Origin of the sequence: Undibacterium sp. TJN19 (assembly GCF_049339485.1) — a bacterium.
Lineage (GTDB): Bacteria > Pseudomonadota > Gammaproteobacteria > Burkholderiales > Burkholderiaceae_D > Undibacterium.
This window is the reverse complement of the sequence record NZ_JBMPPL010000006.1, coordinates 1-57,671: the sequence shown is the minus strand read 5'-3', so window position 1 is coordinate 57,671 and position 57,671 is coordinate 1. Positions and strand designations below refer to the sequence as shown.

The following is a 57,671-nucleotide window of genomic DNA, read 5'->3' as shown; positions in this document are numbered from 1 at the left end:
ATATCATGTTCCAGGTAGTACCAGCGGCCCTGAATGTTGGCAAAAACCAGTTTGACCTTATATTCAGCAAAACCCTGCTGATCTATATTGGGCTGCTTGTTGATGCCTTCCCAGACGACGATGTCGGCGATACCATCACTGTCGAGGTCAACCGCACTCATCGTCGCGCTGACGAACCTGACCTTGTTACCAAGATTTTTTGGTTGCACCAGAGTCTGTCTGGAAAGGCTTAATTTTGCCTTGCCAAAAGGCAGCGCTTGCAAGGCGCGGTACAGGACCAGCAAATCACCCTGGGTATTTTTCGAAATCTGGTCTTTTTCTGGCCAGACAATATGCCGCGATGGCGCACAGGGATGCGGGTCACCACCGGCTATATCGGTAGCGTCCGCAAAATTCTTCGCCGTTGCGATATTGCCTTTCTCATCAATCGCAAAACTATAAACCGGCTTATCCAGTTTTTGCGTAACCTTACCCATATCCCAGACACCAGCCAGCAAGACACCCACTACTTCATCGCCACCCCAGAAAGCGGGGCTGTCGACTTGCAGTTTCCAGGGTATGCCCAATTGTGCGCTGATGTTTTCTGGTGTGATCTTTGGGCTGATGACATCGGTGACATTTTTAAAATAAGAAGGTTTGACCTGTGGCAGCTTGATTTGCTGATATGCCCACTGATAGGCACTGGCAGAATAAGTCGTCCCCTCGGGCAGGAATGCCGCCTTGCTGCCATCCCACAGATAAGGTGCAGTACCCAGTTCTTTCGGCGCCAGCACCCCCTTGCTTAGCAAGGCACGCATGGCATCGAGTTCAGGAATGGCAAAGCGTTTGATGGGTTGCAAAGCATCACGCGGGATTTCGCCGGTCAGGCCACGGGTCTCCAGTTCGCGCTCTTTCGCCGGGATCATGGTTTTATCAAAAGAACGTGCCACTGCCATCAATCTGTCATTGGTCGGCTGCAACCAGAACGCCCGCGTTGGCGAATAATTGGGATTGGGCTTGCCATCAGCCAGTTTCTCAGCGCCGACGTCGTTTAAGGTAGTCGGCCTGGCAGACAGCAAATTGCAGGCAATAAACCCATGTTGCTGCGCACCCCAGCTAATTTCACAAAATCCGTCACTTTGGTTTTGCACCATGACTGCGGTATTGATAACCAGCTTATCCAGCACCGCTGCATTCTTTGCCGCCGATGCCCTGACGTTCACATAGGAGCCGCTAACCCACTGCTGCACTGGCGCAGCAGCAGCTTCAGACAAGGCCAGTGAGCTCAACAAACTGAAAATAGAAAGTCTGCAAAACGATGTGGACATACTGCTGACTCCAAAAATACAGGGGCAAAATGATAGGGATAAAATTAAAAAGATTTACTTCCTTTTCCCAACAGTCTGATGCAGAGAATTGCTTAAAAGCCTTGAGAAGATTTCAAGCAATCACCTGCTATAAAGTCTGTCAGGTAGTTTTTATTTTAAGAAACACCACAAACCATGCGCGCACCGCCACCGCCCAAGACTGCCGGATGGTCGGAATGATTATCACCACCTACGTGTATCATCAGAGCACGCCCTTTGAGGTCGGCTATTTTCAGGCGTGGTGCCAGTACTGGCTGATTGGCATTACCATTCGCATCCACGTACAAAGGTGGCAGATCGCCCATATGACCATCACCCCATGGTGTGCCGTGATGATTGGTGTTTTCGGGGTCATAATGGCCACCTGCAGCAATGGCAGGCACCATCTTGCCGTCTTTTTCTTTCGTGCTGCAATCAGGATTCTGATGCACGTGAAAACCGTGCAGCCCTGGCACCAGACCCGTCAATGCAGGGGTAAATACCAGACCATATTTGGATTCCGTGACAACAACCTGCCCCAGTTTGCTGCCTATACCAGCCTCGCTAACCTGGTTCATCGTGATGCTGACATCGGCTGCTGCGACCAATGGGAAAGCACTGGCAATACAAAAAAGTAACTTGGTTTTCATGGGTACATCTCCTGAAGTAAACTGAACGAATCTGAATTTGGCTGAAAAACCAGCGCACTGGCAAATATAATCGCCACAGGCATTATCTTAGCATTAAGTACATAGCGAGCCTGATATTGCCTGATTCTTTGCTGCTGCGGGAGAGCAACGTAATGAAGGCATACAGATTGATATATTTAAAAGATAAGACGAAACAAGGGCACTTTGATATACGATGGTAATTCACCTTGGAAAATCAGGAGATGGCCGGTGTTTGCTTTTACTTTCACAGCTAAAGACAAGCAGCACGCCAAGGTGACTGATCGTGTGGTAGCCACCTCCATCGAAGACGCTTATGCCCAATTGGAAAAAGCAGGTTATAGCGAAATTGATGTGCTCGACAGCAAAGAAACTGCCATCAAATTAAATGATGCCGATTCTCGACGCCGTCTGCTCATGAATGCGGCAGATGCCCGGCAGTTACAAAGCCAGACCAGGCTGTCCATTAAAATCGCCATGCTGTTTGCCCACAATACAAAAAACTGGGGGCCTTTGCTGGTATGGTGGGCAATTGCCACTGCACTTTACGGCTGGCGAAGCACGGCAGCATTGATTCCGGCAGTATTCTTCTTGATCTTTGTTGTCTGGTTTTTCTGGGCCATCGTACCCATGGTTTTATATAACCTGGCATTGGAAGCAAGCACCTGGTGTCGCTGGGCAGAAGCTGAACGCATCATGCGTTTTTTTTCACGCTGGAAAACATGCTTTAAAACGCCGCTACCTGGTCATGAAATCATCTTTCGCCTGGCCACAGCTGAAGCGGGCCAAGGCCGCCTCGCTGCTGGACTTGAACGCGCGGCCGTTTTGCAAAACGACAGCTCACTGGCTCCCGGGTTTTATGAGGCGAGACTGGCTTCTGTTTATTTCGCAGCGGGTGATTTCCAGCGCGCAGCTGTGTCACAGCATGCCGCCCGAAAACTCAATCCTGGTGTACCTTCGACGATAGATCTGGCCACGACACTGGCGCGCAGACTGGATAATCCCCGTGGGGCCGAACGCCTGCTGGCAGAAATCGAAGGCGCCAAACTGGCGCAGTTGCAGCGCATCGTTTATCTGTATTGCCAGGGAGTGATCGCCTTAAAAACGGCACAAGCAGCCAAAGCACACGACGTGCTCCAGGAAGCCCATGAACTAATCAGCGCACATGGTGGTACCCCCCTGATGCAAATTTTTGTCGCAGAAATTCGCGCTCACCTGGCATTGGCGCTGTGCGCCTGCAACCGCCAGGTAGAAGCCAATCCGCATGCCGCTGCTGCGCTGCCGCTACTGAAGGCCAGGCAGGAAAAAACTTTGCTTGCGCAACTGGATGCTGCCCTGAACAATTAATCAGGGCATATAGTCCTGGCGAATTCCGTCTGCCGTGCAATCACCAATGATTATCTCGCCCACTGATGCAGTTCCCGTATCCGCTGTTCATAATGCCTGACCAGGCAAGCAAGCTCCACCCCGTCACGTGCAGTACCGTTGCCCACAAATTGAAACTGCGCGTGGCAATCCTGTTCAATAAATCGCTGCCAGTTCGTTTGTGCACGGGCAAGATTGCCATTCACGGCCTTCTTGTCTATCCCTGCACTATCATCGGCAGCAGCAACAACTGCCTGCAGTTTGCGTAGCAAACGTTTTAATTCTGCCTGCTGTTTTTCAAAATTTATTTGATAACAACTCATCAATTCCTGAGGTTGCGTGGCGGTGTCGCAGGTGTCCTGTGCGCAGGCATCAAACATGCAAAAACCGGCAATGGCTCCTGCTGCAATCCAGCGCGCTGATATCGCCTTCCACAATACTCGTGGATCTGACACAGGTGACGCATGTGACGGTGATTCAATCCCTCGTATCTGGCGCAACACCATTGGGTATCCCCATTAAAAACTTGACTGCACCAACCAACATCAACAAGCGTGCAGGTAACAAAATATAAAAAGCGAAAGTGCTGACGACATAAGAACCGCCGCCACCTTCTATGGTCGATGCAAGCATGCTGATGGCAATAACGGCCAGCGTGATCATGACGCCAGCAAATAAAAATTTTACGCCAGGTATCGGTGCAGGCACACGTTGCTGTAGTTTTTCAGTTTTAAAAAACCAGGCAGTTATCAGTGCTGCCGGTGCATATCTGAACAACAAGGTCAATACAGCATAGACACCAGGCGGCATGCTATGAAAACCTGGAATGAGCCGCATCAGGTAAGTACCTATAGGGAGAAAATCAGCTAGCAAAAACATGAAACTCAGAAAAACGTAAATCAATTGCATTCCCTTCTTTTGTTTTTGACGCATTTACAGTGCAAATCAAATTAACAGAATGGAAAAATTAAAGCAATCTCTGACCATTACCTGAATGGCCAGATCAACCTTTTTCTCACAGGCTATTCAAGCGGGCATTTTGTGGATACATGGCAGCCATGCTTTCCCCATCAATTGTGGTCTTGAATGCATGCGCGTCTTTCAGATTTTCGGCACGCAATGCAGCAGGCCGGGCATTGATTTCATCAAACAGTCTTTTCACGTTGGGTAACTGATGCCAGGCATCGTCGCCTATAATGAAGCTTATTGCACGCGCCCATCCCCAGAAAGCCATATCGACAATGCTGTAATCCAGACCGACCAGATACTGACGCTGCGCCAGCCGGGCATCGAGTATGCGCCAGTGCCGCCAGGCTTCAAAATCATAGCGATTCAAGGCATACACTTTGGGCTGTGGAGCAAAATGCCAGAAATGTACCGCCTGCCCAGAAAATGGCCCAATGCCACTGGCAATAAACATCAGCCAGGACAGCATCTCACCCCGGCTGGCCGGATCAGAAGCTGGTAAAAATCGTGCCGACTTTTCAGCCAGATAGAGCAGGATAGCATTGCTGTCGAAAACGACCGCACCAGTTTCATCATCAATGATGGCAGGTGTTTTTCCATTTGGATTAATCGCTAAAAATTCTGGTGCATGCTGTTCGCCTTTTTGCGTGTCGATCGGAACCAGCTCATAGGGCATGCCAGATTCTTCAAGAAACAAGGCAATTTTTGCTGGATTTGGTGAAGGGTGATAATAGAATTTGATCATTTTTTTCTTTTCTGAAAAGTCAAAACAGGGACACTTGCATTATCCATTGCCAGAATCGTGCAAGCGATTCTGGCAATTCAATCAGGGCAGTTGCGTAAAATTGACGGGTACCCATTGATAACCGGCATAGTTGCCAGCAGATTTTTTCACATGCCCCAGACCTGGAAACTGTATGTGTGATGCCGCAACAAGCGCCCCTTCGCTGGCTGCCTGCGCAAATATTTTCTGGCGAGTGGCAGCAGCTTCTTTCGCATGGGAATCAAAGCTTACTGTCACCTCAGGCTTGTCGAGCTGGACTGCCGCGACATGAATCAGGTCTCCCACTATCAAGAGCTTTTCACCTTTGCTCTCAACAAGATAAGAGGTATGCCCAGCGGTGTGGCCTTGCGTTGACCGTGAACTCAGGCCTGGCATCAATTCGGTGTTTGCCGTAAAGGTCTGCAATTTTCCGGCGACCTGGTACGGGCCCACTGACGTCATCGCCCCCTGAAAAAAACCTTTGGCATCTGCAGGTGCCTGATCCATATTTTTCTGGCTTAACCAGTAAGCAGCTTCCGCCTCATCAACGTGTATGGTTGCAGCAGAAAAAACACGCTCACCGTTGGCTGTCAGTCCCCCTACATGATCGGGGTGTAAGTGGGTCAGGTAAATATCGTCGATTTGTGAAGTCTCATAACCAGCCGCCTTCAGGTTGATAATCAGTTTCCCCAAAGTCGGGCCGAACAGGCTACCGGCACCGGCATCGATCAAAATCAGTTTGTCACCGGTATTGATCAGGTAGGCGTTGACCGAGGTTTCCAATGGCGCTTTCAAAAATGATTTTGACAATGCCACCATGGTCTTCTCTGCCGGTTCCAACAAAATTTTATCGACCGGCAATTTGACTGTGCCGTCGCTGATAGCTGTCAATTCAAACTCGCCCAGCATGATGCGAAAATAAGCGGGGGCAGAAGTCTTTACCATGGGCGCAGCGGCAAAAACTGTCGTACTACCCAGACTGAAAGCACTTGCTACTGACAGATAGATGGCAGCACCTGCTAATTGATGAACTGTATTCTTGATCATGATTCTTCCTTTGGCGGCGATCGCCATGTGTTTTGATGGAAGAGATTTTATTTCTTTGCGAAATTCGATACAATGGCCATCAATGCAAACCATCTTTGCGTTTTACGCAATCCACATCGAGGCGCTTTATGTTCGACGCGATACAAATTTTTTTGGAAGTCAATGAGGCAGGAAACCTCTCCGGTGTCGCAAAAAAACGCAATGTGGCGGTCTCGTCCATATCGAGGAAGATTGATGCGCTTGAGGCTGAATTGGGCTTTCGCTTATTTCACCGCAGTTCACGACGGCTTATCCTGACAGATTCTGGGGAACAGTTTTTACCCAGGGCAAAAACCATCATTGCAGAAATGGATGATGCAAAGCAGGCCATGTCTGAACTGAATGCGGATCCGCGCGGGCTCTTGACAGTGACGGCACCAGGCGCTTTTGGCAGGCACCACGTCGTACCAGCCGTTGCCAGTTTTCTTAATCGATATCCTTTAATCGAAATTGACTTGCACGTCAGCGATGACATCATCGATTTGTCAGCAAAAAGAGTGGATGTCGCTATCCGTATCGGCATCTTGCCTGACAGTGACCTGGTGGCCACGACACTAGCGCCTTTACACAGATTGACGTGCGCCAGCCCACACTATCTTGCACGTCATGGCCGACCAATTTCACCACACGAACTGGTGAATCATAACTGCCTGACGGAGGCGACCAGCCCGGTACCGCTTTGGTCCTGGTATTACCCAGACATCAATAGGGAAGTGTCATTACCAGTCAAGGGAACTTTGCGGTCTGATGATAAAGAATCATTGCTGCATGCAGCCCTTACCGGCGTCGGCATCGTGCATCTGGCGACCTGGCTGGTGTATGACCTGATCGCGTCAGGTGAATTGATTTCCATCTTTCCATATGCCGGTGCACAAGCTTCACCAACTGCAAAAATCCGCCCGGCCATACATGCTGTGCGTATGCCTGGCCGCTCACACGCGGCAAAAGCACAGTTATTCATCGCGCACCTGCGCAAAGAATTTGGCGAGCCTGTCTATTGGGATCGTGTGCTAAACACTTAAAATCAGCGACTTGTTGAAGTCGTATTTTGCGGCAAGTTTCTTGACCACAACAAGAAACGCCAACCTGCCATCAGATTGTGGCGATTAAGCTACACCCGCTTTGCGATTAATGTCTACGACTGAAAGGGGCAACCACTGTAATTTTGCTCGCTCCCTACGTTCCTGAATCAATAAGCTTGCGGGCGATCATGTGGATGTTTATAGTGCCGAAGTGCCAATATCGTCATCAGGCCGCCAGCGCTTATGGCAATTACCCCAGAGAAATTATGTCCGCAGAACACCAGATCAAAGTCTATCAAGACGATATCACGCCTTTTTTGCAGCGCTTACCTGCCTTTTTACTTTTCCCCTTTCAGCCTGCGCCGTTGATAGTCATCGCTGGACTATCTCTCGCCAGCATCATCACCGTCTTTTCCTTTGGCTTGTTCCGGGGCTTGATCGGACTGTTTTTCTTGCGCTATGCCTATGCAGTCATGGAATTGGCATCCATGGGAAAACTAATACCGAAATGGGATGATATTTCGATTTGGGGCAATAAAGACAAAAGACCTTACAAGCAGAATCTGGTGTTTTTCCTGTACTTCATACTGGTGCTGGTCGCAGCCAATCTGGCAATCAAACCAGATCCAGCGTTGGCAACAAAAACCAAAGCACCTCTGTTAAAACCAGCAAACGCGGCGCTACCAGTACCCTCAAGCATGACCGCAAGTTCCAGTCAGCACGATATGTCAGATGATAATGACGCTGACACAGCAGATACGGACGAACCAAAAACCTTAAGCCAGTATGACATGGCGGCGCCCGGCCCATCTGACAAGATGATGACTGATGCAGCCAATGCGACCGGCGTTGATAGCGAGCGTAGCAGCGGCAGTAGCCGCGACCGTGCCAGATATGGCGCAACAGAAAACGTGACGGAAGACGATAACGTTTCGGAAAAGCCTGGCCTGTTCGCACGGGTTTTAGATCCCAATGTGCATTTTTCAAAATGGTTTTATCTCTTGGTGTTGCTGTTCGCCATTCCTTTGCCAGCCGCTGTGATGGTATTGGCCATCGAAGATAATTTATTCCGCGCCCTTAATCCGGCAACTAGCCTGTTTTTTATCCGGGGCATGGGCGCATCGTATTTTGTGGTGTGGTTATTGTTTGGTCTGGTTTTGCTGGCTGGCCTGGGCGTGCGCCATTTGATGCCTGCTACCTTGCCACAGCTTGTCAGCGTCCCCCTGCAGATGTTTCTGAATTTTTATCTGATACTGGCAACTTATTCCATGATGGGGTATGTGCTGTATCAATATCATCAACAGCTAGGGCTGGATGTATTAGTCGACTTTGATTCCCACCGTGCCCAGGCAAGTGCGGCACCTGAATCAACAGACCCTTTCATACGACGAGTTGAAGATTTGCTGGCCAAGGGTGAAATTGATGTAGCAATCCGCCTTATAGAAGATGAGATGCGTTATGACCGTTTTAATGTCGACCTTAATGAACGGCTATATCAACTCATGCAACGCAAAGGTGTAGAGGCAAAAATCATCGAACAGGGAAATCGTTATCTGATCGCTTTATGCAAGGCAGAGAAAAATGAAAAAGCCATGCACATGCTGGATGAATTAAAAAAACGCGCCCCTGATTTTGAAGTGTCGGCAGACCACGTCTTGCTACTTGCGAAAACTGCTTTTGCTGCCCATAAATACGGTCGGGCTATGACGATGATACAGGGTTTCGATAAGAAAAATCCTCAGCATGGCGATATACCGGGGGTGTACCTGTTGGCCGCACGCCTTGCCAATGAACATTTCCGCAAGCAGGCGCAGGCAATATCCATCCTGCAAGTTTTGTTGAAACGTTACCCTGAATCTGCATTATCCAGCGAAGCTTCAGCGTATCTGGAAAATTTACAGCGTAGCCTGGCAAGCTCACCTGCCGTCACGCCACCTGCTGGTTAAGAGAGCAGGGACTGTTGCCCATCGGCCTTCATTTACCTGTAAGTGCCTCGGCAACACCTGACAGTGCAGGCTTGGCGCTATAGTCATCAGCGAACAGCAAAGGCCAGTCTGGTCGCTGATAGCGCTTGCCTATCCAGGAATCTCCATCAAGCAAACCCCAGAAAGTGATACCGCCACGCTGTGCGGGCGGTACTGCTTCCAGATAGGCAGTGATAATGGCTTTATAGCGCGCCTTTTGTTGCGCAGCCACTGCAGGCGTAAAAGTGCTGAACTGCCGCTGCTGGTTCATGGCGACATCAAGCTCTGAGATTCTGACCTTCAAGCCACGGTCAGCAACGGCCTTGAATGATTTCCTGATTTGGGCGATGCCAGGGCCGTCGCTGCTGACATGCATTTGAAACCCGATACCGTGCAGGGGGATTTGACGGGATTTGAAATCATCGATCATGCGCAACATGAAATCCAGTTTGCCCTGCGATCCTTCGATGTTGTAATCATTATAGTAAAGTTCAGCATTCGCATCGGCTGCATGCGCTGCGATAAAGGCTTTTTCTATATAAGATTTACCGATCTTTTCATAGAAAATGGATGCTCTGTATCCGGCGGGATGCAAGTCATCAATCGCCTCATTGACAACATCCCAGCTACGCACAGTGCCGGCAAAATGCGCACAAATCTGACTCACATGACTAGCCAGCATTTTCTCCCAGTCACCCTGATAGTTTTTCATCCAAACAGGTATCTGGTAGTCAGAATGCCAGACCAGGGCGTGCCCGTGCAAAACCATGCCGTGTTGGTGTGCATAGCTGGCCAGTGCATCAGCCCCGGCAAAGGTGAAATTGTTTTCCGCCGGATGCAGATAGCTCATCTTCATGCTGTTTTCTGCAACCAGGCTATTGAAATGCCGCCCAATCAAATCAGCACGCTCTTTTGACACCTGTATGCCCGCCCCTGCACTGGCGACATTGACAGCAACGCCTATGGGGAAAGCTGCCAGTGTCTTCAGGCCGGGCGTATCCGCAACAACTGCGCTGTTGACAGCAACGCATGCCTGCAAGCTGACGACCAGGCTGACGAACAACAGATTGAAAAAAGCTCTTTGCATGGGCGCGATGGAATAAAAGCTAAGCCAGCAAAGCTGAGATGAAATCTTTCTTGTCGCTTTTGGCAGGCTCCTTGAACTGCAAGGCAGATTCCACGTGGTGCAGATGATGTGCCATCAGCTCCACCGCCTTTTCCACATCGCCTGCCTTGGCCGCCTTGATAAACTCTACGTGTTCATCTGATGAGCACGTCGCATCACGACTGGACTGATACAGCATGGTGATCAGAGAACTACGGCCAGCCAGCTTCATCAGGATGTCAGTCAATACCTGGTTACCGACTGTTTTTGCCAGCAGAATATGAAAATCACTTAATAAGGTCGAGCGTTCCTGCACATTATTTTCCAGCACGGCTTTGCGTTCCTGCACCAGATGCTGGTCGATTCTTGCATAATCTTCTGCCCCTGCCTTGGCGATAAATTCGCGCACCAGTGCGGCTTCCAGTATCCGGCGTACAAAAAATATTTCGTGCGCTTCTTCTTCCGTGGGGCGGCTGACAAAGGCCCCTTTTTCAGGCACCAGATCAATCAGCTTATCCTTTGCCAGCATGACCAGCGCTGCCCGTATCTTGGTACGGCTGACAGAATACATGCGTGCCAGTGCTTCTTCCCTTAATTTGGTACCTGGCGGCAGTCTTTGTTCTGCAATCGCCATTGTAATATCACTGGCGATGGCTTCAGAGCTATCTGCACTTTCTGAACTTGTCGTGTTAACCATAATGTCATTTACCTGTCTGGCCGGGGCGAGCGGGAACGCAGCCTCAAACGCGAAATTGTACTCTCATAAGCAAAAGGCCCAAAGACAGCTTGTCTTTGAGCCTTGTCCTGATCAGGTCGTCGCTATGGATATTGACACAAATGGCGACTAAACCGCCAGTACTGCCCCGCTTCTCTCTTTTTTCTGATCATAGGCATTAATCGCTGCAACATCTGCATTCAATACCGCATGGGCACGCTGTTTATCGATATCTTTTTCCCAGGACGCCACAACTACCGTCGCCACACAGTTACCAATCAGGTTGCCCAATGCACGTGCAATGCCGATAAACCAGTCTATCGACAATACCAGCACCAGACCGACCACCGGTATGGCAGGAATTGCAGACAGCGTCGCCGCCAGTATCACTATCGCCGATCCAGGCACACCATGTGCCCCTTTTGATGTCACCAGTGCTACCGCCAGTATCGCCAGCAAGTCGGAAAACGCCAGTGGTGTATTGGTAGCCTGCGCAATGAAAACCGCAGCCAGCGTCAGGTAAATCGAAAATGCATCCAGATTAAACGAATAACCTGTAGGTATCACCAGGCCCACGGTGGAATCCTTGATGCCCATGTATTCCAGTTTTTTCATCACCTGCGGCAACACACTGTCAGAAGATGCTGTTGCCAGCACCACCAGCAACTCTTCACGTAAATAGCGTATGAATTTAAAAATATTGAAGCCAGCCAGTTTCAAAATTCCGCCCAAAATGCCGAATACAAAAATGATAACCGCCGCATAAAACAGGATAACCAGCAAACCCAGTTGTTTAAGCGAGCCCACACCATATTTGCCCACTGTAAATGCGATTGCACCAAACACGCCCAAAGGAGCGAGCTTGATGATGAAGGACATGCACTTAAAAAACACTTCTGACAAGCTGCTGATCAGGTTGGCAATCGGTGCGGCCTTTTCGCCGACCAAAGAAAGGGCGCAGCCAAAGATCAGCGAAAACAACAACACTTGCAATACATCACCGGATGTAAAAGCACTGACCACCGTCGTCGGGATGATTTTCATGACGAATTCGGCAAAGCCTGCACTTTTTACCTTATTCGCATTATCTACATAGGTCGTCAGGCTGGACGCATCCAGCGCGCCTGCATTGATATTCATGCCTTCACCAGGATGAAAAATAAATGCCAGGGCCAGGCCCAGTACCAGGGCGAGTGTCGTCACTACTTCAAAATAGATCAGCGCCTTCAAGCCCACGCGCCCGACTTTTTTCAATTCACCCGCACCGTAAATGCCATGCACGACGACGCAAAAAACGATCATCGGAATGATCATTTTAATCAGTTTGATAAAGCCGTCCCCTATCGGTTTCAGACTGACACCAAACGTTGGATACAGCACCCCTACCAAAATGCCAACTGCCAGTGCAATAAGTACCTGGCCAAACAGTGATTTGAATACGCGCTGCACGATTACCTCCAGATTGATGTGATTACTTCCAGTGAAATCTCACCGCCATAGAAGCATAAAAGGTAGCGAGCTTTGCCCCAATATACTGCATCCAATTTTTGTATGCAATAAATGAATTCAATAGTAGAATTCAAAAAAATGACAAGGAGACAGACATGCTGAGCAAGATGTATTCCTATGCGGACTGTGGTGCGCAAATCATGGCCAGAGCTGATGTTTTGGCACAACACACTGAAGTACCGGGTATGCTGACCCGCACTTACCTGACCCCGGCGCACCATGCCGCCGCTGCACAACTGGCCGAGTGGATGTGCGCTGCTGGCATGCATGTACGGCGTGATATGGCAGGCAATGTGATTGGCCGCTATGAAGGTGCAAACGCCAATGCTGCGGCTTTGCTGACAGGGTCACACTTCGACACCGTACGCAATGGCGGCAAATATGACGGCAATCTGGGCATCTTGCTGCCACTGGCTTGCATACACCAATGGCATGCAGAGGGGAAACGCTTCCCGTTTGCGATTGAAGTCATCGCCTTTGCCGAAGAAGAAGGCGTACGTTTCAAGGCAACACTGCTTGGCAGCCGTGCTGCGGCCGGCAATTTTGATATGAGTGTTCTGGATAATCAGGATGAACATGGCCTGAGCATGCGCGAGGTCATGAGTGCCTGCGGCTTTCACCCGGCCGGGCTGGCAAAAGCGGCCTATGACGCAGCCAGCGTCCTCGCTTTTGTTGAGGTACATATAGAACAAGGCCCGGTTCTGTTGAATGAAAACCTGGCGCTCGGTGTCGTCACCGCTATCTCAGGCGCATCACGTTATATGGTGGAAGTAGAAGGTCTGGCCGGACATGCAGGCACCTCTCCCATGTCCATGCGGCACGATGCTGCCATGGCTGCGGCAGAACTGGGGCTGTATATAGAACAGCGTTGCCAGGGCGTACCCAGCTTGGTCGGCACAGTGGGCATTTTCAACGTGCCTAATGGTGCTGCCAATGTCGTGCCTGGCAAAGCAGTTTTTTCTATTGATATCCGGGCTGAAGAAGATGCAGTACGTCTGCAGGCAGTGGCAGATGTGCTGGCAGAAATAGACATGATTGCAGCGCGTCGCCAAGTACTTTTCCAGACACGCAAAACCCACGAGGCCAACAGCGTCCCTTGTGCGCCGCGCTTGCAGCAGCAATTGGCAGCCGCAATCCGGCATTGCCATTTGCCAGTGCGCCACTTGCCTTCCGGTGCCGGACATGACGCCATGGCGATGGCTGCCATCACTGAGGTGGCGATGCTGTTTGTGCGTTGTGGCAATGGCGGCATCAGCCACCACCCTGACGAAATCATGAGCACGGAGGACGCTGCCCTGGCAGCACAAGCCTTTGCCTGTTTTGTAGAAAATTTTCAGAAATAAGCTTCAAACAGCCAACAAGACCACCCCACTACTGTAAAGAACTGACATCATGAATAGCTACCAAGATCTCGACACCTGGATAGACGCTCACTTTGATGAGCAAGTCCAATTCCTGCAAGCGCTGATACGGGTTCCTACCGATACCCCGCCCGGTAATAACACGCCTCACGCCGAACACACGGCGACACTGTTGGAAAGCATGGGCCTGTCGGTTGAAAAACATGCTGTGCCAGACGCTGAAGTACAGGCAGCAGGTCTGCAAAGCATTACCAATTTACTGGTGCGCCGCCAATATGGCGCAGGCAAAACCATCTTGCTGAATGCCCATGGCGACGTCGTGCCACCAGGCGAAGGCTGGACCAAAAACCCTTATGGTGGCGAAATCGAAAATGGCCTGATGTTTGGTCGCGCTGCCGCGGTCAGCAAATCTGATTTCGCGACTTACACCTTCGCCGTGCGCGCTCTTGAGGCAGTTGCCAAACCGCTGGCTGGCAGCGTAGAACTGTTGTTCACCTATGACGAAGAATTTGGCGGAGAAGTCGGGCCAGCCTGGATGCTGGCACGCAAGATCATCAAACCGAACCTGATGATCGCAGCCGGTTTTTCCTACCAGGTCATCACCGCACATAATGGCTGCCTGCAAATGGAGGTAACCATCAACGGCAAGATGGCGCATGCGGCCATCCCCGATTCAGGCGTAGACGCCTTGCAGGGTGCAGTGCATGTACTTAACGCACTGTATGCACAAAACACACTTTATAAAAAGATACATTCAGAAGTCGCCGGTATCACCCATCCCTATCTGAATGTCGGCGTCATTCAGGGGGGAACGAATACCAATGTCATTCCCGGCAAGGTCATACTGAAACTGGACAGACGCATGATCCCCGAAGAAAATCCAGCTGAAGTAGAAACCACGCTGCGTCAGGTCATTGCTGATGCTGCCGCCAGCATGCCGGATATTCATGTCGACATCAAACGCCTGCTGCTATGCAAGGCCATGCAGGTATTGCCGGGCAATAAGCCTTTGGTAGATGCATTGCAAAAGCATGGAGGCATCGTTTTTGATGAAGAAATCCCCGCCTTGGGCACGCCCTTGTACACCGATGTGCGTCTGTTTTGCGAAGCAGGCATACCCGGTGTCATTTATGGTGCGGGGCCACGCACAGTATTGGAATCGCATGCCAAGCGTGCCGATGAAAGACTGAATCTCGAAGACTTGCGGCGCGCCACCAAGGTGATTGCTCGCAGTTTGAAAGACCTGCTGCAATCAACATAAATACCTGACCTGCTTGAGTCAGCGTCAGTTGTTTAGCCGCGACGCTGACATACAAAGTTTGCTTAATTCAAAGTTTGCTAATTCAAAGTTTGCTTAATTCCGAAAGCCTCTTTGTGAAACTACCTACCTTCACCGTTACCGCATTGCTGTTACAAGCGACATTCGCGGGACTTTCTTTTTCACCGGCCATAAGCCGGGCAGATACGCTGGATGATATTCAGAAACGCCATAGCATACGTATCGCTGTTCCAAAAAATACGCCGCCTTTTTCAATAGGAAACACTTACAAAACCATGGAAGGCTACGACATATCCGTCGCCAAGATGGTGGCGCTGGATTTGGGCGTTGCCGTTGAACTCGTACCAATGAGCAGTGCAGAACGCATCCCTGCCCTGCTTGAGCACAAGGTAGATCTGATCATATCCAATCTGGGCAAAACCAGTGAACGTCAAAAGCAAATCAATTTTTCGCAAGCCTATGCACCTTTCTATCTTGGTGTTTTTGGCGCACATACACTGGACGTAAAAACCCCTGCCAGTCTGGGCGGAAAAACCATTGCTGTTACCAAAGGTTCAATAGAAGATGAAGAACTGAGCAAGATCGCGCCACCATCGGCCAATATCCAGCGATTTGCCACCAGTGACGAAACCGTGAAATTTTATTTGCAAGGCAAGGCCAGTCTGCTGGTCGCTGGTAATGCCATCGTTGCGAGCTTTACCGATGAACAAGCGGCAGCCAGTCACCTGAAATTGGTATTAAAAGATTCACCTTGCTATATTGGTGTCAATAAAAATGACAACGCACTCATGACGCGTATTAACATGATGCTCAGTACGGTGAAGAAAAATGGCGTGCTTAATATTAATGCGCAGCGCTGGTTCAAGGCAGCGTTGCCAGGCAGCGTACTACAGCTTGACTAGGGATTCAGTTCTTTACACTCTTTAGAAAGGTGATCATGACAAACAAAGCTGCTTATTCCTTTTTTGCACTTGCCTGCCTGGGTTTTACACATGCCAGCCAGGCCGATGACAAAGTCATTTTGAATTACAACGTACGCCCGCCATATATTGTCGAAGAAACTGACGGCTCTGCTTCTGGCCTGACAGCGACACCGGCAGCAAATGCATTTAAAGCTGCCGGCATTGCATTTACCTGGGCCAAGATTGCGCCCAACCGTCAATTGGCAATGGTGCAGGAAAATACACAAAAAAATTGCGCCGTAGGCTGGTATAAAACCGAGGAACGTGAAGCCTTTGCCAGATTCAGCAAAGCCATCTATCGCGACAAGCCGCCTGTATTGCTGCTTAACAGCAGTTTCAAAATTAAGGACAACACCAGGCTGGAAGAAATATTAGGTATGGCTGGCATCAAGGTATTGGTCAAGGAAAAATTTTCTTATGGCCATTTCATTGATAACGCCCTGGCCAAGATCAAGCCACACACTGTGGTGTCGAATGGCACTAACACCCAGATGTTGCAATTACTTGCAGCCAAATCGGCTGACCTGATGTTTGCTGCACCAGAAGAAGCCAGTTATCTGATCGAGCAATCAGCGATGGGCAAGGATAAATTCCTTCAATTCAAACCGACAGATATGCCAGACGGTGGCGAACGCTACATCATCTGCAGTAAAAACGTCGGCGAAGAAACCATGGCTAAACTCAACAAGGTCATCAGTTTCAAATAGTCACGCCTATCTTCTTGCGAAAAGCCTGATGCCCCTTAGGCGTAATAGTGACGATGCGTGAACGTGCCGTGCGCAGGATCCAGCCATCACTGACATACAAATCCAGCAAGGCAGCGCCCAACACACCTGCCAGGTGTGGGCGGCGCTGCGTCAAATCCACGCAGCAACGTGCAAATACACGGCGGCTGTTGCTGTGCTGGCTGATATCAATGCCCAAACCGCGCAGTTTCTTCTCTCCCAGCGTATTTAGCTTGAAATCTTTTCCTTCTGCTTCCAGCCAGTTTGCCTGCAACATCGCTTCCAAAACCTTGACGGCCATTTCCCCTGCCAGATGGTCATAACAGGTTCTGGCCTGAAGAAATTGACTGGGCATGGTTTGTACGAGTGCTGGCTGGCGCGGTGTTCTGGGACGTGTAGTCGCAGCAAACGATGCCAGGCTTTCTATCAGGCTGGCCGCCTCTGCACTGGCGATGCGGAAATAACGATGGCGTCCGTGGGACTCAGACAGCAACAAGCCGCCATCTACCAGTTTGCCCAAATGAGCACTGGCAGATTGTGCTGATACATTGGCGGCAAAAGCCAGCTCACCAGCCGGACGCGTAGTGCCGTCAATCAGGGTCCACAGCATCGCCGCTCTGGCCGGGTCGGCCAATAAGTTGGCAATGCGTGGTATATCCAGTAGTGCATCCATAGTTCATCCCAGCATGAAATGTCATGCCATATTTTTGCTCATAATCAAACTTCCGTCCACCACGAAAGATGAACATGCATATCCCCCACAATATTGGTATTGCCAGCCAGATCGGCAAATACAGCGATGCAATTGAAGTGCCGCCAAATACCCGATGGCTGATCAGCGCAGGCACACCTGGCCTGATGGCTGACGGCACTTTGCCTACGGATATTACAGGGCAGGCAGAACTGGCCTGGGCGAATATCTTCCGCATACTGGAAGCTGCTGACATGGGCATCAAAGACGTGGTTAAAATTACCCACTACCTCACCAGGGAATCTGATGTCCCTGACTATGTCAAAGTACGCAGCCGTCTGATTGGCGATGCACGGCCAGCATCCATGCTGATGGTGATTCCAGCCTTGGTCAGGCCGGAATTTCTGATTGAGATAGAAATCATTGCCGCTAAAAGCTGATCTTGGAACTTGGGCAAGCAACAGGCTTGCCCCTGTTTACTTGTTGCTGCAACTGGCAATTGCTTCTATCGAGCCACTCCATGCGTTCATGTTGCCTCTATTACCCGCATTGAAAACACCGCGTAACGAGACATAGCTTTGATTTTTGCATTTGCTTGTCTCGAGCCAGTTGCGAGGGACGCTGACCCAGATGCCATTGTGCGAAATGTTATGACGGAAATCGTCTTCATGCAGATAAAGACCATTGCCTTCAAACTCCACATTCAGAAAACCACTGACCAGCACTGACTTGCCGTCATAGCGCTCAGGATTGGCAATCAGGTCAATGATAGATACGGTATAAAGCGTACAACGTCCTTCTTCAGTGACAGGGCTGCACCGCAAGTCGGCAGCCCGTTGCTCAGCAGCACCGGCAATCGCTGGCAAGGCCATCGCCATAGTGAAGGTGAGAGCAGTAACAGTTTTGATGAAACGGGATTTAAAAATCAGCATATTGACCTTATCACAAGTATATTTGCAATCTATTAATATACCTGATCATTGCCGAAATGCAAATTTATTTATATTCTGCCATTTACGCAATACAATCAAAGAATGCGATAAATTGTTTTTCCGGATGAATTAGACAAACCTCTTTGCTGATATGGCTGGGCAGGCGCGAGAAAAACAGATTCATCGTTCAAATTTCATCTGCATGGCTTCCTGCTCGAACTTCCTGGTCAGCGCATCCAGTTCACCAGATTTGATCATGTCGCTGATGGTTTTTGATAATGGCTGGGCAAGGCTGGCTCTTTTCACATTCAGATAGTGATAGAGCGGCGAACGCGCCAGCTCTTTCAGCAACAAAACATTTTTTTCGCTGGCCCGGTTAAGTACATTTGTTGCGTTCAATTTGGTGTCTATGGCGATGTCAAAGCGCCCTGCCCGCAGCATGGAAAATAAAGAATCTGAATCATTCGCGTATTCTATGGATGACGCCCCTCTGGCCAGTTTCTCTGTTGACTTGATACCACGGACAACGCCCAGGCGGTATTGTTTCAAGTCATCCATCGTATGAAGGACTATGGGCCGTAGCGAGTAGGCGGCAACAGCTACCGAATAGTAGGCAGGGGTCACCATTTTCAAATGGGAATTGGTTTCAGCATATTCTTCTATGCGACCCACTTCTCCATCAACCTCACTATCACTGGATTTACGGCTTGCCCGTATCGATGGAAATCCCTCTATCTGTGCGACAATATTGTTGCGTTTATAGATTTCTGTAATCAGTTTGCCGGCGACATATTGCTCAACCCGTTTTCCAACGCGCGCCAGATTTATTTCCTCAATCTGGGCAAAAACAGGCGCTGCGCAGAGAATCGCAAGCATCATCAACGCACTTCGCGTTTTGAGAATTCTCATCGCTATCGCCTCAGAAATGGTGACAACTTGAGCATAACCGATTCATTCGGCAATTGGATAAAGTCTGCAATCCAATTGACCGCAATTTACAAAGTTATACCTTTGCTTTATATTTACACAGTCCTTCCTGCACTGATTGTCAGCAGGTAGCCATGCGGTCAAAAATTGCTGGTTACTTCAGAAAACCCCGACAATTAAAATTTTTGATAGAATCTTTGATAATTCTTTTATCAGACCGGATTCAATGAAAACCTCTATCAAAATACTGGCCATCGCCTTGCCAGTGGGTTTAGCAGCCGCATTCTACGGCCTACCCTATTTAACCATACACAATTTGCGGGCAGCAGCAGAGCGCAATGATGTCGAAGATGTCGCGCAGTATATAGACAAGACTGAACTAAAGAAAAACCTGGAGCTGTCGCTCACGCCATCTTTAAACACGGTTGAAAGCACATTTAATCTGGCAGACAGCTTGCTGGATAAAGAAATCAAGAAATCGAAAGACCAGGCGGTGGATTTTGCATCCGCCCAAATGAAGGCTGTCTATCAAACCCTGATTAGCGCCATGGCTGACGTGATTACATCGCCAAAAGGCATGGACGTGATTTTAAAAGGTGGCAAGGTCAAGACCGACAATGGTGTGGTCCAGCATATCCCATCAACATCTGGCGTGAATACCGACATCTCCTATGTCGGCTTCAACAAATTCACAGTGAAAATATCTGACAAAAATTCTACTGAAGAACCCGGTGTTTTAACGTTCAAGCGCTACGGTCTGTGGGACTGGAAACTGGTCAACGTCAACTGACACGTCTCCGCAAAGACTAAAAAGCCAGCATGATAGAAATTCATGCTGGCTTTTTTACGTCGTCAATGAAAATTATCCTGCGATAGCCTTACGGCCCAGAGCGGAGTCATCAGAGAAAAAACCATCGATACCAGCGGCGATATAGTGCTGTATTTCTGCAATGGAGCCTTTTTCATTTCTGGCATCATCCCCTTTCCCGTCACGAAAATCAGCGGCCAAAAACCGGTTTTCTGGCCTGAACGTCCAGGTATGCACCAGCAAACCAGCCTCATGTGCATCAGCGATGAGCGTGGTTGTCTGCCCCAGCTTGCCATCCGCTAACAAGGGGATCAAGGCTCTCGTCGGTGGTGCGACAACATCGGCATAAGTGGCCATATCACGCAAACCCTGTTTGCTGCACATCTTGCCAAATGTCAGGTCACCGCCCGCAGCAACGACATCAGCCGGGCGGATATCGCCGCGTTCAACCAATTGCATGAGGCGGATATTCTTTTGCTTGCCCAGCACACTGCGGACATATTTCAGGTTAGCCACTTCAAAAGACTGTATCTCCAATGGGCAGCGGCGCGTATATTCATGATCAGCAATGCTTTTAAGAAAGCGGTCTTCCAGAGGCAGACCTATGCTCTTGAAATAAGTTGAATGCTTTAATTCAGGCACCAGGCCTATCACCTGCCCGGTCGTTGCCGCATGGGCTGCTGCAAAGTCGATGATTTCATCCCAGGTCAGCACCTGGAACTGTCCATCGAATTGCGTATTTTGTGGACGCACTTTAGGCAAGCGCTCTATGGCCCGCAGGGTTTTCAATTCAGCCAGTGTGAAATCTTCCACAAACCAGCCATCTTGCGCTCTGCCATCAATCGTTTTCTTGGTATGCTTGGCCGCGAATTCAGGGCGACTGGCAACATCCGTGGTTTCACTTAAAAATGCCTCATGCCTTGCCACCAGTACGCCATCTTTGGTAATGACCAGATCGGGCTCGATATAATCTGCGCCATCAGCAATCGCCTTGGCATAGGACGCCAGAGTATGTTCGGGGCGCAAGGCAGATGCCCCACGATGGGCAAACAACTCTACCTTGCGCTTGTCTGCGGCAAAAGCGGTACTGGCCATTTGCGCACCGTACAACAGTGCCGCACCTGCAACAGCATTTTTTAAAAATTCACGCCTGTCTTTGCTCATGTTCATTCCTTAGAAACTGGCGCCAAAAGTCACAAATACCTGACGTGGCGCAATCGGAAAAGTGTTGTATGTCCCGCTTGCCGCCCCTACCACGACGACTGATGCGCCAGAGACCTGATTCAGGTTGGTGATGTTCATACGCACTTTGGCATTTTTCAAAAAGCCTTTTGGTTCCAGCGGGATTTTTGCTGATAGGCCCAGGTTCAGCATGAAATAGCTGTCCACCGACAAATCATTGGTATAAGTCGCATAGCGCTTGCCGACATAATCGCCTGTCAATTGCGCTTCGAAATCACCAAATGTCGCCGTTGCCACGAATTTATTCATCCACTCTGGGCTGCCTGGCACGCGCTTGCCCGATGTGGCAACCAGGGCTTTGCCATTGCTGTAGTCGTCAGCATACACTGAACGATTGTAGGACAAGGCATTATAGAAGCTGAAATTTTTACCAAAATACACGGTGCCGGCGATATCAATACCATCGGTGCTGACACTGCCAACGTTGGCCAGCACGGGATTACCGCCGACGATGGATGAGATCACAGGTGTCGGGCTGATCTGCAACAGTCGGTTGCTGAAGTCGACATGGTAGATATTGACTTGACCATCAATCTTGTTCATCAAGCCGATATCAAGATTGCGCTTGCCACGCCAGCCCGCCTCATACGTCACAGAGGTTTCAGGCTGCGCCGTATTCTTGAACAAATCAAAAGCTGACTGACTGGCCAGGCTCCATGGCGATGCGCCGCCACCGCCATAGGTAACAAACTGGCGCAGGTTTTTCTGCGCATTGACAAACACCTGGTCACGCGGGCTGACATCCCATAACAAACCCAGTTGCGGCAGGAACCATTTTTTGGTGTCAATCTCACCTATTGGCAGCGCCAGCGAGCCGCCAGAAATTGCGCCCGGCAAAGGCTGTACAGGGAAATCACCTTTGGCGTATTGCAGGCTGGATTTGAAACCGGCCAGCACCGCGATGTCTGGACGTACACGCCATTCATCCTGCAAATACAACTGAACGACATTATTGCGAATCTCGCTACCGTATTGCGTAATCAGCGGCTTCGAAGGCCGGTCATACGGCGAACTTGGGTTGTTGACATCCAGCGCATACCAGCGGCGATAGGCCGATGACTCGTTATGCTCCCACCAGCCACCAAGTTCTATCTGGTGATTGCCATAGCTGGTACGCAAATTCGACAACCAGCCTGAACGATGGATATCATATTCAGTCGTACGGGTCGCATAGCCAGAATTGCCAAATATCTGACGCAGATTCTGGTTGGGGAAATACACACTGAACAGCGCTGGCAAGCCTGCTGCGCTGATAGGGCCAGCCACCACGCCCACACCATCATCACGATGAAAATAAAGCTGGTTAGACCAGGTCGTATCAGCATTCAGGTTCCATTCATATTTGGCATAGGTCAGGATATCCTTGCGCTGTGCATCGCTGTAGAAATTCCTGTAATTGGAACCATCAGCAACGGGGGTAGCACCAGTCGACGACAAATAATTTAAGGCAGCAGGAAAATCTGGGTAAAAGAATGGGCGGGTATATGGCGCACTGGTTTCACCAGTCACATGCACTGTACTGTCTTCATTCGGCTCGGTCTTGTCGTTGTAATTGAAAAACAGCGTGAGCTTGCCTGCTGGCTGGGTATTGATGAATTTGGCGTTCAATTGCTTGCCGCCCTGCTTGCCGTCAAAATCCCAGGCACGCGCATCTTGTCGCATGATTGAAACATAGGCAGCATTGCCATCACCAAAATTGCCCGTATCAAAGCGGGCAAAAGTACGTGACGTGCGATAGCTGCCAAAAGTTTGCTCCAGGCTGGTTCTCTGGATGGCCAGCGGGTCGCTGGAAAATACTTCTATGGTGCCGCCGAGATTGCTGGTTGACGCAGTGGCCAGGTTACCTGCGCCTGAAGACAAAATAACGTTCCTGACGTTTTCACTGATGACTGCGCGCTGCGGCGACAAGCCATTATAGTTACCATAATTCTGATCACCCAGGGGAACACCATCCATGGTGTAACCCAGTTGCTGACCATTGAAACCGTGTACGAACAAGCTCAGGTTCTGCTCATTATTACCCCATGGGTCTGCGGTTGCAAATGTCACGCCGGGTAGGGTTTGCAAACCCTTGACCGGATTCGTGCCAGGTAAAATCTTTTGCAGTTCGGCACCGCGCAAAGAGACAGCTGAACGCGTAGTCTGGGAAGAAATTTCTACCGTTGCGATGCCAGCCTCGCTTTTTTCATTTTTATTATTGTCTTCTTTCGCGGTCACAGTCTGTGCATGTGCAGCGTGAGAAAACGCCATCAAGCAAGCGGCAGAAATGGCGAGCAAGGGAAAAGATTTTTGTAAAGCGGCGTGCTTTTTCGAGTTGGCAGATTTCATGAAATTCTCTAAATAAAAAGACGGGAGTCAGCATCACCTGCTGCAATCAGCGTGACCATCCATGCCCCAGGCAATGCACCATTGCGGGGATGTCGAACAGGAAGCCTGATTGAAATAAGCGATGCGATTGCTTAAGAAAACCGCCGAAGTGTAGTGAGGTTTTATGACCTTGCAGTGACAGCAATTATTTGGGGTGACTTGAGATGACATACGAAGCTGTCGGCAAGCTTTACGCACTGAAGAATGATTAACAGGTGCTATTTATCCACAACACGTCGAAACATGTCGATAATTCATTTGCATAAAACAGCATGCGAGATTGAACGCAATGCCATACTTGCCTGCATAAGAAATTGTATTTTCAATAATTTAAGTCAACCATTTATCCATTAATTCTTGTTGGAAAAATAATAGAATGCCAACTTAAATTGCGCTGATACGCATTTGCCGTCATTAGTATGCTTTCTCGCCTGCAATACACTCGCATTTTCAGCCGACATCGCTGACAATGCGTTTTACGAAATTGAAGCTGGGGCTTTAGATGGATCTTGTTTTGAGCGTGGGCGCGACGCTTATTGTCATACTTTTGCTATTGCAAGTGCTGATGCTGGCAATAGGCACAAATCGCTTGCTAAAATTGCAGTTATGGGCACCGCACAAGACTGCCTGCAAACGTACCAGCATGAGTGAACTGCTGCCTGTGCTGGATGTAGCCCGGGCCGAGCTTGAACAAGCCGGATTTCGCTACATGCATAGCTGGCGGGAAAGATCGATGATTGTCAGCGATGACATGCCTGCCAATCTATACGACGTGTATTACCACATCGGGCAAGATATCCACGCCGAGGTGTTTCCGGCCGAACTGTCAACTTCAGCCCAGGTATATACGGTTTATTTGTGGAATACCTATATCGATGGTACTGCGCTGCTGACGGTCAATCGGCTGATGCATGCGCTGGTGCCTTATCCTGGACGCATCAGGGTCGTCGACAGCAATTGCTCTGACCTTGCCGGACAACTGGCTACCCATTTACAAGTGCGTGAAGCAATTACCGTACAACGTACAGACCCTGCCGAAGCGCCAGAAATTGCGCAAAACATTGTTGACCGCTGGCTGGTCAGACTTGAGCGGGAAGGACAAGTTTATCAACGCGGACAACGTGATGAAGAGCCTGTCTACGGCTTTCGTTTTTTACCAGCGTTGAGAATGAGCTGGCGTATGCGCATGGCAAGCTGGCGTCTGAAGAAAAAGACGGCACCTGCCAGCATCACGCTGAATCCTGAACTGGACAAAGCTAGCCTGGCGCGTGACCGGCATGCCTTTGTCAGGACGCTGTGTGCCCTGCGTTCCTTGCTGGCGCCGCGCTGGTATCAATATACCAGTTTTGCCTTGTCCGCCCTGGTGTTTCTGGGACTGGGCGCGTGGTGGTGGGGCGTAACCGGTGCATTGACAGTCGGCGCAGTGATCGCCCTGCATGAAGGCGGCCACTGGCTGGCGATGAAACTGGCCGGCTTTCGAGATGTGCAGGTATTTTTTGTGCCAGGCATGGGCGGTATCACCAGCGGCGAAAAACATGAAGCCAGCCCCATGACACATATGATGGTGTATCTTGCCGGGCCCATGCCAGGCTTGTTGCTGTCACTGGCAGCATTGGGGGCGATCGCTTTTGCGCCCGGCATTTTGCAGGCCGAATGGTCGCCTTATCTGATGACGGCAGTGCTGGCTTCGTTTTTGATCAACGGCTTTAATCTCTTGCCAGTTTTGCCGCTTGATGGCGGACGTGTCATTGAATTGATGATTGTCGGCCGGTTGCCATGGCTGCGCTTTATTTTTTCTATCGCCAGTGGTGCTTTATTGCTGGCTTCAGGCATCAATAATGGCGACACCATTTTGCGCGGTATTGGCATCCTCATGCTGATCGGGTCTATGCATCATTTCCGTGTTGCCAGGGCATCTGCGCTGTTGATCAAACAAAAACACGCCATGCCATCGGAAAGCCTGGGCTTCTCCGCGGCGGCCAGTGATCTGTATGATTTTCTGAGGCAGCCCCATTTTAACAAATGGGCATACACGACCAAGCTCAGCATAGGTCAGACCCTGCTACCCCGTTACCTCGGACGTCTGCCAGGATGGAAAGAAAGCGCCGCCGGCATCACGATCTATCTGGCCTGCATCCTTTTGCCCTTGATGATACTGGGCGGTTTGCTATGGACTTCCCCCAACGCGATGCTAAGTGTTGCGGGACAGGGCTTTTCAACATTCATGGCGGTGAATGACCAGGACAAACTACCAAAAACTGGTAAGGATTATGGCAATGACAGTACCCGTCAATGGGAAGAAGAATTAAAAATACAAAGACAGGCACGTGCAGAAAAAGTCGCTGCCGCACAGGGACTTGATCGGGCCGAGATCATTAAAGCGGCGATTGATGAAAGCGCAGAATCAGACCCGGAAGATGCGTTGCGTCTGGCCAGAATTTACTATGCAGAGAACAATAATTCTGTGCAATCCACCTACGCGCATGCTGATGCAGCATACGAACTGGCGAGTGCCTTGCGTAACTGGTCAGATCAGGAAGATCAGGAAGGCGCCAGGAAAAATGATGTCGAAGCTGGCAATTATTTGCAGGAAGCAAAAGCGATTTTGAGGGCACGCTTACATGCTAACAGTGACAGGAAAGATGCGCGTTTGCTTGCACAAGTATTGCAAGCAAGAGATATAGATGCAGACAGCCCCGCACAACTAGGCTTGAAACAAGAGATAGTCAGCTTATTTGCCGCCGACAAAACCAAAGATGACGCGCAATTGCTGCAGGCGCATCAAATGCTGGCCCACAGTTTTTATCGCTCAGGCAAAAATGATGAAGCAGAACACGAATTAAAAACCGCCGAATCAGATTATGAGTGCGCCCAAAAATTGGATGAGAACTACTTGTGTAATTCTTTAAAAACGGACCAGGCATGGTTACTGGTAAGTAGAAAAAAATTGGATGATGCGGCAAAAATGATAGGTCCGTTTTTAACCATGGCATCAAATGAGCATACTGGCATCGGCATTGAAAGAGACGAGGCGCATCGCATCAGATGGACTATCGCAACGCTGCAAAAAGATTTCAAGACTGCCAAACAGGAAGCGCTGGCCATTAAGAATGCACGCACACCATCATCAGGCAACTGGCTGCTTGATGTATTCATCAAGCGCACACAGCCAGCCGGTAATTTTCAAGCAGACCTGATGTTGATCCATAGTTATCGCGCTCTTGGTGAGCAGGAAGCCGCCGACAATCTCGTCGAGAAACTAAGTAACAACGTGAGCAAAACACGCGCTAATCCCGCCGCCCCGGCCAGAGCAACAGGTGAGTTGTTTTGCAGAACCCATTTGCTTACCAACAGTTGGAAAAATCAGTTTCAGCAAGCAATGCTGGAAACAGAACAGCGCGAATTGAAATGCCGCCCGGTACCACGCGTAGCGCTGCAATAAACTGACGCTGCTGCAATGATCAAAGCTTTACACAAACCGGAAGCGTATGCATTTTATATACGCTTCCGGCCATATCAATTAGCTAATTTCGTCCTGCCTGCAAGCGATCTGCATGCAGATGCCCTCCCCCGCCAACACAAACTCAGCGAATCGTTCGTTATTGCCTATCGACACAATTGCAATGCAAAAACCGCAATAAAAGTAACGCACTGGCAACATTACAACACTATTAAGAATAATATTTTATAAATGTTAAAAATCTATAAATATTATTAAGATTAATACGTGTTGTTGCGACAATTGTAGGTAATTGCAGACTTCTGTCGCCTTTTATTTAATATATTTGTAGTATATTTCAATTCAGGTTTTGCGAATAAGCTTAGGCAAAAAATGTTTGCTGAATGCAATACCGCAGGATTTGAAGCGAGCCACCACCCTATTTTTATGTGGCGGCAAATAATCAAATGGCATCGGGGGCAGCCAGTAGCTGACTATCCCAAACGCCGATATAACGGGGGAGTACACATCATGCATTATTCAAAAAAGACTGTTCTGGCCACATTATTGCTAGGGATTTCTTTGCATCCACTAGCCTATGCTGGCGAAGACCATCCGCAACAAACCGCCGCTGACAACAAGCTCAAACAAGCACCAAAACCACACTTGCCACAAGCCTTGCCACCGTCCGCAGATCAGTTGAAATACAATCTGCCACCGACCAAGGCACCGCGTACGGATCTTGGCATCAACCCCAAAAAGACCAGTACCAATACGCTAAATAATGTAAAAATGCAGCCAGTGCCACCAGCCGGTTGTACTGATATGAATGTGCTGGGTAGCTATAGTGGTAGCGCGCTGGCAGATTACATTGTCAACCTGCCCAGCTATGAATGCCATTACGGCCTGTTTTCCCTGACTGCGACACAAGCTGCGAATATTTATTCGACCAGCAATTTCACCGCTATCGTGAATCGCTTTGTGCAGGAAGCAGCGCGTTATGACGGCACTAATATGGCATTGGTCAATTTGGTGATTTACCTGCGTGCCGGTTACTATCTGGCCGGTGGCGGCACCATGCCTACGCCTGCGGCATCGTTTCTGACAACGATGCGTACCCCGATCAAACAACTGATTGACGGCACGCAGTTATACAAAAACAATACGGTCGCATCAAGTACGGCCAGTGAAACCCTGAAGCTGGTGACCAATCTGCATGATGAAGCGTATTACCTGCCAAGCGTGAGAACCCTGGTGCAGCGTTATACCAACACGCCAGGCACACCCAATGCCGCAGATGGGTTGAAGAATCCCAGTATCGAGTATGCTTTCACTTCGGCATTGTCGATTATGTTCTACGCACATTCACGTCCGGATGGCATTCCCCTGCTTCAAGCCGATCCATCGTATGCCAATGCCTTGAATAATTTCGTGGTCAATAATAAAGCAGCGCTGCTCAATACTGCACTGGCATATCAGTTAAGTGATACTGAAAACGAAGCCTTCCGTTTCATGCAATATGCCGCCCTGAAAGCCAACGTCAAACCCATGGTGAAATACCAGTTGGCCAATTCCAGCATTACCGGAGTGGACAGCAGTCTCTGGCTCAACGCAGCATCTGCCGTTAAATATTATGACAGCAGCAATTGTTCGGAATACGGCACCTGCAATTTTGAAAACAAAGTCGCCGATGCCGTCTTGAAATATAGCTACACCTGTAGTCCTACCATCAAGATGCGCGCGCAGGACATGACGGTTGCACAGTTCCAGGATTCCTGTGCGATGTTGAGTACGGAAGAAAGCTACTTCCATACGATGATGCAAACCAAACGTCAACCAGTCGCAGGTGACAACAATACTTCACTGGAAGTGGTGGTGTTTGACGATTATGCCAACTACAGCAAATATGCCTCGGTCATCTATGACATGAGCACGGATAACGGCGGCATGTATCTGGAAGGTGATCCATCTGTTGTTGGCAATCAGGCGCGTTTCGTCGCCCATGAAGCATCGTGGTTGCGCCCTACTTTCCAGGTCTGGAATTTGCAGCATGAATATATCCACTACCTTGATGGCCGTTTTGATATGAAGGGTGATTTCACTGCGGGCACCGCCAAGCCTACGGTATGGTGGATAGAAGGTATCGCTGAGTATATGTCGAGGAAAAACGATAACCAGGAATCCATCGATATTGCGAAGACAGGCACTTACACACTCAGCCAGATCTTTGGGAATACCTATTCCATGCAAGACTATGTGACCAGGGCTTACCGCTGGGGCTACATGGCAACCCGCTTCATGATGGAAAAACATCGCAGTGATGTCGATGCCGTCATCGCCCGTTTCCGTGTTGGTGACTATGATGGCTATCAAACCTATATGAACTATATCGGTAGTCGCTACGACGCTGAATTTGTCACCTGGGTCAATGCTGCCACCACCGCGGGTGAACCACCTTTGCCGGTAGACCCTGCTTTGCCAGAATGCACGTCGCAGTACATGGGCAAAAACTGCTCCAAGCGTAATTTTGCTTCGGACACGCAAACCTATGCCTTCATCATGCTGCCTGCCGGCGCGAAAAACCTGAAGTTGAGCACCAGTGGCGGCACAGGCGATGTCGATTTGTATGTGGCCCTGGATCACTATCCAAGCACGACTGCGTATGATCAGGCATCCGTCAAGGTTGGCAACCAGGAAAGCGTCAGTATAGCGACACCAACAGCGAACCGCTGGTACTACGTCATGCTGAAAGCCAAGCAAGGCTTCACGGGTGTCACGCTGACGTCGACTTATGACTAAGCGCAGCCATGAAGTAGTGGTTAATAGGAGCTAAGCAGCAACTAAGCTGCAACTGAAATGAAACGAGCTACCTGATTCGCGATGTATATGAATCGGGTAGCTCGTGAAGTACAAATTTTAAAACTCAACTTTCCGTAACAGGCCCATCACCACGGATGGCAGCAAACGTTGTCTGCGCTTCCTCTACGATGACTTTTTCCGGTAAACGTCGAAAAAGAAATTGTTCAGCCAAAACATGAACAGCTTGTGGCCACACCGGTATCAATTCTGTCGACTTGCCATTCATATTCACGCAGCGATAAATACGGTGATTTAACGCACCATAGATAACAAGTTGCTTTAACTCAGACACCGGCATAAGAATGCCGCCTCGCGTATCCCCGATGTGAGCGATCAGCAATTGGCCTTCAATGATGGACACGTAGGGCTGGCCCAATACACCAAATTTCCGGCGCTCATTCACATGCAGGGCCAGCATAAGCAATACCACGCCAACCTGCACGAGCATCGCAGTCATATTTAATTTGCCAAGGAAAACCACGCCCATGGTAGCTATCAGCAGTAACAAAGCAAAAATTGTTTTGAGCTGGATGAATCGTGGCGGATAAATACCGTCATCTGTTATTACCGTTTTCTGTTCTAAAAGAGACATTTTTACCCTTCGTAATAAAACCAGCATTTTTTCTTAGTCGATACTCATTCCTGTGCTTTGCTGACTGGTGCTGCTGGCTGGCTGAGACTATTGACATCCACCAGATCTGCTGTCGTCAAGATGCCAATGCTGACAATGTCATAGCCCTCGATATTGTCACAACGCAAGGACCCTTCCGTACAAAATCGGATATCACCAAAGCGGCTTTGGTTAGGATAATAGAAAAGCAGCATATCGCCTGCCCTGTTGATATACATGGCGCGATCAAGAATCTCCTGGGGGAATTTCCCGTTTGTCACTTTCAATAACCATTCGCGTAATTGCGGGATTGCGGCCTTAAGAACTTCCTTTGTCTGCTTTTGATGCGGCCCGTGAAAACCGAGGCGTGTTTGTGGTAACGCTTTGCCAGCCAGCATCTGTCTTTCTACGCCGGCCATGAAGATAATGGCACACGAAGAATAGCAATTGCCACGAACAATCGTGTTGATCTTGTTTTCTTTAATCAGCCCCGCTATTGCAAAGGCGGCGCCCATGTCACCGCCCGGACTTTCACTCAACAAAACATGCTTGACCGGCCCCTTTTCAAGATTCTTGCGAAAGAGTTCTGCATCAGAAGGCTCCACACCGCCAAACAAGATCAGTGTTTCATTCGACCTGACCATGCTCATCGCAGAAGCTGGTGCAGTCAAAAAACTGGCGCTTAAGACCAGAAGCGAGAAAAAAATTGCAGCTTGCATTTCATAAGATTTTTATCCTGTTTTTCGTCGTCAATTTGAGGGAATTAGCCCCAATCGCGCTATTTAATTTCAACTCAGAAAAAATGATTGTTTTTTCGATACGACGATATTTAACACGATGCATTCTCAAACTGACAACCTTTTTATTGAAACAAATTAAAAATGAAGTAATGGCGCTGGGCATGCTTAGCTCGTCCAAATTTATTTGGGCCCGAAACAAGTAATTGAAAAAATGAGAAAACTGAGGAATGCTGAGGCGAAAATCAATAAAAGAAGTACGAAGACAGTTTTTACCTGATTTTAAAGAGGATTTGAAAAGACTGACTGGTCCCTCCGACAGGAATCGAACCTGTATCCCACGCTTAGGAGGCATGTGCACTATCCATTGTGCTACGGAGAGACTCGGGAAAAACGCTGTTCACGTCTTTCGGTCAGCCTACTATCTTACATGACACAAGCCTAACAATCAAATTGTCAGGTGAATTGAGGTAGCAGTCTGTCGTACAATACTGCTTTTCTCCAATTATGTCTTTGCACCGTTTCAGGTGCCGACTTCACAGGGTTTTATGGCAGTTATCTCATTAAGCGATGCCCAATTGGCATTCGGTCACGTTGCTCTGCTCGATCATGCAGAGTTTTCCATAGAAGCAGGCGAGCGGGTTGGCTTGATCGGACGCAATGGTACGGGCAAATCTTCTTTGCTCAAAATCATTGCCCGTACCTCGAAAATCGATGATGGTCTGCTGGTCATGCAGCAAGGTATCAAGATTGCCTATGTCGAGCAAGAACCGCAATTTGACCAAAACATCAGCGTGTTTGATGCCGTCGCATCCGGTCTCGGTGAATTGCCTGCGCTCTTGCAAGAATACGAAGCGCTGACAGGCCAGTTTGGCGGCGATAATGATGATGTCCTGATGGAACGCATGCATGACATACAGGTACAACTGGATGCAGCCGATGCCTGGAGCCTGGGCAACAAGGTAGAAACCACACTGGACAAGCTGAACCTGGCAAAAGACGCCATCATGGGCACCTTGTCAGGCGGTATGAAAAAGCGTGTGGCACTTGCCTGCGCACTGGTCAGCGCGCCAGATGTGCTGTTGCTGGATGAGCCAACCAATCACCTGGATTTTTCATCGATACAATGGCTGGAAGCTTTGTTGAAAGATTTTAAAGGTAGTGTCTTGTTCATCACGCATGACCGTAGCTTTCTGGATAATGTAGCGACTCGCATCATCGAACTGGATCGGGGCAAGCTGACTTCTTTCCCTGGCAATTTCTCCACTTACCAGACACGTAAAGCTGACCTGCTGGAAAATGAAGAAGTAGAAAACGCCAAGTTCGATAAATTTCTGGCGCAGGAAGAAATCTGGATACGCAAAGGCGTCAAGGCCCGCCGCGTACGCGATGAGGGTCGCGTCAAACGTCTGGAACAATTACGTCTGCAACGCACTGCCCGTCGTGACCAGCAAGGCCAGGTCAAGCTCGATGTGGGTTCAAGCGAGCGTTCAGGCAAGATCGTGGCAGAACTGGAAAACGTCTACAAAAATTTTGGCGAAAAAGTTATCATCAGCGATTTCTCCAGCATCATTTTGCGTGGCGACAAGGTAGGCCTGATCGGTCAGAATGGCGCCGGTAAAACCACGCTGCTGAAACTGATCCTGGGGCAGGATGAACCTGACAGCGGCACGATCAAGCAAGGCAGTAAATTACAGATCGCTTATTTCGATCAGATGCGCGCCCAATTGAACGAAGAAGCCAGCCTGGCCGACACGATCGCCCCTGGTAGTGACTGGGTAGAAGTCAATGGCCAGCGCAAGCATGTAATGTCTTACCTGGGTGACTTTTTGTTTGCACCTGAACGTGCGCGTTCACCAGTCAAATCACTGTCAGGTGGCGAGCGCAACCGCCTGTTGCTGGCGCGTCTGTTTGCCAAGCCAGCCAACGTTCTGGTGCTGGATGAACCCACCAATGACCTTGATATTGATACGCTGGAATTGCTGGAAGAATTGCTGGAAGAATATACCGGTACTGTCTTCCTCGTCAGCCATGACCGCACCTTCCTCGACAACGTGGTAACGCAAGTCATCGTCGCTGAAGGCGAAGGCCAGTGGCGCGAATTTATCGGTGGCTACACGGACTGGGAACGTTATCGCAGCACGGTACCCGTTGTCAAAAGCACGCCAAAGGCCGAGCAAAAGACCAGCGCATCGCCAGTTTCTTCCATGGCAGCGACGGCAAGCAAACCCAAGAAACTCAGTTATAAAGAACAGCGTGAACTGGAAGAATTGCCAAAGCTGATTGCCTCCCTGGAAGCAGAACAAAAATCCATTACAGAAAAACTGGCCGATGCCAATCTGTACAAGAATGGACCAGAACAGGCCAATACTCTGAATGCCCGTTTTGCTGAAATTGATGAGCAATTACTGGAAGCGCTAGAAAAATGGGAAGTCATAGAAGGAAAAGGCAAAGCCTGATACCCTGCGCTTACTCCACTATCGTGAAGTGATCTTCCACTTCACCGTCATCATGTCTGACCGATAAAATCATCGGCCAGACATGCATCAGGCATACAAATTCTTCCTGCATTACAATCACTATCTGAAGTCAGCACCACCTTGAGTGTGTCGCTTGCTGACGCCTTTTTTTTTACGCATGCTGGCATCAATACCAGCTTTGCTGGGATACTTTCTGGAGCTGACATGAATAAAGTAGCATTGGTAACCGGTGGTAGCAGAGGCATAGGGGCCGCCACCGTGAAGCAACTTGCCGCGGCTGGTTATGCTGTCTGCATTAACTATGTCACCAATCAGGCAGCAGCCTTGCAATTGGTGGATGAGATTTTAAAAGACGGCGGTCATGCCATAGCAGTGCAGGCAGATGTGTCGAAAGAAGACGAAGTCGTGCGCCTGTTTGCCGACATCGACAGACAATTGGGCAGGATTGATGCACTGGTCAACAATGCTGGCATTCTGTTGCCACAATGCCGTGTTGAAGATTTTACGGCCGATCGCATCAATCGTTTGTTGACCACCAATGTCACCGGTTATTTTCTGTGCTGTCGCGAAGCTGTCAGGCGCATGTCCACCAAACATGGCGGTATTGGGGGAAGCATAGTCAATGTATCTTCAGCAGCATCACGCCTGGGTTCAGCCAATGAATATGTTGATTACGCCGCCACCAAGGGAGCAGTAGATACCCTGACCAAGGGCTTGTCGGTGGAAGTGGCAGGTGAAGGCATACGCGTGAATTGCGTACGGCCTGGCTTGATTTATACCACCATGCATGCCGATGGCGGTGAAGCAAACCGAGTAGAACGATTGAAAACCGGCGTTCCCATGCAACGCGGTGGCACGCCTGATGAAGTCGCCTCTGCGATCACGTTTTTATTGAGCGATGCAGCCTCTTTCATTACGGGCAGTTTTGTTGATGTGTCTGGCGGACGCTGAGATGTAATTTGCAGCAATCACCGCGGATCTGCCACCTACTGATTCGCCGGTGCGACAGACATCATTTCCAGCGCCTGCTCCCAGGCAAGAATCTGTGCAGGCTTGTCACTGAAGCTCGTCTTGATCAAATCACCGGGAGTAACTGTTACCGCACCGCGCTTGAATTTCATCTTGACCAGAATTTCCGCGCAAGGCGTACTGTGGACAAACACAGCATGGGCAAAATAAGCACATTTTTCATTGGCATAGATAATGCGAGTCCCGACTCTTACGCGCTGAAACATGCCGACTGGCTTCATGAATTTCGCCAACTGCGAAACATTGACGAAACCGGTTCCTTCACGTAACAAACGTGCTAACAAACTTGTTTTCACCAGAAAATCCAGTTGCGCCGCTTCAGCCAACTGAAAATACTGATCACTTTTAAGCGACCGTATGCCGGTGTCAAAAGGCGTTATCCAGTAATGAGAAACGATACCCTTACGGATATCAGTCTCACGACGGCTCAACAGGGCAATAATAAGCGTAAAAATATTTCTGAATAAGCCTGACACTATGCAACGCCTTATTTAAGGAACAGCTGATTAAGGAACAATTGATGAAGCTAAGCGCGAGGCTAATGTGGCGTGCGACGCTCGCCGTACAATCTTACGACGGCGAGTCAAGGGTTTTCAATTCACCAAACTAAGCGCGCTCGCCACACCTCATCAGAGATTCCTTAAAATTAAACCTTGGTGTGCAGAATGATATATCTTTATCGCGTCCGGGCGTTTGAACTATCTGCCGGCTTCACTCAAATAGGGTGCATGTTCCAAAGAAAGCCCGCTTTTAACCGCACGCGTGATTTCGTCTGCAAATACTTCTTCACGCCCTGATGCGATGGCTTCCAGCACCTGCCTTGCCACTTCCTGAGGACTGGTTTTCGGCATGGCGATTCCCTTCGTCATATCCGTATCGATAAATGCCGCATGCACACCTATTACCTTGGTACCCTGTTCACGTAACTCGTTACGTAAGCCATTGGTTAATGACCAGGCAGCCGCCTTGGATGCTGAATAGCCATTCATGGCAGAGATATTAATCCAGCTCAATACAGACAGCATATTGACCAGCGTACCACCATCATTGGCTTTCAGCACAGGCGCAAATGCGCGGCTCATCGCCAGCATGCCAAAAAAATTGGTTTCAAATTGCGCCCTGATTGCCGTCAGCGCATCGGCAGCGGCAAACAAAGATGGCTGGGCGATACCCGCATTATTGATGAGCAGGTTTACGTCGCCACATTCACGCGCAGCCGCCAAGATCTCTTCTTCATTGGTGACATCGAGTTGAATGGCGTGTAAGCCAGGCATAGCTATCTCCCTGGGGTTTCTGGAGGCGGCATACACTTTCTTGACGCCTGCTTCCAGCAAAGCCGTGGCAAAAGCCAGACCCAGACCACGATTAGCGCCGGTCACCAGGGCTACAGTATTTTTCAGTTCCATCATTTTTCCTTTGTGTGTGTATGTTTGTATAAGTGTGTATAGGTGTGTGAAGGATTTTGCTTTATCCAGAACGCATTTCATCAATGCGGATTAGATGCGTTCTATGCATTGCCCTACAACCAGTGACGTATCATGCGCGACACTTGTTGCGGATGTTAATGCTGCATAAAGTGCCCTGCACGTGGCAGGGTCTGGATGGTGACTTTATTGTCTACCCATTGCCAGACATCATTCAGGCCAGCTGGCAAGGCATAGGAATCGGCCAGGCCGTGTATCAGTAAAGTAGGAACCTGCACCGCTGGTGGCGTGTCGGTTCTTGGCTGATAAGGTTCTATTGGCCAGTTAAGCCGGTAATAGTGGAGCATAGCCTCCAGGGAAGAGGCGGTCATGGCCTGATCATGGCGGATTTTATAAACAGGGTCTGTCACCCAAGCGCCCAGACGCGACAAGGAAATCTGCGTGTGCGAAAGTGGCTTCCTGAACAAACCGACATATTCGCTGGCGACACGCTGTTGATCATTAGTAGCCAGTTCACGCGCGATAGCCCAGGGATGAGGCATGTTCAATACCACCAACCTGTTGACGAAATCAGGCGCATCCATGGCGGTATGCCATGCCAGAAAACCGCCCCAGTCATGCCCAATGACCGTCGCATTCTTTGCCCCCTGATGCGCGATAACAGTACACACATCTCCTACCAGGTCAGAAGGCGAATAGGCTTGCACATCTGCTGGCTGGTCACTGAGGTTATAGCCACGCAAATCCATCGCCAGAACCCGGTGATCAATACAAAGATCCGCCATTACCTGCCACCAGCCCAGCCAGTAATCTGGAAAACCATGCAATAACACCAGCAAGGGCCCCTCACCTGCAACAGCATAATGAATGCGCACCTCTCCGTTATGTACGTAGTGATGCTCTACCATCGCTTCAAACAGGGATAGCAATTCATTGCTATCAGGATGAAATTTATTTTCACCTTGTTTATAAGCAGTTTCCATATTTATCGCTCCTCACGAAACTCACTATTAGATTACAACAATAATCTAATTAGATGTTGATTATCATCTAAAATAAAACGACAAGTCAAGCTGAACTTATTGATGGTAATTTCTGGATTTTTTGCGCACTGGTAATTTCTCTTCATTCATCATTTTTTCAGTGCATTTACCTGTAAAAATGATAAAGTTACGAACACTTCCAATTATTCGCGAGTCAATTCGTATGCGCATATCTCGTTTTTTATCGACTTTTCTGGCTCTTTCACTGCCGATTTCTTTGGGTGCGCTTGTCGGCTCTGTTCCTGCGGACAGTCAGGCGCAGAATTTGTACCGCTGCGGCAGCAGTTATCAGGACAAGCCCTGTGACAACGGCCAAAAGGGTCAGGTCATAGGAAAAATGCAAACACCGTCCGATAAACCAGCGCTGGACCCCAGTTGCATGCGACGCGGTGAAGAGGCCAAGAAAATTATCTGGATGCGAGAAGGCGGTGCCTTGCAGGACAAATTACTGAGCGAGGCAAGTAGCGCAGAACGCCGCAAGCTGATCGGCGATATTTACGCCCAACGTGGCAATGCGCTGGACATACGTGCGCGCATAGAAAGTGAATGCATGATTGAAAAAGAAAATGAACGCAAATCTGCGATACGCCAGAGTGAGGAGCCTGGCCGCTCGCAAGCCAGTGTGCCGCAAAAACCCGGGGGCAACGATGCGCAGAGCGAAGCAGCCAAACGCGCTGCGAATGATGCTGCAAGTAAAAAAGCCATGTGCGACGAAGTACGCAAACAACTGGCGGGCGTGCAAAGTTCACAGCGCACAGGCGCTCAGGCACGTGATATGGATGAACTTACCCGCAACAAACGGGAAATAGAAAGTCGCTTAAAGGATATGGGTTGCGATGCCGCGCCAAAAACAACCATGCAGTAATTGTCGACTAGACTATAAGTCGTTACAAATGAAAAAATTGGATGGTATCAGCAGCTACAGAATGCATAATTTACCTTCAATTAAAGTGGAAAATCTATGCCATATCGAAATTATTGACCGCTCAAATCAATCTTATTCATCAGATCATCAATCACCATACTCGCCCCGTAATGGTTGACATGATCACCGTCCCGGTAATACGGCAAAAAATTATCTTTAGCGACACACTTACCTTTTGAGCAAAAAAGTGGACGGGGATTATAGATTTTTACCGTTCGAAATGGTTTTAAAAGACTATCGATTACTGCATCAGAAGGGCCTATTCGTTGTAGAAATCTTGCCTCACTCATGGAGCACTCTGGAATAAAGGTAGGAGCCAGAGATATACTTAGAGGACGGATATCAAAACAATTCCTAACATTAAAATCTAAATCAGGAATATCTTTTAAGAAAATAACGTGCTTACCACTTTTCACAATCTTAGAAATAAAAGTAGCTCCATTTTCCTTAAATTTCTGCATACCCTCTTCAGTAAACAGTTTTGCAAGTCGCCAGTTCTCACCTGTTTTTTCAAAACTGCCAGACATCAGATACGACCAATTTCCAGACAGTACAACAGTTTTGATAGATGAACTATTTTCTAAATAGTGACTTAGAGCCTCATGCTTTTTTCTGCAAAAATAACTTGAAGATTGCGCTTCAGAAAATGGAAAACAAGCCCACTGGACAATCATCAAGACAGATTCCTTACTAAGATTATTCCAAATGGCATTCTTATAATGCAACATATGAGAATCCCCCACAAACGCAATTGATGGCAGAGAATCTTTATTCAACCAACAACCGCCATTGAACTCCAAGCCTTTAAACTCGGCAATATGCCTTGCGCAATCGATACCATGAACCTCAGGCAATGGGTTGGCAACAATATCTTCTACTGCAACAATATTCGTTTTCAATCTGAATTTAAAACCAGCATTGCTATATGTAAAATAACCGATGCAACCAATAATAGTTATTAATATGACGAGAGTGAAAGTCATGGTTTTGCTATGTTCCGTTAGCCTGACACGGCGCTCAAGTAGTCGATAAGTAAGCCAAGCTAGCACAACAGAAGTCAGCAGAGACAATATACGGATGTTGTAATCAGGCGTTGTACCTCCCACAATCCTGGCAAAAGACAGCAAAGGCCAGTGCCATAAATAAAGAGGGAAGCTTATCAAACCAAACCAGACCGCAATTTTGTTGGACAATATTTTGCGATTAATCCATGCCTCTGGACCGGCAAGAATAATAAACATCGCTCCTGCTACAGGAACGATTGCCCACATTCCAGGAAAACTAAGATCCTTGCTTATCCACAAAAACCCGCATACAAGTAAGGATAATCCAATAAAAGAAAGCACATTGGCTTGCATCCTTTCATCGAACTTATACTTTCCATAGCCTCCTACAGATGTCAGCCAGCCGCTAGCTTGCACTCCTGCATTGGTAAATGAACGGCTTTTGTGTAAACTCATCCAAGCCAATAAACTGCCACAGAGTAGTTCCCAAAAGCGTGTTTGCGGAAAATAAAAAGTTGCTACTTCATCCTTTGTTATCCATATAATGTTGAAACAGAAAGATGCAATGGCGGCTAATATTGTGATAGCCAAAATATTGAGATTGCGCTTCCAGAAAAAAACCGTTAACAACGGCCAGACAATGTAGAACTGCTCTTCAATTCCTAAACTCCACAAATGCAGTAGTGGTTTAGTCTCAGAATTATCAAAATATCCGGACTCACTCCAAAGCACGATATTGGATACGAAACCAGCACCAGCAGCAATGTGCTTACCTAGTTGTTTGTACTCGTAAGCGGTTAATGCAAACCAGCCAAAAGTGTAACTCACGACTAATACTAAAAGGAGTGCAGGAAAAATACGTTTAATACGGCGGACGTAAAACTCAGAAAAACTGAAAGTGCCGCTTTCCAAACTCTTAAAAATGATCGCCGAAATCAAATATCCAGAAATAACGAAGAAGACATCAACACCGATGAAGCCACCCTGCAGCCAATGCGGAAAAGCATGAAAAATAAGCACCGAGAGAACTGCTAGCGCTCTTAGTCCATCAATATCAGGCCGATATCCAGGATGCAACAAATGTGATTGAGAAGCAGGCATAGGGATAAATTTGCCCCAAGCCTGCAATGCGGAAAGTCATGCAGTTGCTTGCGTCATGAAGCGAAGTAGGATCATAAAAATTTGGTAAGTATTATACCTAGAAAATATCTCATCAACAACACAATCTCAAGTAAGCCAATTACAAAAATCATCGTATTCTCAATTGGTTTTTTTAAACTAAGCATCTGATCGGCATTCAACGAACTAGAATATTTGAACTACTGCTTTTAAAATCAATAAGCAAATCTCAATGATCTATATCAATAGGACGTTTTAAGCTTATTAAACACAGCAGCTAGAATTTATATATTTCATTGTGGTTTTTATTGGAAAAAAGCTGGCCTTATTCTTCCATCTGTCGCCGCTGCAATATTAAAGCGCTGACTGGTTTGTAATCGAATATACCGCAGGTAACAAGTTGCCCGAGTCGCATGCCCTTTTCTTTTTGCAAGCGATGATATAAAGCGACAGTATTTTCGTGATTGTATGGATGTCTGTCTGCGGCAGATAGGGGCGCAACAAGCAACATTAGTACAAATGAAAAAATCGTTGCACAACAATCCCAGTTCTGTTGCGAGAAAATAGCGCTACGATCCAGCGCACTCACTGGTAACAAACTTAGTGATGAATATTTCGAAAAATACGCATAGATAATGCGTCAGAAAAGCTGGAGCCACACAGAAATTTTGAACCTGTCATCGCTACCATAAAACCTTATTCAATATAGGCTAGTAAGCTGGCATTTGACAGTCGGAACTGACAGGCTTCTACAACAACTTGTAATTGCGGATATTTTTTCGCAACCTGATAGCTGTTCCTATCGAAGGTGCCATTATGCCAGTCTTGGTGACATCGACCAAAATCAATATAACTGCCTGCCCGCTTAGAAAAGCCTTGTTGATGAGTGCTTCGGTTTCAATATCGTGGACATCACGGACCGAGCCATCAGCCCAGCGAGCAGCAGCATTGACAACTTCAAGTTCTTTTGCATGTTTGATATGCTCACAGGTCTTTACCTGATCACCCAATGCAGTTCGCTCACTAAAATGACGCAGAGCAAGAGCTAAGGGCACTAAACTGCCCGTCTCATTGGCATCACTCATGATAACGAGGGTCGGTTCTGTAGAAAAACTGGCATAAAGCTGGGCGGCAATCAGGTGCAAATCTGTACCTGATGCAGCAAATACAATGTCGATATCATTGCGCTGGCCCAGCCCGCAAAGCTGTTTCAATTCATGGCGCACGCCATCAATTTCCCTTGCATACACCGCATATTCGGTTTGCTGCTGATGGGCGAGCAACAGTTGAGGATATGTCCTGGCAGCGGCAGCATAGGCAGGCGCGGAAATGCACGAAGCCGTGGCGGAACCAAACGCAAATAACGCAGATTGCGCTCCTTGTGGCAAGGCGGCGCAGCCGTATTTATTCAGGCCGTCGGCATGCAAGGCGATTCTGCCATCACCACCATCGATCAGCAGTTGATCAAGACTGGGAAAATCCTGACGGGTGCGCATTTGCATGAATGAAGAGTTTCCGCGAACTCAGATCGTTACCGACGGGGATGCCAGCGCGGCAGCCTTGATCAGCATTTCCCGAAACGCAGCGAACAATTTTTTCATCGGTGCCTGTTTGTAGGGGAACATATCCACTGGATCCATCGCATGCACGATCATGTCACTGTCGACTTCAAAAATCAGCAATTTCCCATCTCTTGTTTCACCACAGTCTATGCCGACGTAATCAAGTTGCAGGCGCTTGGTGATTTCTGCAAATGCGGTCAGGTGACGCGGGACGAAATCAGTATCAAAATTCTCCATGAAGCGTTTTTCTTCATCGCGTTTTTCTGCACTTTCTGTCATGCCTGCATTCAGGTAATGAATCATCCAGTGTTTGGAAATCCCCATATGTGAAATGAAGGGCTGCCCATCAATCAGTATGATGCGATATTTTCTGAACTGCCCATCTTCACTGCGATAGTCAACAAAGCGGGCGATGTAAAATTCTTCACTGGGTACGGCTTGCAGATAATCAGGAATGGCATCTGCCGCCACCACCTTGCGCAAACCCTGCCCTGCATGTGAGCCCAAAGGCCGCACGATAATGGGGAACTCATCACCTGGCAAAAGCGAAGACAATTCAATTTCAGCATTACCCAATTTTTCCAGTGTCTGGCGATCTATGCGTATTGAAGTTGGCATTTCTATGCCATGACCTGATTGCAGAAGTGCACAGGCCTTGTCACGTCCGAGATGCGTGATGCGCTCTGGCGAGTTAATGACAGGCCGGGGCCAGGTATCTACCAGCGCTTGCAGATCAAGCAGCAGTTCGTGTTTGTCATCCGCTTCACCAACGGCGACAAACATGACATCGTGTTCGGGCACCTGGTCTACTGCCGGTATGCCTGCGCCTACATACAGCAAATCAAGGGCGATGTCGGAGTCTTCCACCAGAAATTCCAGCGGCGTATTGGCCATCAGGTCGCCATCGGTCATCAGCGCCAGTAATTTTATTTTGGTCTCGCGTGTGGTGGGTATCGAATACAGGGGCTGAAGTTTCAGGGCCTCCATCTGGGTTGCCAGCGCCGTGTCGCGATGCCCCAGTAATAACAGGGTAGTGGCCAGATCCATCATGGCATTGGCATCATATGGGTGCTGCTCAGCATGGGTTATCAGGGCCATGCCCTGAGGTTTCATGTCTACACCGGAAAAAGCCTGCCGCATCAACGGTGCCAGACCAATCAGCTTGCTTTGAGGATGGCCGGACTTGTCTGTACCGTCCACCTTATTTGGCATGTTATTTGGGATGTTATTGGGCATGTCATTTGTCATGATGAGTGTCATCCTGTTTGCTTAATTTATCACCAATGGCGACAGTGGCGGAAATCAATGTGTCGATATCTTCTGCACACGTACGATGGTTAACGATGGCTGCACGTATTGCCAGTTGCTGGTTCACGATATTGGTCGATGGTGCTGAAATGCCAGACTCTTGCAGGGCAACGACAATCCTGGCGTTGATATCATCCGGGTTTTCACAACGATAGCGAAAACAGACGATGTTCAAGGCGACTGGTGCCAGCAGTTCCAGCTGGGGATGGGCGAGGATGGCTGCTTTCATGTATTGCCCCAGCGCGCAGGTGTGGGCGATCATGCGGCCGAGCCGCTCCGCCCCATACACCTGTATGGTGAACCAGGTTTTCAGTGCACGAAAACCGCGCGACAAATCAGGGCCAAAATCACAGGGCCATGGCGAGCCAGCAGCAAGGCCCTTCGCTTCGCGGCGCAGATAACTGGCAGGCGTGGCAAAAGTAGCGTAATGCGCAGCGCTGTCGCGCACCAGGATGAAACCAGCGTCGTAAGGCACTTGCAGCCATTTGTGGAAATCAAAAGCGATGGAATCGGCACGCTGTATGCCTTGCAGTCGCGGCGCAATATCAGGTGCGAGTATGGCCAGTGCGCCAAACGCACCATCGATATGAAACCACAACTGCTCTTGCTTCGCAATGTCAGCCAGCGCAGTCAGATTATCGATGGCGCCAACATCAACTGAACCGGCTGTCCCGGCTATAAAGAAGGGTTTCATGCCAGCCGCACGGTCTGCCTGTATGGCCGCCTGCAATAGTGCAGTATCCATTTCAAAATTACTGTTCATGGGAATGATGCGCAAGGCATCCGTGCCCAGGCCAGCCATGTCCATCGCTTGCGCGATACAGGCATGCGCACCCGCAGAAGTATAGGCCACCAGCCTGGATCCAGATGCTGCCACGCCTTGCAGGCGCACGCTATTGCCCAGTGCCTGCGCCCTGGCGACAAGAACAGCGATAAAATTTGCCATCGATGTACCAGTAACAAACAAACCACTGGCACTATCTGGGAAATCAAACAGGCTGGCTACCCAGCGAGTCAGCTGTTTTTCTACTTCTATCGGCATATGGTCGCGCCCGCCGAGGTTGGCATTCAGGCCGGCGGCCAGCATTTCTGCCAGTGTACCGACTGGATTCCCGCCGCCATGCACCCAGCCCATGAAACCGGGATGGCTGTTACCTACCGAATAGGGCAGGATATTGTCCATGAATTGCTGATGCACGGTCGCCAGGTCGCTCGGACCAACCGGCAAGGTTTGCCTGAACTGCGCCCTGATCTCATCCGGGATACTTTGCCATACAGGACGCTCCCGTATGTGCTCGGCATAATCAAGTATGTCGTCGAGCATGCGATGCCCTTGCGCCCGCAGTGCTTGCCAGTCGTCGGGGTCCAGGGTTTCAGATACTGGTGCTGCCATGCATATACCCGTTTGTTCTAAGATCGTCCGCCAATTATCTATGAGAGTAGGACGATTGAAACAAGGAATACAGGCGTTTTTACAGCTTTATTGATACAAGGGTGAATTTATGCTTTTTTGCAACGATGATGGCTTCAATGTCGTCGTTACCTGACAACAAGTCTTAGCGTGTATTGACACGTGTGACTCAGGCGCTGGCAAGCATTTCGGCAAAAATACCGGCTTTAAGCCGTGCTCTGGGGCTGGACCAGTAATCAGCAATCTGCACTATCGTTTCATTTGCGGACTTGATGCTGACTGTCAGCGGCCTTTGCATCACAAGCTGGTGTACATAACTGGCAAAGCCATCAGCAAAATCGTCGTAGGCATTCGTCGCAGCATACAAGGTGGGGAAAGTAGTTTTTTGCAATGCCCGGTAGATTTCAGGGATCAAATCACCTGGCAATTGCTCTCCGGTATAAAAGCTCAGCCTTTTACGGTATTGGAAATCTTCCCTGAGCAGGGGTATCAAATCCCCACTCATGGCAATTTGCCAGGACAGGGAAAGGTAACTGTATTCTTCGGTAGACCTGAATTTTTGCGCGCCTATCCACCAGTCCGGCAGAAATTCGCTATTTGCGGTTAATACGTGGCCGAATTCATGCAGCAACAAAAACTGTATGGCGTTTTTGCGATTATCGTTTTCTGCAGTTTCTATCACCACTTCGATGCTGTAGTTATCCTGTGGTAAAAATGGTGTGTTTTCCTTCCAGCTGGCCCAGGCATTGGCTGAACGTTGCAAGAATGCATCTGCATCCATCAGGCAGACCATACCCAGAGAACTGCCATCCGCAGCCATCACCACATCCGTCAGAGCAGATGAGCCCAAACCGCGGGCAAAATAAACACCGAGCAAGGGTCGCTCCAGCATTTTTAAAACCGCCACAGGCATTTCAGTAATGGCTGAACGCACATCGTCCAGAAAATCTGCCTCTGGCAGCACTGCCTCAGGGAAATTCTTGTCCAGGTTTTGGCTGGCATTGACATTGGCGACATAGGCAAGCAGTTCCACCGGAGCCACCGCCAGGCGTTCTATGAGCGGGCGTTGCAACTGAGCGCGCCAGTATCCTGCATCAGACGTAAGGATCACGCATCTGCCCTGTTCACGCCTGATCGTTCAGTAACAAGCCTTTTTTACCACTTAAGTCCTTGGCAATCGACAAGACTTCAGCAGATGGAATCTGCCGGATAACTGCATTTGTTTCCCGGTCAACGATTTGCACCACAACCTTGCCTGAACCACTGTCGAGATTTAAATTCACACTATTGCTTGAATTAATGAATCGATTGATCTCATCGACAGATTGTTTCAACGCAGTGCTGCTGACAGCTGCTGTCTGCTTTGATTCCTCTGTCGCCGCGATTGAACCTGCGCTGGCATTTCCTGTTGATGTTGACAGTTTCGGTGTACTTTTAACATCCTGCCGAGGCTCAACAGCAGAGACGCTACTGCCCCCACCTGTTATTTGACTGATACTCATATCATTCCCCAACTTTAAGGATAAAAAGCAGAACGGATTACTGCGTTAACCCATTAACGGTAAAGTAACTTAAAAGTTTAGCTTTTTTATTTGAATAAGCTGAGATTCTGCTTTAAGCAGAAGAATGAAAAACCAGGGATAAGAAAAAAGTTTTAAATTAACAACAATACTGCCGTGCAAACTAATCGAGTTTGCACTGAGGTCAGCAGCAGTGGGTGAAATTAATTTCCGAACACTTCGGCAGTGGTGCGCACCATCAAACGACTGCTGGCGGGGGTAGAAATATTTTCCCATACCCAATTATGGTGCTCGACTATTTTATCGGCCTTCATGTGCGGTCGGTCACCTGTGGTATGGGCATCAGACAAGGCAACCACATCGAAACCATTGGATGCCGCAGCGCGCAGTGTGGTATCCACACAAAATTCGGTAGCCAACCCGCAGACAATCAAAGTGTGCGCGCCAGTGATCTTCAGGTGAGCCAATAAACCCGTATCGGCAAATGAATCGCAGGCAGTTTTATCGACGAAAACATCACCGTGGCTAAAAGGCAGTTCGGAAATGACTTCCCAGCCAGCGGAGCCGGCCATGGCGTCATCATTGGCATGGCGCACGAAGATCACTTGACCGCCATGTTTACGTGTGTAATCTGCCGCATATTGAATACGGGCAATCACTGCATCCTTGTCAAAACGCGGGGTCGTGCCATGCACCCAGGCGTTTTGCATGTCGATAATAATCAAGGTATTCATTTGGCTTACCTCCGTGCCGAAAACCACATCATACCGCGTTCATTTCGCTAGTGTGCGCTGCACAAGAACGATGTTGTGCTTCATTTCAAGGCGGTCATTACCGCATCGCTGCCAAATAAGGCAATCAGATAATCTGCCACCGCCCTCACCCGCGGCGAACGCCGTACGTCATTGTGCATAACCAGCCAGAGTTTTCTTTGCACCGGGCAGGTTTCTTCTTCGATGAGTACCAACTCCCGGCTGCCATTTACCAGATAACGTGGCAATACCGTAACGCCCAGACCTGCTGCTGCAAACTGACGCAAGACCATTTGATCATTGCTGCGCAAAATTTTTCGTCGCCCAACGGCATGTTGCTCCAGCCATTGATGATGGGGTGTGCTGGAATCTTTTTCGTAGGCGGCAAATTCCCAATCCTGCGCGATGCGACCTTTCAGGTAAGCCTTGCTGGCGTATAAGCCATAGGCAATGCTTGCCAGTGGCTTGATGACCAGACCTGCCGTTTGCGGACGTGCCATGCGCAAGGCGATATCTGCTTCGCGCCGCCCCAGACTCACTTGCTGACGTTCGGCCAATAGCTCCAGATCTACGCCTGCCAAAGCGACAGGCAGGTTTTTCAAATGTGGTGCCAGCAAAAACGCCGTCAGGTTTGGCGGTGCAGAAATGCGCACTATACCTTCCATTTTCTCCGCACCCAGGGCTTTTCTTTCAAAAGAAAACCAGCGATCTTCTACCTCGCGCGCATGAGCAACCAGATCCTGTCCCTCGATGGTCGGTTGCCAGCCACGCACGAGGCGGTCGAATAAACGCAAGCCAAGTGCTGCCTCTAAAGCATCTATGCGACGCGCCACAGTAGTGTGCTCTACCTGCAAACGACGCGCAGCACCGGTCAATGTACCACTATCGACCAGTGCCAGAAAAAAACGTAAGTCATCCCAATTCATCATTGTGCAATTATGCACACTCCAGGCGAATCTTTCAGGAATTTTCTTTTGATACGGATTTGACTAAGCTCTTTGCATCCAGTCAGGCAGTCGTTACTTGATTGCTGCCACGCTTTATACGAAAGAAAAATCATGAAAGCCATACAGTTTTTAAAACAGGGCGGTCCGGAAGTATTGCAACTTGTTGACTTGCCCGTACCAAGGCCAAAAGAAGGAGAAGTGCTGGTGAAAGTCGATTTTGCCGGCGTCAACTTCGCTGACATTTATCAGCGCAATGGACAAAACCCAGTCACCCTGCCCTCATTGCCCGGAGCCGAAGGTGCCGGGGTCGTCGTCGATGGAAACGCCACGTTTGCCGCCGGCACACGGGTGGCATGGTTGTCTCAACCTGGTTCATATGCCGAATATCTGGCGATCCCGGCTTGGAAACTAATCAGACTGCCAAGTGACATCAGCAACCAGCAGGCAGCTGCCGCCTTGCTGCAAGCTGTCACCGTGCAATATCTGACAGAGACCAGTTATCACGTACAGGCAGGCGATAGAGTGCTAGTGCATGCAGGCGCTGGTGGCGTTGGCCTGCTATTGATACAACTGCTAAAGCATAAGGGTGCAACAGTCTTGACCACGGTATCAAGCGCAGAAAAAGAAACATTGGTAAAAAATGCAGGGGCCGACAATGTGATTCGCTATACAGAGACTAATTTTGTTGAGGCAGTCAAGGAATTGATGGGGCAACAAGGCGTTCACGCGGTCTATGATTCTGTTGGCCTGACAACTTATCTTGGCAGCATGGCCGTATTACGTCCATTAGGCACACTGGTGCTGTTTGGGCAATCAAGTGGCACTGTCCCTGCAATAGACCCGATGAGTCTTTGTCGTCACGGCTCCTTGTTTTTCACTCGCCCTACTCTTGCCCACCATGTAGCCGATGCAGCCAGTCTGACGCAACGCAGTCAGCGTGTCCTTGGTTGGCTGCAACAACAGGTATTGCAGTTGCGCATAGGCGGTATATACGCGCTTGGCGATGCCGCAAAAGCACATGCTGATCTCGAATCCCGGAACACCAGCGGCAAGTTGCTGCTGTCGGTCGCCGCAGATATCTGAACGTCATTTCCCTTCACCCTTATCACGCGATATCATGAAAACTTTTCTCCAAATAGTACGCGCCATCAGCCTGATTGGCATCATCGGTTTCAACCTGCCTTCCTATGCAATGATGCAGCAGGATATAGACCCAAATGAACAGGCACAAAAGCGCCTGACGGGTACCTGGACCCTGATTGACGCACCAGAGATTCGTGCCGACGGTAGTCGTGGTGAAACTTTTGGCGCCAACCCGCATGGTCTGCTGATCATTGATGATACTGGCAGATATTCCCTGCAAATCTATAAATCAGAACGCAGCAAATTTGCTGCCGGTGACAAACGCAAGGGCACTGAGGCAGAATTCCGCGCCGCTGTGCTGGATACCAGTTCACATTACGGGCGCTGCTTTATCGATGTAGAACGGAATGTATTGATCTTCAGGATAGAGCATGCATCCTTTCCCAACTGGGATGGAAGCGAGCAGGCAAGGCAATTTGAATTCAAGACGGACGTGCTTAGCTACCGCGTACCAGCCAGTGCCAGCGGCAATGGAACTACGACGATTTCCACCTGGAAAAAGATCCGCTAAGTTAGCCTTATGCCGTTAGCAAGCAAGGTGGTTTGCACATCGGCAAACCCATCTGTATGAAAGGCTTTGATGCCCAGTTCTGCCGCGGCCAGCACGTTGGGCTGGACATCATCAAAGAACCAGACTTCATCCGGCGTGACCTGGCAATGTGCCAGTGCCATGGCAAAGGCGGCAGCATCAGGCTTGATTGCACCCAGCAAATGTGAAGACATGGCAAGATCAAAGTCCGTATCAAGCTGACCAAATTTTTCCCAATGCAAGACGTTGGAATTGCTGAGGCAGGCAACACGGTATTTTTGACGCAAGCGCTGTATCAACCAATGCGCACCAGGATAGTAACCCTTGAGCCAGGACAGGAATTCTGAGATGAAATCCTGCTCAGACAGCGTCAGTGACCATTCTTCAATAAATTGACGGGCAAATTCTGAAGGCGCTATCTGCCCCAGTTCAAAGCAGCGAACCACAGGTGAAGAAAGCCATTTCTCTTTCAGTATCGACAGTTCTGTACCCTCTATAGTTTGCGGCAAGAGCGCTTGCAGACGACTGAAGGTATTGTTTTCTATCAGCACCCCGCCCAGGTCGAACAATAATAACTGCGGCAATTTCATGGCCAACCTCTCGTAATGAAACAGTCCGACACCAAGCCTGCTATTTTTCCTGCCGGGATGATGCCTGCTGCTTCAGTCTTTGCTCCAGTTGCTGCAATTTTTCACGGATATGCATGCCGACCGCGATTTGGGGGTTTGAATAACCATCGGTCTTACCGGCCTCTTCTTCACGCTGTTTGATAATCGGGCGCACGGCAGCATGGGCTGCTTCGAAGGAAAGCGTCTTGTCCCGCAATTGCTCATCGTACATGGCACGGCCAAAAAAGGTCAGATCAGATTTGCTGCCACAACCGTACGAAGTGTGATCTGCATCAGACGCCGTCATGACCAGCGTATTGGCGTCTGACAGTGGTGCAATCCAGTTACCGGCATAACACGCCGATATGGAGATGACGCGGTTTTTAATACCAGCATCATCAAGCCAGCGCTTCAGGTCAGCGGGTGTGACAGGGTTCACCGTCAACGGCCAGAAGCTGGCCGCCAGTTCACCATCACTGGCGCCGTGTGAAGAAAAATGCATGAACAATACATCTTCATCGCGGTCCATGCGGCTGGCAATATGCGTTATCGCTCTTTGCAAATTCAGTGGCGTTGCCCAAGGCAAGCTGTCCATGGTTTTTGGATTATTTGCCAGTTGCAGGCTACGTCCTGCGGTATCAAAGCGTTTCTCCATCATCGTTGATACCATGGTGGTTTCATTCAGGAAAACATTCTCTTCACCATAAGGGGCAAAGGTCAGGCTATATAAATCAATTACGCCAGGCCTCTGCGGTTTGATGTCGTCCAGTTTTTGTTTCAGCAAGGCAGCCTGGGTTTCAAATATCTCTTGCGTGATTTCAGGCGCCTTGTCATTTGCTTCATTTGCTTCATCCGCTTCAGCATTCGCTGGGGTTTTGACTTCCTGGCGTGGATACCAGAATTGCGTGGACCGCGTACTGATCTCCAGTCCAAAAGCGGTCAGCATGACAACGCAGACAAACAGCATTGCCCCAACGCGGCGATCACTGGAGCGCCACAAGAACAACAGTTGTATCAACAACACCAGAAAAGGGGGTGCAAGATAAACCAGCCATTGCATGCGCAACCCCAGGTTCGACAAATCGTACCACCCCAGCCGTATGCATATTGACCCGATTGAGCAAACGACGATATTGAGCACCAGTATCTGGGCAAGTGCCAGCGTCAGCAAGCGGCTGGTATCTGGTGCTATCTTTGTGTTCACATGCAAGGCTTGGTGCAGACCTACGGGGCGCAAGTGGTAACAAGCCCATGCCAGCGCAGCAAAATAAAACCAGCCAGACGAAAACACCTGCCAGAAAAATTGCGCGGGACCGACAATCATCGTGCGCTGTATGGCAATATGTGTCAGCAGATACAGTGCCATCAGCACCGCGATGATCACAGGTGAAGCAGGCACGCCCTGCCAGTGTGGCTTTAGGCAGACACTGACTCGTAAAGCCTCGGTCATCAAGCGCTTAATAGTGAACGCATTGCCTTCTGGCGGTGTCAAGCAATCAGCGTCTGGTACGCTATCGTGACCGACCAATTGTTCATCATCACTGGTATTTTCTGGCGAAAACTCTGACATTTACTATCCTGTTATTCAATGACAAAAAGTCTGGTCATACAAATACGGGTTCTGCTTCGAGCAGAACACCAAACTTCGCTTGCACGTCAGTCTGTACGGCTACGGCCAATGCGCGTACCTCAGCGCCTGTAGCGCCACCATGGTTGACCAGAACCAGTGCCTGTTTTTCATATACGCCTGCCTGTCCCAGTTGCCGCCCTTTCCAGCCACACTGGTCAATCAGCCAGCCGGCGGCCAGCTTATAGTCTCCACTTTCCTGAAGATAGCTGACCAGCCTTGGATGTGCGTCAAGCAAGCTATGACGCTGCGCAGCAGACACAATCGGGTTCTTGAAAAAACTGCCTGCATTGCCGATCTGTACGGGATCAGGTAACTTGGCCTGACGTATGGCGATCACGGCATTGCTGATTTCTTTAGCTGTTGGAGTAGCAATTTGCTGCTGGTTCAAATACTGTGCGACATCAGCATAATTCAACCTGGCTTGCCATTGTTTAGGCAAGGCAAAGCGCACACTCAGTATGACCATGCGATCTTTATAAGCCTGTTTGAAAATGCTGTCGCGATAGGCGAAACGGCAGGCCGCCTTGTCGATGCGCACGATATTGCCAGTAGCGAAATCAAATGCTGTCAGACTATCAAACACTTCCTGTATCTCCAGCCCATAGGCACCAATATTTTGTATCGGCGCAGCGCCCACGGTGCCCGGTATCAGTGACAGATTTTCCAGACCACCGACACCTTGTGACAAAGTCCACAAAACAAATTCATGCCAGTTTTCGCCAGCGGCGGCCTCGACATGCACAAAATAATCATCTTCATCAATAATTTGTCGGCCCTTAAGACACATCTGCACGACCAGTGCATCAACCTGATCCGACAAGACCAAGTTGCTGCCACCGCCCAGTATCAGGCGCGGCAGTTTTTTTAACTGACTGTCATGATAGATGGCTTGCAATTGCTCAAGATGCCCAATGCGCAAAAATTGGCGGGCGCGGGCAGCGATGCCAAAAGTATTCAGGTTTTGCAGAGGATAATCTGCTAATAATGGAAGTAAATTCGTCATAAGCCTCAAATTATAGCCTTAGCACTCTTATGCCTGCCTGCATTTGCTAAAATGTGGCTTACTTAATTATTTTCAGCAAGGAAGTGACATGCCCTCATTCGATACCGTTTCAGAAGCAAACATGGTTGATGTCAAAAATGCGATAGACCAAACCAATAAAGTCGTTACCAATCGCTTTGACTTGAAAGGCAGCAGTGCCAAGGTTGAACAAAAAGAACGTGAACTGACGATTTATGGCGATTCAGAGTTTCATCTTGACCAGGTTCGTACCGAATTGACAATGACCCTGGCAAAACGCAATGTCGACGTACGCTTTCTTGATCTGGGCAAGATCGAAAAAATTGGTGGCGACAAGGTTAAACAGGGTATCAAGGTCAAAAATGGCATTGAAACTGAAGATGCAAAGAAAATCGTCAAGGCCATCAAGGATAGTAAACTGAAAGTACAGGCCAGCATACAAGGTGACTCGGTACGCGTCACCGGTGCCAAACGTGACGATTTGCAAGCAGCCATGACGATGCTGCGCAAGGATATCAAAGACCTGCCGTTGGAATTTAATAATTTTCGCGATTGAGTAACAATGCGCCACTACCTGAAACATCTTTCCCTATTGACATTGCTGGCCTGCGCCAGCACGGCCCACGGCACTGAAATTGGCGTGGTCGGCTTGTTTCCGGGAAAGGCGATACTGGTCGTGGACGGCGCACCGCCCAAAACCTATTCTGTCGGCAGCAATATCGGCAGCGATGCAAAACTGATTGAGGCCGATCGCGAAACAGCGACTGTCATGATCAAGGGCAAGCGCCAGGTGCTGATCATGGGACAAACCGTGCATCACTCTGCCGGGGGGACTGGCAATAGCATTGTTTTAAAAGCAGGTGACCGTGGCCATTTCATGGCCCCCGCGGTGATCAACGGCGTCAGTGTGAATATGCTGGTTGATACCGGCGCCAGCGTCGTCGTACTACCAGCCAGCGACGCCATCAGGATGGGTCTGAATTACAAACAAGGCGCCCCTGGTCGCGCCAACACTGCAAATGGCCTGGTCGATATGTATATGCTCAAGCTCGATACTGTCAAAATTGGCGATGTCGAATTGCATCAGGTCGACGCTTCTGTCATTGAAAAAGGCCTGTCCGTCCCCTTGCTGGGCATGTCATTTTTAAACCGTATGGAAATGAAGCGTGAAGGTGATCAGATGACGCTAACGAAGCGATATTGATACTGGCTTGGTTGCCGAATTGACTGCATGTATATGTAACTTCAGGTTTTCGGGATAATGAGTACTCTCGCCCAAATATGTATATGACGCATTTCTGCGGCCGATGATTCAATCACATCATCAATCACAACAGCATTACCGCCAAGCGCACACGATTTTATTCTAAGCTCTTTGTACCCTTCATCATTTGTCCTGACTACGCCACCAAAGAAGATGTTGCCTTTGATATGCGTTTCAATGTTACCGATGATTTTGGAACCAATTGGCAATGCAGATTTATCGATTATCTCAATCTGGCATTTGTCTGCCAAAACTGGTTGAATATCGCCTACCGTTTCGACTTTACTGACGGTTGCACATCCACTGAGCTGAAAAATCAGAAAAAAAACAAAGAAGGTGCGCAATGGATTTGCAAAATGGTGATGTTTCATGGATTCTTATTTTATCCGTCGCAATCCTGAAATCACGACGGAATGAGGTTTTACAGTATTAATTATTTGCCATTTTAATCAATTCAGCCGCTATTTGGCATGACCATGCTTTTTGACCTGCGCCACCAACAAAACCCGTTTTTGTTGTTACGGTAATGAAGGTATTTGCGGCGGAAACACTCTTCAGATTGACGAATAACTCTTCACCACCGCTACCAACAACCAATCCAATATTTCTGTTTCTTTGGGCCTTGATCACAGTGTCAGTCTCAGAAGAAACGGTTGCGTTGACGCCTGTCAGTACCTTCTTAGCGATAGTTTTCGACGTATTCAGATCTTTTTCCAGCAAAACAGAAGCGTCGTAACAATCATCGCTCTTTGTAATTTGATTGGCTTTCAAAGCAGGCGTGTATGCATACTTACTTGTTTCAACACCTGCACAACCAACCAGGGCAACGCTGAATGCAAGCAAAGATGAAGCGACGATCGTTTTTTTATTTTCAACATTTCAAAATCCTATTTAGATGTAACTCAATTAATATCCGAAAGATAAATCGGGCGCCATTGTGTCGCATATCAATGCAATGCACAATGAAATGCAATGAAATAAATCAATAGCGGCGCAATTCATATCATATAAGATAAGAATGACATCTTCATAACATACCTGTTGAAAGCAAAAATAAGGGCGTCAATAAGCCTGCTTCAATCTCCTCTGCCTGACCGCCTCAGCCAAGCCTTCCAGTACCTTGATACTGGAATCCCAGTCTATGCAACCATCAGTCACTGACTGGCCGTAGACCAGTTCTTTGCCTGGTACCAGGTCCTGGCGGCCAGCAACGAGATGGGATTCGATCATGACGCCGACGATGCGGGTGTCGCCTGCGGCGATCTGGCTGCCGATATCGGCGCACACGGGTATCTGGTTAGCCGGATTTTTAGAACTGTTGGCATGCGAAGCATCAATCATCAGGCGGGAAGCCAGGCCGCTGTTGGCGATGTCCTTGCAGGCGGCCTCAACGCTGACAGCGTCATAATTGGGTGTTTTACCACCACGCAGGATGATGTGGCAGTCTTCATTGCCATTGGTGGAAACAATTGCTGAATGACCACCCTTGGTCACAGATAAAAAATGATGTGGCTGCGACGAAGCCTTGATCGCGTCAACGGCGATTTTGACATTGCCATCGGTGCCATTTTTAAAACCTACCGGGCACGACAAGCCAGATGCCAATTCCCTGTGCACTTGCGACTCAGTGGTACGGGCACCAATCGCGCCCCAGCTGATGAGATCGGCAATGTATTGCGGGCTGATCACGTCCAGATATTCTGTCCCTGCGGGCAGGCCGAGTTCATTGATATTGAGCAGCAGTTCACGTGCAATGCGCAAACCATCATTGATGCGGAAACTGTTATCCAGGTAAGGGTCATTGATAAGCCCTTTCCAGCCAACCGTGGTGCGTGGTTTTTCAAAATACACGCGCATGATGATTTCCAGCTCACCGGCAAAACGCGGGCGCTCTGCTGCCAGCCTGTGCGCATATTCCATCGCGGCCTTCGTGTCGTGAATGGAACAAGGTCCGATCACCACCATCAATCTGTCGTCCTGACCGTGCAGAATGCGGTGCAAAGCGGTACGCGCATTGGCAGCGGTTTCAGACGCTTTTTCGGAACAGGCAAATTCACGTATCAAATGTGAGGGTGGAACCAGTTCCTTCATCTCGCGTATGCGTAAATCGTCGGTGCGCTGCATGTTAACTCCTGTCAGATACTAAAAATTAGAATAAGAAAATCGATTTAAAACCTAAAATCTCACTACAGAGACGCCAAGACACAAAGGAACAAACAGGCGCACAGAATAATTCAGGAAGCCAGGGCTTCAGTGCGCGTCATGCTTTTCAAGATTCTCTTGTCTTTCCCTGTGTCTCCATGTCCCTGTGTTGAGAGGTCTTGTTTTTTGTACGTTACGTTTATCGGAAAAATCCGGTAAAAAAATTCAGGCAAAAAAAAACCGCCTGGTCTGGCGGTTTTTTAGAATTTTGGTTTAGCGCTTTTTCTTCGTGTGCTTACCGTCTTCCCACCGCCCTTGGCTTGGAATAGCTAAAGTAAAAGAAGAAAAAGAAAACAACGTGTTTCATATCAATTATTGATTAAATATTTGTTTTTGCCATGTTGTGCCCTTTGGTAAGGGCTATCCAAGTCAATAGTGCATCAAAATCAGGCGATTTGCAAGGACGTTGCCGTAATTTGCTTATGCATTTTGCTCATTTCTTCCACAAAGGTGGCGGCTCTGGTGGAATATCTCCCTGGCCCTGATAAGCGGCTCCTATCGGCAATTTTCGTTGTGGCGCCTGAATTTGCGGATTATTACGGTTCATCCAGTTACGCAACTCTGTCAGATTCGCGGCGATATCTGCGCGGTTGGGCGCAAGGCGATTCGCTCTTTCCAGCAGGTTCAGGGCTTTTTCTGTATCTCCCTGCGCTGCCAGGGCGACCGCCTGGTTATTCAGCGCTGATGCATCGAAAGGATTGACCTTGGCTGCTTCGGCAAATTTCTTGCTGGCGGCACTGTTATTGCCTTCTGCCAGAAAGTTGCGTCCTTCTGCATTCGGGTCTTGGGCAAACACGCTCACAGGTAGCAAGAGCATGGTGCCAAGTAATTTGATTGCCGCTTTCACGATTTAATTTCCGAGGTAATAAGGTTTAGGAGCGAGGGGCGGGAAAGCCACGGGACCTTTGCGGGTTTCGAAACTATAGCGCAGATACACCGCCGCCGCCGCATCATTGAAGTCCCCTGAGTTATCCGCACTCAACCGTCCACCCAGGAACAGGTGGGGGGTCAGCTGGTATTCTGCCGCGCCCGTCAGCTTGAATGCAAATGCGGTACGGGTCTGCCCCGGGTAGCTGGTCGGGATGTTGATGGTGGGGTTGGCCGCCGCAAACTGTTCAAGTTCAGCCTGGTCTGCCGGTGAGTTCGGGTAGTACGGGGCATCGAGTTCTCTGAAGTGCTGGACACCGAGTGAGGTGCCGATCTGGTACGACAGTTTGCCTTTGCGTCCGGCAAAGTCAAGCGGGATGCCCATGGCAACATAGGATTTGGGGCTGAAGTAGCCACCATGCCCGTAGGTGAAGTAGCGCAGGTTTTTGTTGTAGA

The 57,671-nt window shown here is 49.1% G+C and carries 53 protein-coding genes and 1 tRNA gene (1 of these 54 running past the window's edge); 18 read left to right on the top strand and 36 right to left on the bottom strand.

Features of this window, described 5'->3' with window-relative positions:
- Positions 1-1,307 carry the 5' portion of a hypothetical protein gene (locus ACO0LH_RS17005; RefSeq protein WP_422942314.1) on the bottom strand. 25 nt of this gene lie to the left of the window's left edge, so 1,307 of the gene's 1,332 nt are visible here — the first part of the coding sequence; its start codon is at positions 1,305-1,307; the stop codon falls past the left edge of the window.
- A 155-nt stretch (positions 1,308-1,462) separates the two neighbouring features.
- Positions 1,463-1,975, bottom strand: coding sequence for a superoxide dismutase [Cu-Zn] SodC (gene sodC, locus ACO0LH_RS17000; protein ID WP_422942313.1), 513 nt, complete (start codon positions 1,973-1,975; stop codon positions 1,463-1,465).
- Between the two features lie 249 nt (positions 1,976-2,224).
- Between sodC and ACO0LH_RS16995 the strand changes: the two genes are divergently transcribed.
- A complete protein-coding gene (locus ACO0LH_RS16995) occupies positions 2,225-3,340 on the top strand; it encodes a hypothetical protein (protein ID WP_422942312.1) in 1,116 nt (371 codons plus the stop codon).
- A gap of 50 nt (positions 3,341-3,390) precedes the next feature.
- On the opposite strand, the gene ACO0LH_RS16990 is transcribed toward ACO0LH_RS16995, so the two are convergent.
- The 4 genes from ACO0LH_RS16990 to ACO0LH_RS16975 all read right to left on the bottom strand — a co-directional run bounded on the left by ACO0LH_RS16990 (position 3,391) and on the right by ACO0LH_RS16975 (position 6,134).
- A complete protein-coding gene (locus ACO0LH_RS16990) occupies positions 3,391-3,813 on the bottom strand; it encodes a lysozyme inhibitor LprI family protein (RefSeq protein WP_422942311.1) in 423 nt (140 codons plus the stop codon).
- Between the two features lie 22 nt (positions 3,814-3,835).
- The gene (locus tag ACO0LH_RS16985; RefSeq protein WP_422942310.1) at positions 3,836-4,267 is read right to left on the bottom strand and encodes a hypothetical protein; all 432 of its coding nucleotides are present in this window, start codon (positions 4,265-4,267) and stop codon (positions 3,836-3,838) included.
- A 106-nt stretch (positions 4,268-4,373) separates the two neighbouring features.
- Positions 4,374-5,069, bottom strand: coding sequence for a glutathione S-transferase family protein (locus ACO0LH_RS16980; RefSeq protein ID WP_422942309.1), 696 nt, complete (start codon positions 5,067-5,069; stop codon positions 4,374-4,376).
- Between the two features lie 81 nt (positions 5,070-5,150).
- Positions 5,151-6,134, bottom strand: coding sequence for an MBL fold metallo-hydrolase (locus ACO0LH_RS16975; protein ID WP_422942308.1), 984 nt, complete (start codon positions 6,132-6,134; stop codon positions 5,151-5,153).
- 128 nt (positions 6,135-6,262) lie between these two features.
- Between ACO0LH_RS16975 and ACO0LH_RS16970 the strand changes: the two genes are divergently transcribed.
- Together ACO0LH_RS16970 and ACO0LH_RS16965 are read left to right on the top strand one after the other, a co-directional pair.
- Entirely contained in the window at positions 6,263-7,195 is a 933-nt protein-coding gene (locus tag ACO0LH_RS16970; RefSeq protein WP_422942307.1) for a LysR family transcriptional regulator, read from the top strand.
- A 266-nt stretch (positions 7,196-7,461) separates the two neighbouring features.
- Positions 7,462-9,141, top strand: coding sequence for a tetratricopeptide repeat protein (locus ACO0LH_RS16965; RefSeq protein WP_422942306.1), 1,680 nt, complete (start codon positions 7,462-7,464; stop codon positions 9,139-9,141).
- 28 nt (positions 9,142-9,169) lie between these two features.
- Here ACO0LH_RS16965 and ACO0LH_RS16960 read toward each other — a convergent pair whose 3' ends face one another.
- The 3 genes from ACO0LH_RS16960 to ACO0LH_RS16950 all read right to left on the bottom strand — a co-directional run bounded on the left by ACO0LH_RS16960 (position 9,170) and on the right by ACO0LH_RS16950 (position 12,428).
- Positions 9,170-10,246 (bottom strand): endo-1,4-beta-xylanase, encoded by a 1,077-nt coding sequence (locus tag ACO0LH_RS16960; RefSeq protein WP_422942305.1) that lies wholly within the window; start codon positions 10,244-10,246, stop codon positions 9,170-9,172.
- A 19-nt stretch (positions 10,247-10,265) separates the two neighbouring features.
- Positions 10,266-10,961, bottom strand: coding sequence for a GntR family transcriptional regulator (locus tag ACO0LH_RS16955; protein WP_422942304.1), 696 nt, complete (start codon positions 10,959-10,961; stop codon positions 10,266-10,268).
- Positions 10,962-11,108: 147 nt separating this feature from the next.
- Positions 11,109-12,428, bottom strand: coding sequence for a C4-dicarboxylate transporter DctA (locus ACO0LH_RS16950; protein WP_422942303.1), 1,320 nt, complete (start codon positions 12,426-12,428; stop codon positions 11,109-11,111).
- A 155-nt stretch (positions 12,429-12,583) separates the two neighbouring features.
- Here ACO0LH_RS16950 and ACO0LH_RS16945 point away from each other — a divergent pair, with 155 nt between their 5' ends.
- From ACO0LH_RS16945 to ACO0LH_RS16930, 4 genes are all read left to right on the top strand, one after another.
- Complete coding sequence (locus ACO0LH_RS16945; RefSeq protein WP_422942302.1) at positions 12,584-13,831, top strand: allantoate amidohydrolase; 1,248 nt, start codon at positions 12,584-12,586, stop codon at positions 13,829-13,831.
- Between the two features lie 49 nt (positions 13,832-13,880).
- Entirely contained in the window at positions 13,881-15,110 is a 1,230-nt protein-coding gene (locus ACO0LH_RS16940) for a M20 family metallopeptidase (protein WP_422942301.1), read from the top strand.
- Positions 15,111-15,223: 113 nt separating this feature from the next.
- Positions 15,224-16,030 carry a transporter substrate-binding domain-containing protein gene (locus ACO0LH_RS16935; RefSeq protein ID WP_422942300.1) on the top strand — a complete coding sequence of 269 codons (807 nt, stop codon included), beginning with the start codon at positions 15,224-15,226 and terminating at the stop codon, positions 16,028-16,030.
- A gap of 35 nt (positions 16,031-16,065) precedes the next feature.
- Positions 16,066-16,797 carry a substrate-binding periplasmic protein gene (locus ACO0LH_RS16930; RefSeq protein ID WP_422942299.1) on the top strand — a complete coding sequence of 244 codons (732 nt, stop codon included), beginning with the start codon at positions 16,066-16,068 and terminating at the stop codon, positions 16,795-16,797.
- Here the strand turns inward: ACO0LH_RS16930 and ACO0LH_RS16925 are convergent.
- Entirely contained in the window at positions 16,790-17,488 is a 699-nt protein-coding gene (locus tag ACO0LH_RS16925; RefSeq protein WP_422942298.1) for an ArsR/SmtB family transcription factor, read from the bottom strand. The genes ACO0LH_RS16930 and ACO0LH_RS16925 overlap by 8 nt on opposite strands.
- 74 nt (positions 17,489-17,562) lie before the next feature.
- Here ACO0LH_RS16925 and ACO0LH_RS16920 point away from each other — a divergent pair, with 74 nt between their 5' ends.
- Positions 17,563-17,946: a RidA family protein gene (locus tag ACO0LH_RS16920; RefSeq protein ID WP_422942297.1), complete on the top strand. Its 384-nt coding sequence runs from the start codon at positions 17,563-17,565 to the stop codon at positions 17,944-17,946.
- Between the two features lie 36 nt (positions 17,947-17,982).
- Here the strand turns inward: ACO0LH_RS16920 and ACO0LH_RS16915 are convergent, their stop codons facing one another.
- Positions 17,983-18,438, bottom strand: a complete 456-nt coding sequence (locus ACO0LH_RS16915; RefSeq protein WP_422942296.1) for a hypothetical protein — start codon at positions 18,436-18,438, stop codon at positions 17,983-17,985.
- A gap of 180 nt (positions 18,439-18,618) precedes the next feature.
- Positions 18,619-19,314 (bottom strand): substrate-binding periplasmic protein, encoded by a 696-nt coding sequence (locus tag ACO0LH_RS16910; protein WP_422942295.1) that lies wholly within the window; start codon positions 19,312-19,314, stop codon positions 18,619-18,621.
- 277 nt (positions 19,315-19,591) lie between these two features.
- On the opposite strand from ACO0LH_RS16910, the gene ACO0LH_RS16905 reads away from it, so the two are divergent.
- Positions 19,592-20,155, top strand: a complete 564-nt coding sequence (locus ACO0LH_RS16905; RefSeq protein WP_422942294.1) for a DUF2939 domain-containing protein — start codon at positions 19,592-19,594, stop codon at positions 20,153-20,155.
- 72 nt (positions 20,156-20,227) lie between these two features.
- Here the strand turns inward: ACO0LH_RS16905 and ACO0LH_RS16900 are convergent, their stop codons facing one another.
- Together ACO0LH_RS16900 and ACO0LH_RS16895 are read right to left on the bottom strand one after the other, a co-directional pair.
- Complete coding sequence (locus ACO0LH_RS16900) at positions 20,228-21,337, bottom strand: glycerophosphodiester phosphodiesterase (protein WP_422942293.1); 1,110 nt, start codon at positions 21,335-21,337, stop codon at positions 20,228-20,230.
- Positions 21,338-21,346: 9 nt separating this feature from the next.
- Positions 21,347-23,743, bottom strand: a complete 2,397-nt coding sequence (locus tag ACO0LH_RS16895) for a TonB-dependent receptor (protein WP_422942292.1) — start codon at positions 23,741-23,743, stop codon at positions 21,347-21,349.
- 541 nt (positions 23,744-24,284) lie between these two features.
- Here ACO0LH_RS16895 and ACO0LH_RS16890 point away from each other — a divergent pair.
- Positions 24,285-27,224: a hypothetical protein gene (locus ACO0LH_RS16890; protein ID WP_422942291.1), complete on the top strand. Its 2,940-nt coding sequence runs from the start codon at positions 24,285-24,287 to the stop codon at positions 27,222-27,224.
- A 528-nt stretch (positions 27,225-27,752) separates the two neighbouring features.
- Complete coding sequence (locus ACO0LH_RS16885) at positions 27,753-30,020, top strand: collagenase (RefSeq protein ID WP_422942290.1); 2,268 nt, start codon at positions 27,753-27,755, stop codon at positions 30,018-30,020.
- 124 nt (positions 30,021-30,144) lie between these two features.
- Here ACO0LH_RS16885 and ACO0LH_RS16880 read toward each other — a convergent pair whose 3' ends face one another.
- The 3 genes from ACO0LH_RS16880 to ACO0LH_RS16870 all read right to left on the bottom strand — a co-directional run bounded on the left by ACO0LH_RS16880 (position 30,145) and on the right by ACO0LH_RS16870 (position 31,809).
- Positions 30,145-30,672, bottom strand: a complete 528-nt coding sequence (locus ACO0LH_RS16880; RefSeq protein ID WP_422942289.1) for a hypothetical protein — start codon at positions 30,670-30,672, stop codon at positions 30,145-30,147.
- Positions 30,673-30,716: 44 nt separating this feature from the next.
- Complete coding sequence (locus ACO0LH_RS16875; protein WP_422942288.1) at positions 30,717-31,409, bottom strand: ATP-dependent Clp protease proteolytic subunit; 693 nt, start codon at positions 31,407-31,409, stop codon at positions 30,717-30,719.
- A 325-nt stretch (positions 31,410-31,734) separates the two neighbouring features.
- Positions 31,735-31,809 (bottom strand) — tRNA-Arg (locus ACO0LH_RS16870).
- Positions 31,810-31,975: 166 nt separating this feature from the next.
- On the opposite strand from ACO0LH_RS16870, the gene ACO0LH_RS16865 reads away from it, so the two are divergent.
- Both ACO0LH_RS16865 and ACO0LH_RS16860 read left to right on the top strand, forming a co-directional pair.
- Positions 31,976-33,886: an ATP-binding cassette domain-containing protein gene (locus tag ACO0LH_RS16865; protein WP_422942287.1), complete on the top strand. Its 1,911-nt coding sequence runs from the start codon at positions 31,976-31,978 to the stop codon at positions 33,884-33,886.
- Positions 33,887-34,111: 225 nt separating this feature from the next.
- The gene (locus ACO0LH_RS16860) at positions 34,112-34,858 is read left to right on the top strand and encodes an SDR family oxidoreductase (RefSeq protein ID WP_422942286.1); all 747 of its coding nucleotides are present in this window, start codon (positions 34,112-34,114) and stop codon (positions 34,856-34,858) included.
- A 35-nt stretch (positions 34,859-34,893) separates the two neighbouring features.
- On the opposite strand, the gene ACO0LH_RS16855 is transcribed toward ACO0LH_RS16860, so the two are convergent.
- The 3 genes from ACO0LH_RS16855 to ACO0LH_RS16845 all read right to left on the bottom strand — a co-directional run bounded on the left by ACO0LH_RS16855 (position 34,894) and on the right by ACO0LH_RS16845 (position 37,343).
- The gene (locus tag ACO0LH_RS16855; protein ID WP_422942285.1) at positions 34,894-35,412 is read right to left on the bottom strand and encodes a thioesterase family protein; all 519 of its coding nucleotides are present in this window, start codon (positions 35,410-35,412) and stop codon (positions 34,894-34,896) included.
- A gap of 222 nt (positions 35,413-35,634) precedes the next feature.
- Positions 35,635-36,342: an SDR family oxidoreductase gene (locus ACO0LH_RS16850; RefSeq protein WP_422942284.1), complete on the bottom strand. Its 708-nt coding sequence runs from the start codon at positions 36,340-36,342 to the stop codon at positions 35,635-35,637.
- A gap of 155 nt (positions 36,343-36,497) precedes the next feature.
- Complete coding sequence (locus tag ACO0LH_RS16845; protein ID WP_422942283.1) at positions 36,498-37,343, bottom strand: alpha/beta fold hydrolase; 846 nt, start codon at positions 37,341-37,343, stop codon at positions 36,498-36,500.
- 223 nt (positions 37,344-37,566) lie between these two features.
- Between ACO0LH_RS16845 and ACO0LH_RS16840 the strand changes: the two genes are divergently transcribed.
- Positions 37,567-38,268 carry a hypothetical protein gene (locus ACO0LH_RS16840; RefSeq protein WP_422942282.1) on the top strand — a complete coding sequence of 234 codons (702 nt, stop codon included), beginning with the start codon at positions 37,567-37,569 and terminating at the stop codon, positions 38,266-38,268.
- A gap of 110 nt (positions 38,269-38,378) precedes the next feature.
- Here the strand turns inward: ACO0LH_RS16840 and ACO0LH_RS16835 are convergent, their stop codons facing one another.
- The 8 genes from ACO0LH_RS16835 to ACO0LH_RS16800 all read right to left on the bottom strand — a co-directional run bounded on the left by ACO0LH_RS16835 (position 38,379) and on the right by ACO0LH_RS16800 (position 47,930).
- Positions 38,379-40,433 carry an acyltransferase family protein gene (locus tag ACO0LH_RS16835; RefSeq protein ID WP_422942281.1) on the bottom strand — a complete coding sequence of 685 codons (2,055 nt, stop codon included), beginning with the start codon at positions 40,431-40,433 and terminating at the stop codon, positions 38,379-38,381.
- A 767-nt stretch (positions 40,434-41,200) separates the two neighbouring features.
- Entirely contained in the window at positions 41,201-41,953 is a 753-nt protein-coding gene (locus ACO0LH_RS16830; RefSeq protein ID WP_422942280.1) for a hypothetical protein, read from the bottom strand.
- Between the two features lie 21 nt (positions 41,954-41,974).
- On the bottom strand, positions 41,975-43,249 hold the full coding sequence (locus ACO0LH_RS16825; protein ID WP_422942279.1) for an ATP-grasp domain-containing protein: 1,275 nt from the start codon (positions 43,247-43,249) through the stop codon (positions 41,975-41,977).
- Position 43,250: 1 nt separating this feature from the next.
- Positions 43,251-44,714 carry a pyridoxal phosphate-dependent decarboxylase family protein gene (locus ACO0LH_RS16820; protein WP_422942278.1) on the bottom strand — a complete coding sequence of 488 codons (1,464 nt, stop codon included), beginning with the start codon at positions 44,712-44,714 and terminating at the stop codon, positions 43,251-43,253.
- Between the two features lie 187 nt (positions 44,715-44,901).
- A complete protein-coding gene (locus ACO0LH_RS16815) occupies positions 44,902-45,843 on the bottom strand; it encodes a hypothetical protein (protein WP_422942277.1) in 942 nt (313 codons plus the stop codon).
- Positions 45,844-45,856: 13 nt separating this feature from the next.
- The gene (locus ACO0LH_RS16810) at positions 45,857-46,234 is read right to left on the bottom strand and encodes a flagellar protein FlaG (protein WP_422942276.1); all 378 of its coding nucleotides are present in this window, start codon (positions 46,232-46,234) and stop codon (positions 45,857-45,859) included.
- Between the two features lie 221 nt (positions 46,235-46,455).
- Positions 46,456-46,986, bottom strand: a complete 531-nt coding sequence (locus ACO0LH_RS16805; protein ID WP_422942275.1) for an isochorismatase family protein — start codon at positions 46,984-46,986, stop codon at positions 46,456-46,458.
- 80 nt (positions 46,987-47,066) lie between these two features.
- Positions 47,067-47,930 (bottom strand): LysR family transcriptional regulator, encoded by an 864-nt coding sequence (locus ACO0LH_RS16800; RefSeq protein WP_422942274.1) that lies wholly within the window; start codon positions 47,928-47,930, stop codon positions 47,067-47,069.
- Between the two features lie 132 nt (positions 47,931-48,062).
- On the opposite strand from ACO0LH_RS16800, the gene ACO0LH_RS16795 reads away from it, so the two are divergent.
- The gene (locus ACO0LH_RS16795) at positions 48,063-49,034 is read left to right on the top strand and encodes a quinone oxidoreductase family protein (RefSeq protein ID WP_422942273.1); all 972 of its coding nucleotides are present in this window, start codon (positions 48,063-48,065) and stop codon (positions 49,032-49,034) included.
- Positions 49,035-49,068: 34 nt separating this feature from the next.
- Positions 49,069-49,605, top strand: coding sequence for a lipocalin-like domain-containing protein (locus ACO0LH_RS16790; RefSeq protein WP_422942272.1), 537 nt, complete (start codon positions 49,069-49,071; stop codon positions 49,603-49,605).
- Here the strand turns inward: ACO0LH_RS16790 and ACO0LH_RS16785 are convergent.
- Genes ACO0LH_RS16785 through murB form a run of 3 tightly spaced genes read right to left on the bottom strand, consistent with a single transcriptional unit; the run spans position 49,602 to position 52,864 of the window.
- Positions 49,602-50,213, bottom strand: coding sequence for an HAD-IA family hydrolase (locus ACO0LH_RS16785; RefSeq protein WP_422942271.1), 612 nt, complete (start codon positions 50,211-50,213; stop codon positions 49,602-49,604). The genes ACO0LH_RS16790 and ACO0LH_RS16785 overlap by 4 nt on opposite strands.
- Positions 50,214-50,253: 40 nt before the next feature.
- Positions 50,254-51,801, bottom strand: coding sequence for a C13 family peptidase (locus tag ACO0LH_RS16780; protein WP_422942270.1), 1,548 nt, complete (start codon positions 51,799-51,801; stop codon positions 50,254-50,256).
- Positions 51,802-51,835: 34 nt separating this feature from the next.
- Positions 51,836-52,864 carry a UDP-N-acetylmuramate dehydrogenase gene (gene murB / locus ACO0LH_RS16775; protein WP_422942269.1) on the bottom strand — a complete coding sequence of 343 codons (1,029 nt, stop codon included), beginning with the start codon at positions 52,862-52,864 and terminating at the stop codon, positions 51,836-51,838.
- An 88-nt stretch (positions 52,865-52,952) separates the two neighbouring features.
- Here murB and ACO0LH_RS16770 point away from each other — a divergent pair, with 88 nt between their 5' ends.
- Positions 52,953-53,438 carry a YajQ family cyclic di-GMP-binding protein gene (locus ACO0LH_RS16770; RefSeq protein WP_422942268.1) on the top strand — a complete coding sequence of 162 codons (486 nt, stop codon included), beginning with the start codon at positions 52,953-52,955 and terminating at the stop codon, positions 53,436-53,438.
- A gap of 6 nt (positions 53,439-53,444) precedes the next feature.
- A complete protein-coding gene (locus ACO0LH_RS16765) occupies positions 53,445-54,086 on the top strand; it encodes a retropepsin-like aspartic protease family protein (protein WP_422942267.1) in 642 nt (213 codons plus the stop codon).
- Between the two features lie 41 nt (positions 54,087-54,127).
- Here the strand turns inward: ACO0LH_RS16765 and ACO0LH_RS16760 are convergent, their stop codons facing one another.
- The 5 genes from ACO0LH_RS16760 to ACO0LH_RS16740 all read right to left on the bottom strand — a co-directional run.
- Complete coding sequence (locus ACO0LH_RS16760; protein ID WP_422942266.1) at positions 54,128-54,517, bottom strand: hypothetical protein; 390 nt, start codon at positions 54,515-54,517, stop codon at positions 54,128-54,130.
- Positions 54,518-54,575: 58 nt separating this feature from the next.
- Entirely contained in the window at positions 54,576-54,917 is a 342-nt protein-coding gene (locus ACO0LH_RS16755) for a hypothetical protein (protein WP_422942265.1), read from the bottom strand.
- A gap of 291 nt (positions 54,918-55,208) precedes the next feature.
- Positions 55,209-56,270: a 3-deoxy-7-phosphoheptulonate synthase AroG gene (gene aroG / locus ACO0LH_RS16750; protein ID WP_422942264.1), complete on the bottom strand. Its 1,062-nt coding sequence runs from the start codon at positions 56,268-56,270 to the stop codon at positions 55,209-55,211.
- Between the two features lie 511 nt (positions 56,271-56,781).
- Positions 56,782-57,195 (bottom strand): tetratricopeptide repeat protein, encoded by a 414-nt coding sequence (locus ACO0LH_RS16745; RefSeq protein WP_422942263.1) that lies wholly within the window; start codon positions 57,193-57,195, stop codon positions 56,782-56,784.
- Positions 57,196-57,198: 3 nt separating this feature from the next.
- Positions 57,199-57,671: cellulose synthase subunit BcsC-related outer membrane protein (locus ACO0LH_RS16740; protein ID WP_422942262.1), on the bottom strand; the 473-nt coding region annotated here is incomplete at its 5' end.

Bases quoted from the DNA above. Each gene is read 5' to 3' on its own strand.
- ACO0LH_RS16965 (WP_422942306.1), top strand. From the start codon at position 7,462: ATGTCCGCAGAACACCAGATCAAAGTCTATCAAGACGATATCACGCCT.
- ACO0LH_RS16985 (WP_422942310.1), bottom strand. From the start codon at position 4,267: ATGCAATTGATTTACGTTTTTCTGAGTTTCATGTTTTTGCTAGCTGAT.
- ACO0LH_RS16830 (WP_422942280.1), bottom strand. From the start codon at position 41,953: ATGCAAATGCGCACCCGTCAGGATTTTCCCAGTCTTGATCAACTGCTG.
- ACO0LH_RS16970 (WP_422942307.1), top strand. From the start codon at position 6,263: ATGTTCGACGCGATACAAATTTTTTTGGAAGTCAATGAGGCAGGAAAC.
- ACO0LH_RS16860 (WP_422942286.1), top strand. From the start codon at position 34,112: ATGAATAAAGTAGCATTGGTAACCGGTGGTAGCAGAGGCATAGGGGCC.
- ACO0LH_RS16790 (WP_422942272.1), top strand. From the start codon at position 49,069: ATGAAAACTTTTCTCCAAATAGTACGCGCCATCAGCCTGATTGGCATC.
- ACO0LH_RS16905 (WP_422942294.1), top strand. From the start codon at position 19,592: ATGAAAACCTCTATCAAAATACTGGCCATCGCCTTGCCAGTGGGTTTA.
- ACO0LH_RS16845 (WP_422942283.1), bottom strand. From the start codon at position 37,343: ATGGAAACTGCTTATAAACAAGGTGAAAATAAATTTCATCCTGATAGC.
- aroG (WP_422942264.1), bottom strand. From the start codon at position 56,270: ATGCAGCGCACCGACGATTTACGCATACGCGAGATGAAGGAACTGGTT.
- ACO0LH_RS16895 (WP_422942292.1), bottom strand. From the start codon at position 23,743: ATGAAATCTGCCAACTCGAAAAAGCACGCCGCTTTACAAAAATCTTTT.
- ACO0LH_RS16910 (WP_422942295.1), bottom strand. From the start codon at position 19,314: ATGCTTGCGATTCTCTGCGCAGCGCCTGTTTTTGCCCAGATTGAGGAA.
- ACO0LH_RS16770 (WP_422942268.1), top strand. From the start codon at position 52,953: ATGCCCTCATTCGATACCGTTTCAGAAGCAAACATGGTTGATGTCAAA.
- ACO0LH_RS16835 (WP_422942281.1), bottom strand. From the start codon at position 40,433: ATGCCTGCTTCTCAATCACATTTGTTGCATCCTGGATATCGGCCTGAT.
- murB (WP_422942269.1), bottom strand. From the start codon at position 52,864: ATGACGAATTTACTTCCATTATTAGCAGATTATCCTCTGCAAAACCTG.
- ACO0LH_RS16920 (WP_422942297.1), top strand. From the start codon at position 17,563: ATGCATATCCCCCACAATATTGGTATTGCCAGCCAGATCGGCAAATAC.
- ACO0LH_RS16900 (WP_422942293.1), bottom strand. From the start codon at position 21,337: ATGAGCAAAGACAGGCGTGAATTTTTAAAAAATGCTGTTGCAGGTGCG.
- ACO0LH_RS16885 (WP_422942290.1), top strand. From the start codon at position 27,753: ATGCATTATTCAAAAAAGACTGTTCTGGCCACATTATTGCTAGGGATT.
- ACO0LH_RS16800 (WP_422942274.1), bottom strand. From the start codon at position 47,930: ATGAATTGGGATGACTTACGTTTTTTTCTGGCACTGGTCGATAGTGGT.
- ACO0LH_RS16980 (WP_422942309.1), bottom strand. From the start codon at position 5,069: ATGATCAAATTCTATTATCACCCTTCACCAAATCCAGCAAAAATTGCC.
- ACO0LH_RS16940 (WP_422942301.1), top strand. From the start codon at position 13,881: ATGAATAGCTACCAAGATCTCGACACCTGGATAGACGCTCACTTTGAT.
- ACO0LH_RS16875 (WP_422942288.1), bottom strand. From the start codon at position 31,409: ATGCAAGCTGCAATTTTTTTCTCGCTTCTGGTCTTAAGCGCCAGTTTT.
- ACO0LH_RS16915 (WP_422942296.1), bottom strand. From the start codon at position 18,438: ATGCTGATTTTTAAATCCCGTTTCATCAAAACTGTTACTGCTCTCACC.
- ACO0LH_RS16805 (WP_422942275.1), bottom strand. From the start codon at position 46,986: ATGAATACCTTGATTATTATCGACATGCAAAACGCCTGGGTGCATGGC.
- ACO0LH_RS16925 (WP_422942298.1), bottom strand. From the start codon at position 17,488: ATGGATGCACTACTGGATATACCACGCATTGCCAACTTATTGGCCGAC.
- ACO0LH_RS16850 (WP_422942284.1), bottom strand. From the start codon at position 36,342: ATGGAACTGAAAAATACTGTAGCCCTGGTGACCGGCGCTAATCGTGGT.
- ACO0LH_RS16975 (WP_422942308.1), bottom strand. From the start codon at position 6,134: ATGATCAAGAATACAGTTCATCAATTAGCAGGTGCTGCCATCTATCTG.
- ACO0LH_RS16795 (WP_422942273.1), top strand. From the start codon at position 48,063: ATGAAAGCCATACAGTTTTTAAAACAGGGCGGTCCGGAAGTATTGCAA.
- ACO0LH_RS16810 (WP_422942276.1), bottom strand. From the start codon at position 46,234: ATGAGTATCAGTCAAATAACAGGTGGGGGCAGTAGCGTCTCTGCTGTT.
- ACO0LH_RS16890 (WP_422942291.1), top strand. From the start codon at position 24,285: ATGGATCTTGTTTTGAGCGTGGGCGCGACGCTTATTGTCATACTTTTG.
- ACO0LH_RS16760 (WP_422942266.1), bottom strand. From the start codon at position 54,517: ATGAAACATCACCATTTTGCAAATCCATTGCGCACCTTCTTTGTTTTT.
- ACO0LH_RS16780 (WP_422942270.1), bottom strand. From the start codon at position 51,801: ATGTCAGAGTTTTCGCCAGAAAATACCAGTGATGATGAACAATTGGTC.
- ACO0LH_RS16880 (WP_422942289.1), bottom strand. From the start codon at position 30,672: ATGTCTCTTTTAGAACAGAAAACGGTAATAACAGATGACGGTATTTAT.
- ACO0LH_RS16840 (WP_422942282.1), top strand. From the start codon at position 37,567: ATGCGCATATCTCGTTTTTTATCGACTTTTCTGGCTCTTTCACTGCCG.
- ACO0LH_RS16765 (WP_422942267.1), top strand. From the start codon at position 53,445: ATGCGCCACTACCTGAAACATCTTTCCCTATTGACATTGCTGGCCTGC.
- sodC (WP_422942313.1), bottom strand. From the start codon at position 1,975: ATGAAAACCAAGTTACTTTTTTGTATTGCCAGTGCTTTCCCATTGGTC.
- ACO0LH_RS16930 (WP_422942299.1), top strand. From the start codon at position 16,066: ATGACAAACAAAGCTGCTTATTCCTTTTTTGCACTTGCCTGCCTGGGT.
- ACO0LH_RS16820 (WP_422942278.1), bottom strand. From the start codon at position 44,714: ATGGCAGCACCAGTATCTGAAACCCTGGACCCCGACGACTGGCAAGCA.
- ACO0LH_RS16945 (WP_422942302.1), top strand. From the start codon at position 12,584: ATGCTGAGCAAGATGTATTCCTATGCGGACTGTGGTGCGCAAATCATG.
- ACO0LH_RS16785 (WP_422942271.1), bottom strand. From the start codon at position 50,213: ATGAAATTGCCGCAGTTATTATTGTTCGACCTGGGCGGGGTGCTGATA.
- ACO0LH_RS16960 (WP_422942305.1), bottom strand. From the start codon at position 10,246: ATGCAAAGAGCTTTTTTCAATCTGTTGTTCGTCAGCCTGGTCGTCAGC.
- ACO0LH_RS16865 (WP_422942287.1), top strand. From the start codon at position 31,976: ATGGCAGTTATCTCATTAAGCGATGCCCAATTGGCATTCGGTCACGTT.
- ACO0LH_RS16955 (WP_422942304.1), bottom strand. From the start codon at position 10,961: ATGGTTAACACGACAAGTTCAGAAAGTGCAGATAGCTCTGAAGCCATC.
- ACO0LH_RS16825 (WP_422942279.1), bottom strand. From the start codon at position 43,249: ATGCCCAATAACATCCCAAATAACATGCCAAATAAGGTGGACGGTACA.